Origin of the sequence: Undibacterium sp. Ji50W (assembly GCF_049340445.1) — a bacterium.
Lineage (GTDB): Bacteria > Pseudomonadota > Gammaproteobacteria > Burkholderiales > Burkholderiaceae_D > Undibacterium.
Genome location: NZ_JBMPOX010000021.1, coordinates 57,672 through 113,950, shown reverse-complemented (window position 1 = coordinate 113,950; position 56,279 = coordinate 57,672). Strand labels below are relative to the sequence as shown.

General features: G+C 51.7%; 54 protein-coding genes and 1 pseudogene (1 of these 55 only partly in view). 32 read left to right on the top strand and 23 right to left on the bottom strand.

The window, feature by feature from the left end; genetic code table 11:
* Nucleotides 1–125 (top strand): annotated as a pseudogene (locus ACO0K9_RS22850) (IS630 family transposase); the annotation flags it as partial.
* Here the strand turns inward: ACO0K9_RS22850 and ACO0K9_RS22845 are convergent.
* Together ACO0K9_RS22845 and recG are read right to left on the bottom strand one after the other, a co-directional pair.
* On the bottom strand, nt 73–606 hold the full coding sequence (locus ACO0K9_RS22845) for a GNAT family N-acetyltransferase (RefSeq protein ID WP_422988741.1): 534 nt from the start codon (nt 604–606) through the stop codon (nt 73–75). The pseudogene ACO0K9_RS22850 and the gene ACO0K9_RS22845 overlap by 53 nt on opposite strands.
* Before the next feature lie 15 nt (nt 607–621).
* Nucleotides 622–2,808: an ATP-dependent DNA helicase RecG gene (recG, locus tag ACO0K9_RS22840; RefSeq protein ID WP_422988749.1), complete on the bottom strand. Its 2,187-nt coding sequence runs from the start codon at nt 2,806–2,808 to the stop codon at nt 622–624.
* Between the two features lie 97 nt (nt 2,809–2,905).
* Here recG and ACO0K9_RS22835 point away from each other — a divergent pair, with 97 nt between their 5' ends.
* The 11 genes from ACO0K9_RS22835 (at nt 2,906) to ACO0K9_RS22785 (ending at nt 17,382) form a co-directional block, all read left to right on the top strand.
* Nucleotides 2,906–3,031: a hypothetical protein gene (locus ACO0K9_RS22835; RefSeq protein ID WP_422988739.1), complete on the top strand. Its 126-nt coding sequence runs from the start codon at nt 2,906–2,908 to the stop codon at nt 3,029–3,031.
* A gap of 10 nt (nt 3,032–3,041) precedes the next feature.
* Nucleotides 3,042–4,106 carry a tRNA preQ1(34) S-adenosylmethionine ribosyltransferase-isomerase QueA gene (queA, locus tag ACO0K9_RS22830; protein ID WP_422988737.1) on the top strand — a complete coding sequence of 355 codons (1,065 nt, stop codon included), beginning with the start codon at nt 3,042–3,044 and terminating at the stop codon, nt 4,104–4,106.
* The gene (tgt, locus tag ACO0K9_RS22825; RefSeq protein ID WP_422988735.1) at nt 4,099–5,232 is read left to right on the top strand and encodes a tRNA guanosine(34) transglycosylase Tgt; all 1,134 of its coding nucleotides are present in this window, start codon (nt 4,099–4,101) and stop codon (nt 5,230–5,232) included. The genes queA and tgt overlap by 8 nt, the downstream gene beginning before the upstream one ends.
* Nucleotides 5,233–5,345: 113 nt before the next feature.
* Nucleotides 5,346–5,747 carry a DUF4124 domain-containing protein gene (locus ACO0K9_RS22820; RefSeq protein WP_422988733.1) on the top strand — a complete coding sequence of 134 codons (402 nt, stop codon included), beginning with the start codon at nt 5,346–5,348 and terminating at the stop codon, nt 5,745–5,747.
* Nucleotides 5,748–5,877: 130 nt separating this feature from the next.
* Complete coding sequence (locus ACO0K9_RS22815) at nt 5,878–7,404, top strand: flavin monoamine oxidase family protein (protein ID WP_422988731.1); 1,527 nt, start codon at nt 5,878–5,880, stop codon at nt 7,402–7,404.
* A gap of 277 nt (nt 7,405–7,681) precedes the next feature.
* Complete coding sequence (locus ACO0K9_RS22810; RefSeq protein ID WP_422988729.1) at nt 7,682–9,118, top strand: YdgA family protein; 1,437 nt, start codon at nt 7,682–7,684, stop codon at nt 9,116–9,118.
* Nucleotides 9,119–9,450: 332 nt separating this feature from the next.
* Nucleotides 9,451–9,717, top strand: coding sequence for a preprotein translocase subunit YajC (gene yajC, locus ACO0K9_RS22805; protein WP_422988747.1), 267 nt, complete (start codon nt 9,451–9,453; stop codon nt 9,715–9,717).
* A gap of 76 nt (nt 9,718–9,793) precedes the next feature.
* Nucleotides 9,794–11,671 carry a protein translocase subunit SecD gene (gene secD / locus ACO0K9_RS22800; RefSeq protein WP_422988727.1) on the top strand — a complete coding sequence of 626 codons (1,878 nt, stop codon included), beginning with the start codon at nt 9,794–9,796 and terminating at the stop codon, nt 11,669–11,671.
* Nucleotides 11,672–11,704: 33 nt separating this feature from the next.
* Nucleotides 11,705–12,727 carry a protein translocase subunit SecF gene (gene secF / locus ACO0K9_RS22795; RefSeq protein WP_422988725.1) on the top strand — a complete coding sequence of 341 codons (1,023 nt, stop codon included), beginning with the start codon at nt 11,705–11,707 and terminating at the stop codon, nt 12,725–12,727.
* 288 nt (nt 12,728–13,015) lie between these two features.
* The gene (locus tag ACO0K9_RS22790; protein ID WP_422988723.1) at nt 13,016–14,296 is read left to right on the top strand and encodes an efflux RND transporter periplasmic adaptor subunit; all 1,281 of its coding nucleotides are present in this window, start codon (nt 13,016–13,018) and stop codon (nt 14,294–14,296) included.
* On the top strand, nt 14,293–17,382 hold the full coding sequence (locus ACO0K9_RS22785) for an efflux RND transporter permease subunit (protein WP_422988721.1): 3,090 nt from the start codon (nt 14,293–14,295) through the stop codon (nt 17,380–17,382). The genes ACO0K9_RS22790 and ACO0K9_RS22785 overlap by 4 nt, the downstream gene beginning before the upstream one ends.
* A gap of 182 nt (nt 17,383–17,564) precedes the next feature.
* On the opposite strand, the gene ACO0K9_RS22780 is transcribed toward ACO0K9_RS22785, so the two are convergent.
* From ACO0K9_RS22780 to ACO0K9_RS22765, 4 genes are all read right to left on the bottom strand, one after another.
* Nucleotides 17,565–17,999 carry a MarR family winged helix-turn-helix transcriptional regulator gene (locus ACO0K9_RS22780; protein ID WP_422988719.1) on the bottom strand — a complete coding sequence of 145 codons (435 nt, stop codon included), beginning with the start codon at nt 17,997–17,999 and terminating at the stop codon, nt 17,565–17,567.
* A 67-nt stretch (nt 18,000–18,066) separates the two neighbouring features.
* Complete coding sequence (locus tag ACO0K9_RS22775; RefSeq protein WP_422988717.1) at nt 18,067–18,633, bottom strand: YceI family protein; 567 nt, start codon at nt 18,631–18,633, stop codon at nt 18,067–18,069.
* Between the two features lie 68 nt (nt 18,634–18,701).
* Nucleotides 18,702–19,253 carry a YceI family protein gene (locus tag ACO0K9_RS22770; protein WP_422988745.1) on the bottom strand — a complete coding sequence of 184 codons (552 nt, stop codon included), beginning with the start codon at nt 19,251–19,253 and terminating at the stop codon, nt 18,702–18,704.
* A 37-nt stretch (nt 19,254–19,290) separates the two neighbouring features.
* The gene (locus ACO0K9_RS22765) at nt 19,291–19,827 is read right to left on the bottom strand and encodes a cytochrome b (RefSeq protein ID WP_422988715.1); all 537 of its coding nucleotides are present in this window, start codon (nt 19,825–19,827) and stop codon (nt 19,291–19,293) included.
* Between the two features lie 294 nt (nt 19,828–20,121).
* Between ACO0K9_RS22765 and ACO0K9_RS22760 the strand changes: the two genes are divergently transcribed.
* On the top strand, nt 20,122–21,315 hold the full coding sequence (locus tag ACO0K9_RS22760; RefSeq protein ID WP_422988713.1) for a sterol desaturase family protein: 1,194 nt from the start codon (nt 20,122–20,124) through the stop codon (nt 21,313–21,315).
* A 161-nt stretch (nt 21,316–21,476) separates the two neighbouring features.
* Here ACO0K9_RS22760 and purB read toward each other — a convergent pair whose 3' ends face one another.
* Nucleotides 21,477–22,844, bottom strand: coding sequence for an adenylosuccinate lyase (gene purB, locus ACO0K9_RS22755; RefSeq protein ID WP_422988711.1), 1,368 nt, complete (start codon nt 22,842–22,844; stop codon nt 21,477–21,479).
* Between the two features lie 260 nt (nt 22,845–23,104).
* Here purB and ACO0K9_RS22750 point away from each other — a divergent pair, with 260 nt between their 5' ends.
* Entirely contained in the window at nt 23,105–23,713 is a 609-nt protein-coding gene (locus ACO0K9_RS22750; RefSeq protein ID WP_422988709.1) for a glutathione S-transferase C-terminal domain-containing protein, read from the top strand.
* 143 nt (nt 23,714–23,856) lie between these two features.
* Here the strand turns inward: ACO0K9_RS22750 and bfr are convergent, their stop codons facing one another.
* The 6 genes from bfr to asd form a co-directional block, all read right to left on the bottom strand.
* Nucleotides 23,857–24,333, bottom strand: coding sequence for a bacterioferritin (bfr, locus tag ACO0K9_RS22745; RefSeq protein ID WP_422988707.1), 477 nt, complete (start codon nt 24,331–24,333; stop codon nt 23,857–23,859).
* Nucleotides 24,334–24,529: 196 nt separating this feature from the next.
* Nucleotides 24,530–25,210, bottom strand: coding sequence for a TonB family protein (locus ACO0K9_RS22740; RefSeq protein WP_422988705.1), 681 nt, complete (start codon nt 25,208–25,210; stop codon nt 24,530–24,532).
* An 8-nt stretch (nt 25,211–25,218) separates the two neighbouring features.
* Nucleotides 25,219–25,458, bottom strand: coding sequence for a (2Fe-2S)-binding protein (locus ACO0K9_RS22735; RefSeq protein WP_422988703.1), 240 nt, complete (start codon nt 25,456–25,458; stop codon nt 25,219–25,221).
* A 13-nt stretch (nt 25,459–25,471) separates the two neighbouring features.
* Nucleotides 25,472–25,810 (bottom strand): hypothetical protein, encoded by a 339-nt coding sequence (locus ACO0K9_RS22730; protein ID WP_422988701.1) that lies wholly within the window; start codon nt 25,808–25,810, stop codon nt 25,472–25,474.
* A 27-nt stretch (nt 25,811–25,837) separates the two neighbouring features.
* A complete protein-coding gene (hemP, locus tag ACO0K9_RS22725) occupies nt 25,838–26,029 on the bottom strand; it encodes a hemin uptake protein HemP (protein ID WP_422988699.1) in 192 nt (63 codons plus the stop codon).
* Between the two features lie 280 nt (nt 26,030–26,309).
* Nucleotides 26,310–27,167 carry an archaetidylserine decarboxylase gene (gene asd, locus ACO0K9_RS22720; RefSeq protein WP_422988697.1) on the bottom strand — a complete coding sequence of 286 codons (858 nt, stop codon included), beginning with the start codon at nt 27,165–27,167 and terminating at the stop codon, nt 26,310–26,312.
* Nucleotides 27,168–27,339: 172 nt separating this feature from the next.
* On the opposite strand from asd, the gene ACO0K9_RS22715 reads away from it, so the two are divergent.
* The 4 genes from ACO0K9_RS22715 to ACO0K9_RS22700 all read left to right on the top strand — a co-directional run bounded on the left by ACO0K9_RS22715 (nt 27,340) and on the right by ACO0K9_RS22700 (nt 31,884).
* Nucleotides 27,340–28,647, top strand: coding sequence for an HD-GYP domain-containing protein (locus tag ACO0K9_RS22715; protein ID WP_422988695.1), 1,308 nt, complete (start codon nt 27,340–27,342; stop codon nt 28,645–28,647).
* Nucleotides 28,648–28,668: 21 nt separating this feature from the next.
* Nucleotides 28,669–30,582 carry a PAS domain S-box protein gene (locus tag ACO0K9_RS22710; protein ID WP_422988693.1) on the top strand — a complete coding sequence of 638 codons (1,914 nt, stop codon included), beginning with the start codon at nt 28,669–28,671 and terminating at the stop codon, nt 30,580–30,582.
* Between the two features lie 153 nt (nt 30,583–30,735).
* Entirely contained in the window at nt 30,736–31,284 is a 549-nt protein-coding gene (locus ACO0K9_RS22705; RefSeq protein WP_422637792.1) for a peroxiredoxin, read from the top strand.
* 75 nt (nt 31,285–31,359) lie between these two features.
* Nucleotides 31,360–31,884, top strand: a complete 525-nt coding sequence (locus tag ACO0K9_RS22700) for a carboxymuconolactone decarboxylase family protein (RefSeq protein ID WP_186950911.1) — start codon at nt 31,360–31,362, stop codon at nt 31,882–31,884.
* A gap of 466 nt (nt 31,885–32,350) precedes the next feature.
* Here the strand turns inward: ACO0K9_RS22700 and ACO0K9_RS22695 are convergent, their stop codons facing one another.
* The 7 genes from ACO0K9_RS22695 to ACO0K9_RS22665 all read right to left on the bottom strand — a co-directional run bounded on the left by ACO0K9_RS22695 (nt 32,351) and on the right by ACO0K9_RS22665 (nt 38,429).
* Entirely contained in the window at nt 32,351–32,683 is a 333-nt protein-coding gene (locus tag ACO0K9_RS22695; RefSeq protein ID WP_422988691.1) for a hypothetical protein, read from the bottom strand.
* A gap of 507 nt (nt 32,684–33,190) precedes the next feature.
* Complete coding sequence (locus tag ACO0K9_RS22690; protein ID WP_422988689.1) at nt 33,191–33,535, bottom strand: hypothetical protein; 345 nt, start codon at nt 33,533–33,535, stop codon at nt 33,191–33,193.
* Nucleotides 33,536–33,566: 31 nt separating this feature from the next.
* Nucleotides 33,567–34,355, bottom strand: coding sequence for a prohibitin family protein (locus ACO0K9_RS22685; RefSeq protein ID WP_422988687.1), 789 nt, complete (start codon nt 34,353–34,355; stop codon nt 33,567–33,569).
* Nucleotides 34,356–34,451: 96 nt separating this feature from the next.
* Entirely contained in the window at nt 34,452–35,453 is a 1,002-nt protein-coding gene (locus ACO0K9_RS22680; RefSeq protein WP_422988685.1) for an isoaspartyl peptidase/L-asparaginase family protein, read from the bottom strand.
* 15 nt (nt 35,454–35,468) lie between these two features.
* Nucleotides 35,469–36,416, bottom strand: a complete 948-nt coding sequence (locus ACO0K9_RS22675) for a MurR/RpiR family transcriptional regulator (RefSeq protein WP_422988683.1) — start codon at nt 36,414–36,416, stop codon at nt 35,469–35,471.
* A gap of 412 nt (nt 36,417–36,828) precedes the next feature.
* Complete coding sequence (gene mnmA / locus ACO0K9_RS22670; RefSeq protein ID WP_422988681.1) at nt 36,829–37,941, bottom strand: tRNA 2-thiouridine(34) synthase MnmA; 1,113 nt, start codon at nt 37,939–37,941, stop codon at nt 36,829–36,831.
* Complete coding sequence (locus ACO0K9_RS22665) at nt 37,941–38,429, bottom strand: NUDIX hydrolase (protein WP_422988679.1); 489 nt, start codon at nt 38,427–38,429, stop codon at nt 37,941–37,943. Before ACO0K9_RS22665 ends, mnmA begins: the two co-directional genes overlap by 1 nt.
* A gap of 475 nt (nt 38,430–38,904) precedes the next feature.
* On the opposite strand from ACO0K9_RS22665, the gene ACO0K9_RS22660 reads away from it, so the two are divergent.
* The 4 genes from ACO0K9_RS22660 to ACO0K9_RS22645 all read left to right on the top strand — a co-directional run bounded on the left by ACO0K9_RS22660 (nt 38,905) and on the right by ACO0K9_RS22645 (nt 42,288).
* Nucleotides 38,905–40,020 (top strand): Re/Si-specific NAD(P)(+) transhydrogenase subunit alpha, encoded by a 1,116-nt coding sequence (locus tag ACO0K9_RS22660; RefSeq protein WP_422988677.1) that lies wholly within the window; start codon nt 38,905–38,907, stop codon nt 40,018–40,020.
* A 74-nt stretch (nt 40,021–40,094) separates the two neighbouring features.
* Nucleotides 40,095–40,460, top strand: a complete 366-nt coding sequence (gene panD / locus ACO0K9_RS22655; RefSeq protein WP_110255112.1) for an aspartate 1-decarboxylase — start codon at nt 40,095–40,097, stop codon at nt 40,458–40,460.
* A gap of 74 nt (nt 40,461–40,534) precedes the next feature.
* Complete coding sequence (locus ACO0K9_RS22650) at nt 40,535–40,855, top strand: NAD(P) transhydrogenase subunit alpha (RefSeq protein ID WP_422988675.1); 321 nt, start codon at nt 40,535–40,537, stop codon at nt 40,853–40,855.
* A complete protein-coding gene (locus ACO0K9_RS22645) occupies nt 40,855–42,288 on the top strand; it encodes an NAD(P)(+) transhydrogenase (Re/Si-specific) subunit beta (RefSeq protein ID WP_422988673.1) in 1,434 nt (477 codons plus the stop codon). The genes ACO0K9_RS22650 and ACO0K9_RS22645 overlap by 1 nt, the downstream gene beginning before the upstream one ends.
* A gap of 107 nt (nt 42,289–42,395) precedes the next feature.
* On the opposite strand, the gene ACO0K9_RS22640 is transcribed toward ACO0K9_RS22645, so the two are convergent.
* Nucleotides 42,396–44,711 carry a heavy metal translocating P-type ATPase gene (locus ACO0K9_RS22640; RefSeq protein WP_422988671.1) on the bottom strand — a complete coding sequence of 772 codons (2,316 nt, stop codon included), beginning with the start codon at nt 44,709–44,711 and terminating at the stop codon, nt 42,396–42,398.
* Nucleotides 44,712–44,876: 165 nt separating this feature from the next.
* Between ACO0K9_RS22640 and cadR the strand changes: the two genes are divergently transcribed.
* Together cadR and ACO0K9_RS22630 are read left to right on the top strand one after the other, a co-directional pair.
* Entirely contained in the window at nt 44,877–45,323 is a 447-nt protein-coding gene (gene cadR / locus ACO0K9_RS22635) for a Cd(II)/Pb(II)-responsive transcriptional regulator (RefSeq protein WP_422988669.1), read from the top strand.
* 50 nt (nt 45,324–45,373) lie between these two features.
* Complete coding sequence (locus tag ACO0K9_RS22630) at nt 45,374–46,426, top strand: DMT family transporter (protein WP_422988667.1); 1,053 nt, start codon at nt 45,374–45,376, stop codon at nt 46,424–46,426.
* Nucleotides 46,427–46,617: 191 nt separating this feature from the next.
* Here ACO0K9_RS22630 and ACO0K9_RS22625 read toward each other — a convergent pair whose 3' ends face one another.
* Nucleotides 46,618–47,703, bottom strand: coding sequence for an AraC family transcriptional regulator ligand-binding domain-containing protein (locus ACO0K9_RS22625; RefSeq protein ID WP_422988665.1), 1,086 nt, complete (start codon nt 47,701–47,703; stop codon nt 46,618–46,620).
* 237 nt (nt 47,704–47,940) lie between these two features.
* Here ACO0K9_RS22625 and ACO0K9_RS22620 point away from each other — a divergent pair, with 237 nt between their 5' ends.
* The 6 genes from ACO0K9_RS22620 (at nt 47,941) to ACO0K9_RS22595 (ending at nt 52,756) form a co-directional block, all read left to right on the top strand.
* Nucleotides 47,941–48,891 (top strand): alpha/beta fold hydrolase, encoded by a 951-nt coding sequence (locus ACO0K9_RS22620; protein ID WP_422988663.1) that lies wholly within the window; start codon nt 47,941–47,943, stop codon nt 48,889–48,891.
* Between the two features lie 74 nt (nt 48,892–48,965).
* Entirely contained in the window at nt 48,966–49,331 is a 366-nt protein-coding gene (locus ACO0K9_RS22615; protein ID WP_422988661.1) for a glutaredoxin domain-containing protein, read from the top strand.
* A gap of 134 nt (nt 49,332–49,465) precedes the next feature.
* Entirely contained in the window at nt 49,466–50,272 is an 807-nt protein-coding gene (locus tag ACO0K9_RS22610; RefSeq protein ID WP_422988659.1) for an SDR family NAD(P)-dependent oxidoreductase, read from the top strand.
* A gap of 55 nt (nt 50,273–50,327) precedes the next feature.
* The gene (locus ACO0K9_RS22605) at nt 50,328–50,624 is read left to right on the top strand and encodes a YciI family protein (protein ID WP_422988657.1); all 297 of its coding nucleotides are present in this window, start codon (nt 50,328–50,330) and stop codon (nt 50,622–50,624) included.
* 51 nt (nt 50,625–50,675) lie between these two features.
* Nucleotides 50,676–51,383, top strand: coding sequence for an SDR family oxidoreductase (locus ACO0K9_RS22600; protein ID WP_422988655.1), 708 nt, complete (start codon nt 50,676–50,678; stop codon nt 51,381–51,383).
* Nucleotides 51,380–52,756 (top strand): MFS transporter, encoded by a 1,377-nt coding sequence (locus ACO0K9_RS22595; protein WP_422988653.1) that lies wholly within the window; start codon nt 51,380–51,382, stop codon nt 52,754–52,756. Before ACO0K9_RS22600 ends, ACO0K9_RS22595 begins: the two co-directional genes overlap by 4 nt.
* A 128-nt stretch (nt 52,757–52,884) precedes the next feature.
* On the opposite strand, the gene ACO0K9_RS22590 is transcribed toward ACO0K9_RS22595, so the two are convergent.
* Nucleotides 52,885–53,835: a LysR family transcriptional regulator gene (locus ACO0K9_RS22590; RefSeq protein ID WP_422988743.1), complete on the bottom strand. Its 951-nt coding sequence runs from the start codon at nt 53,833–53,835 to the stop codon at nt 52,885–52,887.
* Nucleotides 53,836–53,961: 126 nt separating this feature from the next.
* Here ACO0K9_RS22590 and ACO0K9_RS22585 point away from each other — a divergent pair, with 126 nt between their 5' ends.
* Nucleotides 53,962–55,260, top strand: coding sequence for a CitMHS family transporter (locus ACO0K9_RS22585; RefSeq protein WP_422988651.1), 1,299 nt, complete (start codon nt 53,962–53,964; stop codon nt 55,258–55,260).
* Between the two features lie 28 nt (nt 55,261–55,288).
* Nucleotides 55,289–56,279 carry the 5' portion of an acyclic terpene utilization AtuA family protein gene (locus ACO0K9_RS22580; protein ID WP_422988649.1) on the top strand. The gene runs 350 nt beyond the window's last position, so the window shows 991 of its 1,341 coding nt (coding positions 1–991); the start codon lies at nt 55,289–55,291; its stop codon lies beyond the right edge, outside the window.

Here is a 56,279-nt window from a genome sequence, read left to right as displayed (position 1 = left end):
ACATCAATGTGCATAATCAAAATCCGAAACCTTTTGTCTGGACCGCCAAGGCCAATGACATTCTGCAGAAAGTCATCCGCGCAAATCGCCAGCTTGGTTCAAAGAAAAACGAAGCACTACACTAGCAATAATCTTCTTCTGCATAATAATCGCCCCACCAAATTCCGGATTCAACTCATAAGGCGCAAAGCCCTCAGAGCGATACAGGTTTTGCGCCCGCGTATTCCCCTCCAATACTTCCAGCGTCATCTTGCAATAACCCAGTTGTTCGGACAAGGTGCTCAGGTGCTGCATCATGCGCTGTGCCACGCCTTGGCCACGAAAGTCGGGGTGGACGGCAAAGTCATGGATGTTCAGCAGGGATTTGCAGGCGAAGGTGGAGAAGCCTTCTATGCAGATGGCGAAACCGGCGGCTTGTTCATCAACGTAAGCCAGGATGGCGCGCACGGTGTTGCGTTGCTTTAATTCTTTGATCAGGTTGGCCTTGGCATAATCGGACAAGGCTTCGTTGCCGCCCATGGGGTCTAGTGCATACATATTCAGCATGCGGACCAGGTCTGCTGCGTGGGTGGGGTTGTTCAGGTCTACGTTGGTGATGGTGAGCATGTCTGTTTGTCCGTATTAAACGCGTAAAAATTCTTCTTTATAACCGAGCCAGCGTTCCAGGTGGGCGATGACGGTGGCGGGGTCGTTCTTCAACAAATCGTCGGCCAGGTTGCGGGCTTTTTCTACCAGCCATTGGTCGGTTTCGAGATTGGCAAAGCGTAACATGGCTTCGCCAGACTGGCGTGCACCGAGAAACTCGCCAGGTCCGCGCAATTCCAGATCCTTGCGGGCGATTTCAAAACCATCATTGCTTTCGCGCATGGTGGCCAGTCTTTGTTTGGCGGTGCCGCCCAGTGGACCCTGATACAGCAACAGGCAGGCGCTGGCGGCGGCACCACGGCCTACCCGGCCACGCAACTGATGCAATTGCGACAGGCCAAAACGTTCAGCATGCTCTATCACCATCAGGCTGGCGTTCGGTACATCGACGCCGACTTCAATCACCGTCGTGGCCACCAGTACCTGGCTTTCATTGCGGATGAAGGCTTCCATCGTGGCCTGTTTTTCTGCCGGTTTCAGCCGACCATGCACCAGGCCCACGCGCAGTTCTGGCAGGGCTTCTGCCAGCATGGCATGGGTGTCGGTGGCGGTTTGCAATTGCAGGGTTTCGGATTCTTCTATCAGGGGGCAGACCCAGTAGACTTGTTTGCCTTCCTGGCCTGCCGCCTGCACGCGGGCGATGACTTCGTCCCTGCGGTTCTGGTCTATCACGCGGGTGACTATCGGTGTACGGCCTGGCGGCAATTCATCGATTACCGACACTTCCAGATCGGCATAATACGTCATGGCCAGGGTGCGCGGGATGGGGGTGGCTGACATCATCAATTGATGCGGCACCTTGCCGGCTTCAGTCTTGTTGGCCAGGTTCAGGCGCTGGCTGACGCCAAAGCGATGTTGTTCATCGACGATGACCAGGCCCAGTTTTTTGAATTGCACACTGTCCTGTATCAGGGCGTGGGTGCCTATCACCAGTTGTGCTTCGCCAGAGGTGATGAGGACATTGGCGGCGTCTTTTTCTTTTTTCTTCAGGCTGCCGGTCAGCCAGGCGGTTTTGACGCCCAGTGGTTCCAGCCATGCGGCAATTTTCCTGAAATGCTGTTCTGCCAGGATTTCTGTCGGGGCCATCAGGGCGGCCTGAAAGCCATTGTCTATCGCTTGTGCTGCTGCCAGGGCGGCAACGATGGTTTTGCCGCTGCCGACGTCGCCTTGCAACAGGCGCTGCATGGGAAAGGCTTCGCGCAAATCGGCGCGTATCTCGGCCAATACTTTTTCTTGTGCCTTGGTGAGCGAGAATGGCAGGTTCAGCAAGAATGCATTGCTAAGTTCACCGACCAGCGGCAGGGCATTGGCACCTTTGCTGCGACGGCTGATCTGGGCGCGCTTGAGTGACAGTTGCTGGGCCAGCAGTTCATCGAACTTCATGCGCTCCCAGGCGGGATGCTCGCGTTCTATCAGGCTGTACTGGTCAATCTCAGATGGCGGGTTGTGCAGGATGCGTATGCTGCTTTCAAAATCTTGCAGGCCCAGTGCGCTCAGCCGGGCAGGGGACAGGGTGTCGCGCCAGTTGACACGCGTCATGGCATTGGCGATGGCCTTGCGCAGCAGGGCTTGCGGCAGCCCTTCGCCAGATGGGTAGACCGGTGTCAGTGCCGTAGGCAGGGGGGCGCCTTCATTGACGACCTTGTAATGCGGGTGCACCATTTCTGCACCAAAGAAGCCATGCCGCAATTCGCCCCTGGCGCGGATGCGTATGCCAACCGCCATCTGCTTGGTCTGGTTACCGTAAAAATTCAGGAAGCGCAGTACCACTTGTCCGGTATCGTCGGCGATGGTGACGACTAACTGGCGTCGTGGGCGGTACTGGATATCGCATTCAGTGACCATACCTTCTACCTGTACGCTGCTGCCCCCACGGAAAGAGGCATCCCGCATGCTGACGATTTCGGTTTCATCTTCATAACGCATGGGCAGGTGCAGGACAAAATCCATATCCTTACGCAAGCCCAGTTTAGCCAGTTTTTCACTGATTTTGCTGGCACTACTGCCGTTATTCACCTTGTTGGCAGTTGTTTTGGATTTTTTTGCTGCTGTTTTTGTGCTGGTTTTTTCGGTTTCTATTGGCGATGCTGCTGTAGCAGGCTCATGCAGGCCGGCAGGCGCATTGTCAGCGTTTGTTTTTGCACTTTGGTCTTCAGCGGCCATGGGGTGTAAAATGGTGGGTTTTGCCGTTAGCTTATTTTTTGTGTAAGGATAGCTGGAAAACTGTGTCCGTATTGGTTCGAGAGTGTCTGGATTCATGATGAAGCAAGATATTGTCGTCAAAGAATATTGTCAATTGGAACAGTTTTTACCTGATACTGTATATTCTACTGATATTTTATACAGTATGCAGCAGCTTTCTATGGCTTTTGGCGGTTTACCCTGATTTTTGTCTGATGTCTGATACTTGCATGCGCTATTCCCTGAGTGATTTCGATTTTGACCTGCCCGATACCCTGATCGCGCAAACACCCTTGCCCGACCGCACGGCCTCGCGCCTGTTGCATGTCGACGGTGATCAATTGACAGACCGGCATTTTGCCGACGTTATAGACCAGTTGTCAGCCGGTGATTTACTGGTATTCAATGACACCCGCGTGCTGAAGGCGCGCTTTTTCGGCGTCAAGGAAACCGGTGGCAAGATACAGATGTTGGTCGAACGTGTACTCTCAAACAATGAGCAGGAACGCAGCGTACTGGCGCAAATGCGCGCATCCAAATCACCGCTGCCGGGCAGCAAGATCCGTTTGGCCGATAGTTTTGATGTCGTTGTTGGCGAGCGTGTGGGTGAATTCTTTACCCTGCATTTTCCATCTGACATCTTCACTTTGCTGGAAACCTATGGCCGCCTGCCTTTGCCGCCGTATATTGAGCATGATGCCGATGACTTTGACGAACAGCGCTACCAGACCGTGTATAACCGCGTACCGGGCGCAGTCGCTGCGCCTACGGCTGGCCTGCATTTTGATCAGGCGCTGTTGCAGCGTTGTCAGGATAAAGGCATCAAGCTTGCCTATGTGACCCTGCATGTGGGCGCGGGCACTTTCCAGCCTGTCCGCACAGAAAACCTGGCAGATCACCAGATGCACAGCGAATGGTATACCGTGCCAGATGACACCGTCAGTGCCGTGCAAGCCACCAAAGCCGCAGGTGGCAAAGTGGTTGCTGTCGGCACCACCAGCATGCGTGCACTGGAATCAGCTTCGCAAAGCGGTGCCTTGCGGGCAGGCAGCGATGACACCCGTTTGTTCATCACGCCGGGTTATGTATTTAAAACCGTGGACCGGCTTATCACTAATTTCCACTTACCAAAATCCACGTTGATGATGCTGGTATCGGCATTTGCCGGTTATGATCGCGTCCGCGCTGCCTATGCGCATGCGATTGCCCATCAATACCGTTTTTTCAGCTATGGCGACGCCATGCTGTTGACCAATTCCTCCGGGGAAGACCATGCTTGAATTTACACTGATCAAAAAAGATAAAACCACCGCTGCCCGTCGCGGCCGTGTCAAAGTCAACCATGGTGAAATCGAAACGCCTATCTTCATGCCGGTTGGTACCTATGGTTCGGTCAAGGCCATGTCGCCGCTGGAATTGAAAGAGATTGATGCCCACATCATCCTGGGCAACACCTTCCATCTGTGGCTGCGCCCGGGCATGGATGTGATCAACAAGTTTGGTGGCCTGCATGGTTTCATGGGTTGGGATAAGCCTATCCTTACCGATTCCGGTGGTTTCCAGGTATTCTCATTGGGAGCAATGCGCAAGATCACCGAAGAAGGGGTCAAGTTTTCGTCACCTATCAGCGGCGAGCGTTTGTTTTTGTCGCCAGAGATTTCCATGCAAATCCAGCGCGCCCTGAATTCTGACATCGTCATGCAGTTTGATGAATGCACACCTTACGAAATCGATGGCCGACCAGCGACCACAGAAGAAGCCGGCAAATCCATGCGCATGTCCTTGCGCTGGGCCAAGCGTTCCATCGATGAATTCAAACAGGGTGAAAACCCGAATGCCTTGTTCGGCATCGTTCAGGGTGGCATGTTTGAGCATCTGCGTGATGAATCACTGGCGGGTTTGAATGAACTCAATTTCCACGGCATTGCCATCGGTGGCCTGTCTGTCGGTGAACCGAAAGAAGACATGATGCGCGTGCTGGCACATGTCGGCCCCAAACTGCCAGAAAACAAGCCGCATTACCTGATGGGCGTCGGTACGCCAGAAGACCTGGTGGCGGGTGTGGCCAATGGCATAGACATGTTTGATTGCGTCATGCCTACCCGTAATGCACGCAATGGCTGGATCTTCACCCGCTTTGGCGACATCAAGATCAAGAATGCGCGCTACAAGGAAGAAAAAGAACCGCTGGATGCGACTTGTGAATGCTACGCCTGCAAGAATTTCTCGCGCGCCTACCTGCATCACCTGCATCGCACCGGCGAAATTTTGGGTGCACGCCTGAACACCATCCACAATCTGCATTACTACCTGGATTTGATGAAAAATATCCGCAAGGCACTGGATGATGAACGCTTTCCCGAGTTTGTCGCACAATTCCATGTTGACCGGGCGCGTGGTGTTTGACACGGCGCATGCATTGCAGACAGAATAAGTTGCGCCATATGTAATGCCAATCGTAATGCCAATCTGCATAATTGCCACATGTCAGGGAATGTCGTTCAATTCATGGAGTCACTATGAAATGCAATCAATTCGCTATTTTCACGCTTTCCCTGTGTTTTGCGACATTCGCACAGGGGCGCGAAGTCTACAAATGTGTGTCAGCAGATGGCAGAACCAGTTATATGGACAAACCCTGTGACAAAAGCGCGAAAAGTGCGACGGAAGTCATCATTAATAAAGAAGACACTCCTTCAGCGGCTGAGGCAAACAAGCAGCACGCAGACTGGAAGAAAAAGAGTGATGAATTTAATGAGAGATATCAGAGCAGATTGCGTAAGGAAGAAGAGGATGCGGCCAAGAAAAAAGCCGATGAAGAAAAAGCCGCCTTGCGTGCAAAACGAATTGCGGACGAGGAAGAAAGATTGCAGCGTGAAGAAGGTGCGCGTGCAGCAGCAGCGAGACGTAACGGGTTTTAATTCTTTAAGCGACCGTTTCCTTCACTGATCAAGTTGGGCTCAACACCAGAATCCATTTCACCATTATCGATGAAATGGATTTTCTACATATAAGCGTGCGAAGGCCACGTAAAAAATAAAGAGGTTTTCTATGAATTATCACCCCGTCATTATTGCCGGCGGCGGCATTTCCGGTTTGTATTGCGCCTGGCGCCTGGCTCAGGCCGGGCAAAAAGTGGTGGTGCTGGAGGCATCGTCAGATCGTTGGGGTGGGCGCATAGAAACCGAAGACCTCGATGGTTTCATTGCCGAATGGGGACCGATGCGATTCGAGCCCACCTTGCAGCCACGCTTCGATAAACTGTGCCGTGACCTTGGCGTCAGATTGACCGAGTTCAGTGGCCCTGAAGGTGAAGAAGTGAATGCGCCCACCTATGACTTGCCGGTGGAAGAAATGGGCCTCAATTCCCTGCAATTGCTGAAACGCGGCATCATGCTGGTGATGGGGCAAGACCCGCAAGACCAGGCATGGATAGATAATCTGACCGAAGCCGATTACCAGCGCATGCGCAAACATGCGCAACTCAATGGCCAGCCGCTGTGGAGCATGGGCTTCTGGAATGCATTGTCCGCTGAAGGCGTGCTCAGTCACCTGGCGTTAACCAAGCTCAGAGATACCGGGACCTTCTATCACATGATTCCGGAAAACCTGAATGCCATCGAATGGATTATCTGGTGGCTACGCGCGTTGAAGACGGTCGGCCAGCAGTTGGCCAGTGTCGATGGCGGTACGGCCAAACTGACAGAAAGCCTGATGGCGAAATTGCGTAGCCTCAGCAATGTCACTTTGGCTGGCGGCCATATGCTGACCAGCTTCAGGCAGGTTGCCATGGGCCAGCCCCTGCTGGAACTGGAAGTACGTACCAAAAGCGGCAATATACAGTTGCAGACCGACAGACTGATTCTGGCATTGCCAAGAATGCCGCTGGTGAAACTGGCATCCTGCCTGCCCGAACATGTGGCTTCGCAACTCGATGCGGTGAATGGCTTCCCGATGTTGAAACTGTTCTTCGTAACAGATTCACCGTGGTGGGATTATTCCCAAAGGCCGCAACAATATGCAAGCTGCCTGCCTACCCGCGAGATTCATTACTTCCGCCGTCCGCAAGGCAAGGACAAGGACGGCCATGGCATGGTCTTGCTGTACATGGACCGTCCGTCGACAGAATTCTGGAAGCATTATGTGATGGAGTCCGAGCGCCATGACCGGGCCGAAATTGACCAGAACGTCAAAATCGTCGATGCCTTTTCGCTCTTTGTGGCACGTGACGTGAAGCGCCTGGTTGATATCAAGCGTTCAGGCTTGAAACTGACGGACCAGGCCCAGCACATGTTCGAAGAAAAATCGCTGGAAGAGACCCGCACACATATCAAGAATTCGATTGTCACCTATGGTATTCGCGACTGGGCAAGGGCACCGTACGGCGCCGCCAACCATGGCTGGCAACCTGGAGTACGCTCATGGAAAGTCATGGATGTGTTCAAGGCCTTTGACTTTGGCAGTGGCGCCAAGAATATCCATATCGTTGGTGAGGCTTATTCCGATTACCAGGGTTTTGTCGAAGGCGCCCTGAACAGCTCTGAACTGGCATTGGCGACGATAAGAAGCGCCTCATAAAGCATGCATAAGTGTGGTTTTGGCGCAGAGCAATACATGTATTTGAGTGTGTAACAATGACAAGCGAAATGAAGCTTGTTACACTTTCCGCTCTTAGAACGTGTTTACGATCTGTAGCGAGCGAGCGTCAGCGGGGAGAAGAGCAGCGCAAAAAGCGGAATGTACTGTAGTACATGAGCATTTTGAGCAGCACATGAGCCCCGATCACGCTCGCGCAGTAAGATCGTAAACAGGTTCTTATTCATGATAGGCGTTTTAGCCGCTAGGGGGGAAGTCTGTGAAAATTAGTGCACGCTGGATGGTATTGGTGGCGGTATTGGCTGGGGCCTATCCTGCCGCATCCTGGTACACAGGGAAACGTGTGGCTGCCAGATTCATGACGTCGAAAGACCAGCCCGCGCAGACGCCTTTCATCAAACTGGTGAAGCAGGATTATCAACGGGGCGTGTTTTCTTCTGTCGAAGATGTCACCCTGGAACTTAACCTGGCCAGTATTTCCAAACCAGGTCCAGCTGCCCCGCCAGGTGCAGGAGGGGATAATACTGGTGCTGACCCGGCAGCGCAGGCAGCACAGATTGCCCAGGCTGCCAGGGGTGAACAGCTACCAGTGATACAACTGCGTTTTGTCAGCCGTATCCAGCATGGCCCTTTCCCCGGTTTGCGCAGCTTCGGTGCGGCCTCCATCAAGACCGAGCTGGTGCTGGACCCGGCCAGCAAGACACAACTGGAAAAAATATTTGGTAATGCTGATCCTTTGCAAATCAATTCCACCCTGACCTATGGCGGTGCTGGACATGTATCTTTGTCCAGCCCGGCTTTCTCTACCGTTACGGACCGGGATCGCGACAAGCTGGCCTGGCAGGGTTTGAATATGGAGGTGGATTTTGACAAGGAGTATAAAAATTTCCGTGTCAGCCTGAATGCACCCGGTTTGACGGTGGATAGCCTGGAAGGCCAGTCATTCAAGATGGGCGCGATCAGCATTAAGGGGGATGCCAGCAAGGCTTATCCCACTGGTCCTTTATATGTAGGCAAATCCGAGACGATACTGGCTGGTATCAGTTTCAGCGACAAGGCAGATCCGAAAAAAAGTTTTTCCATGCAGCAGTTAAGCCTGAACACCGATGCCAGCATCAAAGACGATTTCTTGTCTGTGTTTGCCAGGCTGGGCGTCAGCAAGTTCATGTTTGATCAGCTTGAATTCAGCAATTTCCATTACGACTATGGTGTGAAGCACCTGCATGCTCCTTCCATTGCGCAGATTTCTGCCGCCTATTCCGGTGCCACCGCCGATCCAGAAAAAATGGCTGCCCTGAAAGCTGTATGGGAGCAGGTGGGGCCGACCATCATCAATGGCCAGCCGGAACTGGTCCTGGAACGTATCAGCATCGTCACCAGCGATGGTGAGGCAAAACTGACAGGCGGGATGAAACTGGTGGACGCCAATGTCACCGACATCAGCAATATCATGGCCCTGTACCCCAAGGTGCAGGGTAATCTGAATATTACCCTGACGGATGTTCTGGTCAGCAAGCTGGGTGGTGCCTCGCAAAAAGACCCGGAAATGCAGAAGGCCGCGCTGGACGCCATGAATCAGCAAATCGCCAGTTTTGTCGAACAGGGTTATATTAATCGCAACGGCAAGCTACTCAATGCCAAGCTCGAATGGTCGCAGGGCAAGCTGACAGTAAACGGCAAAGCCTTTCAACGGTAATGATCAAAAGGGCAACGCTACAACGTTGCCCGCATCAATTGGTAGTCTTAATAGCAATTTATTAAGGCGACAAGCTGCTTTTCTCCTTCCCTGGCAATGAATCATCCCGTATATGCTGACAATTGAAAGCAATTGCTTCGTGCAGTGCTAAAATACAGAGCTTTGCTAATTGAAAATTAAGCTTTTGGCGCTATATACCAATAATTGCAACAAATTGTATTCACCTTTGTGTCGCAAAACGGGTTAAGTATTATTAAAATGACAGGAGTCTGAACGTGTTTATTTCCAACGCTTACGCGCAATCTGCTGGTACCGCTCTTGACGGTGGCCTGATGAGTTTCCTGCCGATTATTCTGATGTTTGTGGTGCTGTATTTCCTGATGATACGTCCACAGATGAAACGTCAGAAAGAACAGCGTTCCATGATGGATGCGCTGGCCAAGAATGATGAAGTCATCACTTCCGGCGGCGTTTTGGGCAAAGTGACCAAGGTCACTGATGCGTATGTCACCATAGAGGTGGCTGAAGATACAGAAATCGTGGTTCAAAAAGTAGCCATTACGATGTTGCTACCCAAGGGCACGATTAAAACGCTTTAATTAGCGAACACAGGCAACGCAGTCCTACTACTCCGGGCTGCGTTGTGCTTTTTAGCTTCCAATTATTTTTCCCATTATGAATCGCTATCCACTCTGGAAGTACCTACTGATTCTGGTCGCGCTGGTGTTGGGTGCGCTGTATACAGCCCCGAACTTCTTTGGCGAATCGCCCGCGGTACAGATCAGCAGCGCCAAGGCCACGCTTAAAATTGACTCCAGCATGATGCCTGTCGTAGAGCAGGCTCTGACCAAAGGCGGTTTGAAAAACAAGGGTCTGGTATACGAAAACAACGGCGTGCAAGGCACGATACGGGTGCGTTTCGAAGACACGGATACCCAGTTCAAAGCCAAAGCCTTGCTGGAAAAAGAACTGAATATTGATCCGACCGATCAGTCCTATACGCTGGCATTCAATCTCTTGTCGAATACCCCAAACTGGTTGCAAAGCCTGAATGCCCTGCCTATGTACCTGGGTCTGGATTTGCGCGGTGGTGTGCATTTCCTCATGCAGGTGGATACCAAGGCAGTATTGAACAAACGCCTTCAGGGCTTGCTGTCCAGCACCCGCGTCACCTTGCGCGACAAGGATGTGCGTCACGCCGGTATCAGTCGTGAAGGCGATCAGATCAAGATCAGGTTCCGTGATGTAGAGACGCGTGAAAAAGCCAAGACGGTACTGGTCAGCCGCATGAACGATGTGGATTTGCTGGACGTGGCAAGTACGGATACCAGTGAATTCAATCTTCAGGTCAGCCTGAAGGCCAAGGCACTCAAAGATGTGGTAGCCGAAGGCATCAAGCAAAATATTACTGCCTTGTCCAAGCGTGTGAATGAGCTGGGTGTGGCAGAACCGATTATTCAGCAGCAGGGCGCTGACCGTATTGTTGTGCAATTGCCAGGTGTGCAGGACGTGGCGCGTGCCAAGAGCATCATCAATCGTTTGGCGACGCTGGAAGTACGTTTGCTGGACGACAGCGTGATTGGCCCGGTTGACGCCAATACGGCAGTGCCATTTGGTTCTGAAATGTTCAAATCCAATCGTGGCGAAAACCTGATCCTGACCAAGGACCCGGTCATCACAGGTGACGACATTACCAACGCGACAGGCAGTTTCGACCAGCATCAGCAACCAGCAGTCAGTGTTGACCTGAATGGCGATGGTGGTCGCAAGATGGCTCAGGCTACCAGCACCCGTATCGGCAAACGTATGGCGATAGTCTTGTTTGAAAAAGGCAAGGGTGAAGTCCTGATCGCGCCAACCATCAATGATGAATTGCGTAACAGTTTCATCATTACCGGCATGGGTTCCACCGCTGCTGCCGGTGACCTGGCACTGTTGCTGCGCGCCGGTTCGCTGGCGGCTCCGATGGAAATCATCGAAGAACGCACCATAGGCCCGCAACTGGGTGTGGAAAACATCAAGCAGGGCCGCAATTCCACGTTGTATGGTTTTGCCGCGATTGCGATTTTCATGATGGCGTATTACATGATGTTCGGCTTCTTCAGCGTGCTGGCCTTGTCGGTCAACCTGTTATTGCTGGTGGCCTTGCTGTCCCGCTTGCAGGCGACGCTGACATTGCCGGGTATTGCTGCGATCGCGCTGGCACTGGGCATGGCGATTGATGCCAACGTGCTGATCAATGAGCGGATACGGGAAGAACTACGGGCTGGCAAAACACCGCAGAAAGCCATAGAAGAAGGTTTTGGTCATGCCTGGGCGACCATTCTGGATTCCAACGTGACGACGCTGATCGTAGGTCTGGCATTGCTGGTGTTTGGTTCCGGCGCAATTCGCGGCTTCGCTGTCGTGCATTGCCTGGGTATTGTTACTTCCATTTTCTCTTCCGTGTTTGTATCGCGTGGTGTGGTTAACCTGTGGTACGGCAAGCAGAAGAAACTGTCGTCCATTTCTATTGGCCAGATCTGGAAGCCAAAACAAGATGCTGTGAAATAAGCGCGCAGCCAAACAAGAATACAGGACTACATCATGGAATTATTCCGCATTAAAAAAGACATTCCTTTCATGCGCCACGCGCTGATATTCAATGTCATCTCTGCACTGACCTTTGTGGCTGCCGTGTTTTTCCTGGTACACAAGAGCTTGCATTTCTCGGTTGAATTTACCGGTGGTACGGTCATGGAAGTGACTTACCCGAAAGCGGCGAACGTTGATGGCATTCGTAAATTGGTGGAACATCTGGGTTTTGATGATTCGCCGGTACAGACTTTCGGTAAGGCACAAGACGTGGTGATCCGTTTGCCGGAAACCAAGAAAGATGCCAAAGCCCCTGTCTCTGACGTGGTGTTTGAAGCATTGTGCAAAATGGAAAGCGGCAGCCTGACCAAAGTGACGAGCAGTGCTGAAAGTGGCGCAAGCTCTGAAAAAATGGTGTGCCAGGATGCTGCCAAGAATGAACCGGTGAAATTGCAAAGGGTAGAACTGGTCGGTGCCCAGGTCGGTGACGAACTGGCACATGACGGTTTGATGGCTTTGCTGTTTGTGGTGCTGGGTGTGATGATCTACCTGGCCATACGCTTTGAATGGAAATTTGCAGTAGCGGCTATCGTCGCCAACTTGCATGACGTGATTATCATTCTTGGTTTCTTTGCCTTTTTCGAATGGGAATTCAATTTATCGGTGCTGGCGGCGGTACTGGCGGTGCTGGGTTATTCTGTGAATGAATCGGTGGTTATTTTTGACCGTATCCGTGAAAATTTCCGCAAGCAGCGCAAGATGTCGGTAACTGAAGTGATAGACAATGCCATCACCAGTACCATTTCCCGTACCATCATCACGCATGGCTGTACCCAGATGATGGTATTGTCGATGCTGCTGATTGGCGGCCCGACACTGCACTATTTTGCAGTTGCACTGACGATAGGTATTTGCTTCGGTATTTATTCTTCTGTGTTTGTGGCCGCTGCGATTGCGATGTGGCTGGGTGTGAAACGGGAAGACCTGATCAAGCCGGTCAAAGAAAAAGATGATACGGATGGCGCAGTTGTTTGAAACGCAGCAGCTCTGTCGCTTCCATGTAACGGAAGGTATCTAAAATGAGAGCCAGCCTGTGTGCTGGCTTTTTCTTTGCTAGCATTTCGGTTCTGAACTTTTGATGTTGATTTGAGTCTTAGAAGCAATTGCAATTTAAAATGTCTTTCTCTCACCGCCATCAGCATGGCAAGTGGTAAAAATGCTCAGACCGCTTGTGCTTACGCGGCAGTCAATTTGGCATGGAGGCAGTTTGTCAGCCTGATTTTGCAATAACTTCTTGGCGTCCCTGCACTGGATAAAAATAATATGAGTAAATTCAAAACCCTGATCATCGTCGCGGCAATAGCGGCAGCTTCTGGTGTCTCTTACAAGGTATGGAAATCTTCTGCCGCGGCAAATGCTGAAAATACGGCGTCCGGCAAAGTTGGCAATGCGAACGGTGGTGGGCAAAATCGTCCAGTGACAGTATCTACCGTGATTGCACAAAAACGTGATTACCCGGTACGCCTGACTGCCAACGGTGTTGTGTCGGCAATCAATACAGTAGATATACGTCCGCAAGTTACCAGTACCATTGCCAAGGTGCATATCAAGGAAGGGCAGTTTGTTCGTGCCGGTGACGTGTTGTTCACGCTGGATAGTCGTGCGGATGAAGTGAACCTGGCCAAGGCCCAGGCGCAGCTGGACAAGGATCTGGCGACACTGGCCGACAATCAACGTCAGTTGGCACGTAGCAAAGACCTGGTAACGAAGAAATTTGTTGCACAAAGCGCAGTGGATGCCAGCCAGACTCTGGTCGATACGCAACAAGCCGTTGTGGCTTCTGACAAGGCGGCAGTTACGGCCACCCGCGTTGCCCTCAGTTACAACCGCATCGTAGCCCCGTCTGCTGGCCGTACCGGCATCATCAGTGTGTTCCCCGGTTCGCTGGTGCAGCCAAGCGCGACCGCAACAGCACTGGTGACGATTACCCAAATGGATCCGGTAGCGATCACTTTTCCCTTGCCACAGCGTAATCTGCCAGATGCACTGGAAAGCATGCGACGCGCTGACAGTGTTGTCCTGGCCAGCCTGCCGGATAACAATGCCAGGTTCAAAGGCAAGTTGCAGTTTGTCGACAACGCGGTTGACGCAGCCTCTGGCACCATCAAGGTCAAGGCAGTATTTGATAACAAGGAAATGAAGCTGTGGCCGGGTGCTTTCGTGAATCTGGAATTGAGCGTACAGACCTTGAAAGATGCCGTCGTGGTGCCGCAAGATGCGATCGTCATTGGTGCCAATGGCAAATCCGTGTATGTGGTAGATGCCGAAAACAAGGCCATCGTGAAACCTGTCATTGTGACCAACAGTTTTGGCGATGATGCAGTGGTAACCGGGATAGAGGCCGGTGCCAAAGTGGTGCTGGATGGCAAACAGAATCTGCGCCCTGGTGGCACCATCAAGGAACGCAATGGCGATGGCAAGGATGATGACAAAGAAGATGGCTCCGGCAAGGGCGGCAAGCCTACCAAGGCAGGTGCCTCGGCCAAAGCATCTGTTACATCAGCGATATCAGTGACACCGGCTTCCGCAGCGAGTGCATCATGAATCTGTCCGAGCTGTTCATACGTCGTCCGGTCATGACGATATTGCTGAACCTGTCGATTGTAGTGGCAGGTGTGCTGGCATATCGTTACATTCCGATTGCGGCTTTACCTAGCTATAACACGCCGGTGATCAGCGTCAATGCCAACTTGCCTGGTGCCAGTCCGGAAACCATGGCGACGTCGGTGGCGCTGCCGCTGGAAAAGCAGTTTGCGACCATTCCCGGCCTGTCCATCATCAGTTCCAGTAATACCCTGGGTTCGACCTCGCTGACCCTGGAATTTGACCAGAACCGCAATGTTGATGCGGCTGCGGTGGACGTGCAGGCGGCCCTGCTGCGGGCGTCCCGTTCCCTGCCGGTAGATATGACATCGCCACCGTCGTATCGCAAGGTGAACCCGGCCGATGCGCCAGTGTTGATCATTGCCCTGACCTCACCTTCACTCAGCCTGTCTGAACTGACCAGTTATGCAGAACACCTGATTTCCCCCAGCCTTTCGACGCTGGAAGGGGTGGCGCAGGTAAATATTTTTGGTATCAAGCGGTATGCCGTGCGCATACGTGTGATGCCGGACGCGCTGGCAGCACGCAATCTGACACTGGATGAACTGTCGGCGTCGATCAAGACGTCGAATGCAAATACACCGGTCGGTACACTGGACGGTGACAAGCAGACCCTGACGCTGCTGGCCAATAAGCAACTGCAAAGCGCTGCGGAATTTGCCGATCTGGTGGTCAGCAACAAGGGTGGCCAGGTAGTGCGCCTGCGTGAAGTCGCCCAGGTGGAAGACAGTTATGAACAGGTGAAAACCGCCGCCAATTTCAATGGCGAAAGTTCGATCACGCTGGCGATTCAAAGACAGACCGATGCGAATACCGTCAAGGTGGTGGATTCCATCAAGGCAGCTTTGCCAGGCTTCAAGGCGCAGCTTCCGGCGTCGGTCAAGATGAACCTGGTGAATGACCGCTCGATCTCCATCCGCGATGCCTTACATGACGTTAACCTGACCTTGCTGCTGACGATTTTCCTGGTAGTGATTGTGATCTTCCTGTTCTTGCGTCGCATGGTCGCAACCATCATTCCTACCTTGTCGCTGCCGGTGTCACTGGTGGGTGCCATCAGCCTGTTATGGGGCTTTGGCTATACGCTGGACAACGTATCACTGCTGGGGTTGACGCTGGCCGTCGGGCTGGTGGTGGATGACGCGATCGTGATGCTGGAAAACATCATGCGTCACGTTGAAAATGGCGAACCGCCATTCAAGGCGGCATTGCAGGGCTCGCGTGAAGTCGGGTTTACCATCATCTCCATTTCCACTTCGCTGGTGGCGGTGTTTATCCCGATTTTCTTCATGCCTGGTGTGATCGGCCAGCTGTTCCATGAGTTTGCCGTCATTGTTACCCTGGCGATTGCCGCTTCAGCCTTTGTCTCGCTCACGCTGGTACCCATGCTGGCCAGCCGTTTCCTGAAAAGCGAACATGAGCTGAAAGAACCACCCAAAGTCGTGGCAGCCATGCTGCATGTGTTTGAAAACAGCTTCAATTCATCCCTGCGCGCATACACCCGCGGTCTGGACCTGGCCTTGCGTCACCGTGGTGCCGTATTGTTGATTGCCCTGGGAACGTTTGCTGCGACCGCTTATCTGTTCAATATCATTCCCAAAGGTTTTTTCCCGCAGGAAGACATAGGCCAGATCAACGTCTCGACCGAAGCAGCAGAAGAAACCTCTTTCCCTGCCATGGTGGTGTTGCAGGACAGGGTCGCCAAAATCATACGCGATGACCCGAATGTAGCCACGGCAACCTCGTTTAACGGCGGTGGCGGTGCGCAAAATACTGGTCGCATGTTTATTAACCTGAAGCCGCGCGATGAGCGCAAGCCCATGAAGGATGTGGTGGACAGCTTACGCAAGAAGCTCAATGAAGTGCCAGGTATCACCGTGTTTTTGCGTCCCACACAAAACTTGCAACTGGGTGGACGCCCGAGCAAGAGCCAGTACCAGTACATCCTGCAAAGTGTGGAAGCCAGCTCACTCAGCGACTGGGCGATCAAGCTGCAGGAAAAATTGCGCACTGATCCCGGGTTCAAGGATGTCACCACGGATTCGCAATTGAAAGGCTTGCAGGCCAGTGTCGATATCGACCGTGATCGTGCCAATGCTTTGGGCGTCAACATGGACAGCATACGTTCGGCCATGTACAGCGCTTTTGGTGAGCGTCAGGTATCGACCATGTACACCAATGTGGATAGCTACCAGATCATCATGGAAGTCGCACCGGATGCCAAGAAGGATGAAGATGCCATCAACGGTATTTATGTCCGTGCCAATACCGGCGCTCTGGTTCCTTTATCCAGCCTGGCCACGGTCAAGCGTACCGTCGGGCCGACTGCCATCAACCATGTGGGCCAGTTGCAAGCGGTTACCGTGTCGTTCAATCTGGCACCGGGTACGGCCTTGGGTGATGCCACCAATCGCATAGACAAATATCGCGAAGAAATCAAGTTGCCGGCTTCCATCATTACCACCTATGGTGGTGATGCTGCGGTGTTCAAGGATTCGCAATCCGGGCAGGTGATACTGATCGTGGCAGCCTTGCTGGTCATCTATGTCTTGTTGGGTGTGCTGTATGAAAGCTATATACATCCGATCACCATCCTGGCTGGTTTGCCGTCGGCAGCTGTGGGTGCCTTGCTGACCTTGCAGATGTTTGGTGAAGACCTGACGCTGATTGCAACCATCGGTATTTTGCTGCTGATAGGTATCGTCAAGAAAAATGCGATCATGATGATTGACTTCGCGCTGGATGTGCAAAGGCATCACAACATGACACCGCCCGAGGCGATACGTGAAGCTTGTATCCAGCGTTTCCGCCCCATCATGATGACCACACTGGCCGCGCTGGTTGGTGCCTTGCCGATTGCATTGGGTCTGGGGGCCGGTGCCGAATTGCGCCAGCCTTTGGGCCTGGCGGTAGTGGGTGGCCTGATCTTCTCGCAGGCGATCACGCTGTTCATTACACCAGTAATTTATCTGACACTGGACAGGTTCAGCGGTAAAGGCCCTATCGTTGGTGACAACCTGAATTAATCCCTCCACATGGGCAATACTGCCAGGTCAACGCGGCCCAGATATCTGCGCGCATACATCCCTTTATCCGCACTGTTTCATGCGGGTAGAGGGGGACCATCCAAATTCCTGATTAGCTTGGTAAGAAATGCGTTGGGAAGCATGCAGCAGTGTGCACACGTTCCGCAGTGCTTATTCTTTCTTCAATGGCTGTCGTCGAGCAGATGTTGCTTCAACTTGCCTAGCGCAGTTTCCAGTTGCAGGTAATCTGCTTCGGTATAGGTAGTGAAACGCAGTTTGCCGCGTTGTACTACCTTGGGGAAAATATCGTCGAAGGTGGCTTCGCCACAGGGCGTCAGTTTGACAAACAATTGTCGTCGGTCATCGTTGCTGCGGTCACGTTGTATCAGGCCTTTTTGTTCCAGGCGGTCAAGCACACCGGTCAGGGTGCCTTTGGTGATCAGGGTTTTTTCACCCAGTTCCTTGCAGGTCATGCCAGGGGTATTGCCCAGGGTGGCAATAATATCGAATTGAGAATGCGTAAAGCCGAGCTTGCGCACCGTCCTTGTTGAGGATTGCTCAAATAATTGCATGCATTCGGAAAGTAATCGTATGCTGCGCAGGAAGCGTTCACCCATAAGAAAAATCGAAGTGTTGAAGGTTTGATCCACCTCGGCGGATCAAACCAGAGAGCAAATTTACAACTTAATCAGCCTTGATCGCTTCTACCTGGATCGCCAGTTTTACTTCAGGTGCAAAACGTGGAACGCCAAAATTCATACCGAAGTCAGTACGTTTGAATTCAGCAGTTGCGTCAGCACCGCAAGCTTCTTTCTTGAACATCGGATGCTGGATGCACTTGAACTTGTTGATGGTCAGTGTGACTGGCTTGGTCACGCCCAGCAAGGTCAGTTCACCCTGGACAGAAACTGGGGTATCACCGTCAAACTTGATGGATGTGCCTTTGTAAGTCGCTGTCGGGAATTGTGCAACATTGAACAAGTCTTTGGACTTGGCATGTTCATTCATTTTTTCGTGACCGAAATCGATGGAGCTGGCATCGATGGTGATATCCACTGTACCGGTTTTCGCTGCGCGATCAAGAACGATCTTGCCTGTTGTTTTGGTGAACTTGCCACGCCATACGGAAATGCCCATGTGGTCAGCTTCAAAACTTGGGTAAGTATGGTTGGATTCGATATTGTAAGTCTGTGCAAAAGCAGGTGCTGCACTGATCAGCAAAGCGGCGGCGATAAGTTGGGTGATTTTCATGTGTTACTCCTGGTCTGAAAAATAAATATAAAAAATGTGACGTACTCTTTTTGGTGTTACGTCGGGGCTTACGGGGTGGTGACTACGTGAAACTTGATCTGTACTTCGTCGGCAACCATGCCTGTATCTTTCCATTCGCCTTCGCCGATACTGAAAGCGAGACGTTTGATAGGAAGGCTGCCGTCAAATACTTGATTATTGCCTTCTTTTTTGACGCTCAGCGGGAAGCTGACATCCATGGTTTTACCTTTGATGCTGAGCTTGCCGACGACATCCAGTTTGCCGGCTGCACCTGCCTTCATGGAAGTGGAAACGAAGCTGGCCTTGGAAAACTGGGCTGCGTTAAACCATTCTTTTTTCAAGACTTCCTTGTTGTATTCAGCATCGCCCAGATCAAAACTGGTGACATCAATATCAACCGTTGCCTTGGATGCTTCCGGCTTGGCAGCGTCATAGTCGATATTGGCCGTGAATTTTTTAAACTTGGCATCGACCGGCACATTCATTTGCTTGAAAACGATACTGACGGCGCTCTTGGCATTGTCCAGTTTCATGATGGCGGCCATGGCCGGTGTGATGATGGCCAGTGCGACTGCGCTGGACAGCAAAATTTTCTTCATGGAGTGTGATGACATAGGTGTTCCTGATAAAAGTGAATTAATGACCGGGACGCATGCGATACAAGAGGCCATCCTTGTCGATGAAATGGTGTTTCAGTGCAGCGGCTACATGCAACAAGACCAGTGCCAGCATTACATAGTTCAAAGTTTCGTGAAGCTCTTTCAGCGTCTCTTTCAGTTCCGGGTTCGGTCCCATCAGTACCGGTAATTGAAACAGACCTAGGTACACTACAGGGTAGCCGGAAGCCAGCGTATAAAAATAACCGGACAGGGGCACGGCAAACATCAGGATATACAGCAGGATATGGGTAGCATTGGCCGCCTGCGCCTGCAATTTGCCCATATTGGCCGGGTAAGGTGGCGCTTTGCCAAACAGACGGCCCAGCAGGCGAATGGCAACCAGTGCCAGCACCGTTACGCCCAGCCATTTATGGTAAGAATAATATTGCAATTTGGTCGGGCTGAACTTCATGTCGGTCATGACGGTGCCAAGTGCAAAAGCAGCAACAATCAATAGTGCGATGAGCCAGTGCAACAGAATGCTGACATTGGAATATTTTTGCGTTACCGGCATAGGAGCTCCTCTGATGAAAGAGATAATTAGTTCTAAGTAGAACTAATATAGCAAAAAAAAGTAAAGTCTGCTGAAGTGCCGTTTATTTTCCGGCAGCAAGGAATTACACCATATTAGTCATAGTATGAGTTTGTTGCAAAAATAAGCTGTATTTGACATACTTTTTACCAACTTGATGGCTGGCTTCCAGAGGGATACTGCGGGATTGCCTTACAAATTGCAGCAATCTTTTTTACGGGCGATCAGGCAAGTCCATTATCATAGGCCCATGTTATTAATTTCATCACGGCTATCATGAAACCTGAAACTCTGGAAAAAAAACTGGTGGAGCCTGCAAAGTCCGTGCTGGGAAATGTCAGCAATGCCGTCAGTGAAACCACGGATTTGCTGGATCAAAGCGGGCCGCTGGAGCCGGGTACCGGGCTGGCCAGTGGCGTACTGGCACTGACGCTGGCTTTTCTGTGCCTGCTTGGGGTGTTGGCCTTTCATTTTCCGCAATACCTGACCACGCCGGAGCTCAGGCAAAAGTATTCACCCGATTTGATCCGCCATATCCTGTTTGCTGCCTTGTTGTTGTCCGGCGTTATCAGTCTGCTCAATGTCTTGTTCAAACGTCGTCGTGGTTTGAATGGGATTGCCGGCATGCTGGTGCTGGCCAGCCTGGCACTGGGTGGCTCGCATGTGCCGGTGGCCGATTTCCCGGACCATACGCCTTACATAGGCCTGGACTGGTTTATCCTCGATCTGCTGGGTTCCACCATCATTTTTGTGGCGATAGAAAAAATCTTCCCGCTATATAAGGGGCAGTTGATTTTCAGGCGCGAATGGCAAACCGATATGGTGCATTTCGCCGTCAATCATTTCATCGTTGGCCTGGCTTTGTTGACCGTCAATTTCGCCATCCATAAACTGTTTGGCTGGATGGCGCATGACAGCGTACGCGCATTTGTGCAGTCGATTTATTTCTTCCCGCAATTGCTATTGTGCATCCTGGCAGCGGATATGGTGCAGTACTGGACCCACAGGGCCTATCATGAGATTCCATTCTTATGGCGCTTCCATGCAGTCCACCATTCTGCCAAGACCATGGATTGGCTGGCTGGTTCACGTCAACACATACTTGAGCTGATTGTCACGCGGGTGGGCGTACTCGGTGCCCTGTACGTACTGGGGTTCGACAAGACTGTGATGGACTGGTACATCATCGTGGTGGGTTTTCAGGCAGTGTTCAATCACGCCAATGTGCACCTGCCGTGGGGGCCGGTCAAATATCTGATCGTGACACCGGATTTTCATCACTGGCATCATTCATCGGATGACGTGGCCATCGACAAAAATTACGCCGCGCATTATGCCTTCCTCGATCACTTGTTTGGTACGGCGATCAAGGGGCAAAAGGGCTTTCCGGAAAAATATGGCGTGCAGGGCGACTATATGCCGGACGGTTTCGTGAAACAGCTGATGTTCCCGTTCCGTTCGCAGAAATAAATAATTAAGCAAGACCAAAAGACTCACCACAGAGACACAGAGACACAGAGGCGCAGAGAAAAACAAAAGAGAGAAAAACAATGTGATGCAAGCTTGCTTTTCTCAGCTTTTCCTCTATGTCTCTGTGGTTAATGGTATTCTTGATTAACGATTAGATAGGATTAGATAGCTTTCGCCAGTTTGGCAGCGATGCCGATGTAATTTGCTGGTGTCATTGCCAGCAGCAAATCTTTGGCGTCGCGTGGGATTGCCAGACCTTCGACAAACTCTTGCAGGGCTTCTTTGGTGATGCCTTTGCCGCGTGTCAGTTCTTTCAATTGTTCGTAAGCGTTTTCAACTGCATAACGACGCATCACGGTTTGTACCGGTTCGGCCAATACTTCCCAGGTTGCATTGAGATCGGCAGCCAGGCGTTCAGGGTTGGTTTCCAGTTTGTTCAAACCACGCAGGCAACTGTCGTAGGCCAACAATGTGTAGCCAAAGGCCACGCCGATATTGCGCAGCACGGTGGAATCGGTCAGGTCACGCTGCCAGCGTGATACCGGCAATTTTTCAGACAGGTGGCGCAGCAGGGAATTGGCCAGGCCCAGATTGCCTTCGGAATTTTCAAAGTCGATAGGATTGACTTTGTGTGGCATGGTGGAAGAACCGATTTCACCCGCCTTGGTTTTTTGTTTGAAGTAGCCGACCGAGATATAACCCCAGATATCGCGATTCAAATCCAGCAGGATGGTATTGACGCGGGCGAAGGCATCAAACATCTCAGCCATGTAATCATGCGGCTCTATCTGTATGGTGTAAGGGTTATAAGTCAGGCCCAGACGCCGTTCGATGACGTTTTTGGAAAAACTTTCCCAGTCATGCTGCGGGTAGGCGGACAGGTGGGCATTGTAATTGCCGACCGCGCCATTCATCTTGCCCAGGATCTCAACCTGTTCTATGCGTTTGATGGCACGTTGCAGACGGGCCACCACGTTCGCCATTTCCTTGCCCAGGGTAGTCGGGCTGGCTGCCTGACCATGGGTGCGTGACAGCATAGGCACGTCGGCATTGGTATGTGCCAGCTCTGTCAACCTGGCGATCAGCTTGCGCAGGGACGGCAACATGACATCATTGCGCGCAGTTTTCAGCATCATGCCGTGTGAGGTATTGTTGATATCTTCAGACGTGCAGGCAAAGTGGATGAATTCGCTGGCAGCAACCAGTTCCGGCACATCCTTGACTTGTTCCTTCAACCAGTATTCGACGGCTTTGACATCGTGATTGGTGACAGCTTCTATGTCCTTGATGCGCTGTGCATCAGCTTCAGAGAATTCAGCAACCAGTTTATCCAGCAGGGCAATGGCCGCAGGGGAAAACGCCTTGATCTCATCGAAGCCGGCCAGTGCCAGGGCTTGCAGCCAGGACACTTCGACTTTGACACGATGGTGCATGAAGCCGGCTTCCGACAGGGTGGCGCGCAAGGCATCCACTTTGCTTGAATAGCGACCGTCGAGCGGGGAGAGAGCAGAAAGTGAAGATAGGGACATGATGGACAAAAGTAGAAGAAAAACAGAACGGCTTGCGCAAAAAACAATAATAATTTAACTTATGCAAACATTTGTCGTATTGCAAATGTTAATTTTTGTAGCTTAAAAACAGGTTTTTGCACCGAATATGCGATTTTACCATTTGATTTGTTTTAAACAGCATAAACACGTACTTGTTGCCTCTATGCAAGTAAGCTCGTTTTGCATGGGATTCCATGCGTGGATGTTATAATCCGGGCTAAACCTTCTATCACATTCCTATGAAACTAATTGGCTCCATTCCTAGTCCTTTTGTAAGAAAAGTCCGCGTTGTCATGGCGGAAAAGAAACTTGACTACATGTTCCTGCAAGAGGACGTGTGGGCGGCGGACACCACTATTCAGCAATCAAATCCTTTGGGTAAAGTGCCTTGCCTCTTGATGGAGGATGGCGGTGCCATGTTTGATTCCCGCGTCATCGTAGAATATCTGGATACCTTGACGCCGGTTGGCAAACTGATTCCCGCGCACGGCCGCGAACGCGCCGAAGTCAAATGCTGGGAAGCCCTGGCAGATGGCATACTGGATGCCGCCGTCCTGATTCGCCTGGAAAAAAGCCAGCGTCCAGCTGCGCAGCAAAGCCAGGTATGGATGGACAGGCAAATGAGCAAGGTCCTGGCTGGCCTGCAATCCATGTCCAGTGGCCTGGGCGATGCGCCGTTTTGTTCTGGCACCCATTTGACGCTGGCAGATATTTGCGTTGCCTGTACCCTGGGTTGGCTGAGCTTCCGCTTCCCGGAAATTGACTGGCGTGGTGATTATCCCAATCTCGCCAAATTATTCGACAAGTTGTCGGAACGTGCGTCGTTCAAGGATACCTTGCCGGAATAAATTTGTGCCGGGCACCAAATAAATACAAAAAGGGATGATGCGTAAGCCTCATCCCTTTTTGTTTTCAGCAACGCATTCCGGTAAACGGAATGAAGCTGTTTACTTCTTGTTGTACTTGCTGTTGCCCCAGTGTGGTGCCTGGCTTATTCTTCTTCGGACATTTGTGATTGCAGGTAATTCTGGATACCGATTTTTTCTATTAATTCCAGTTGTGTTTCCAGCCAGTCTATATGTTCTTCCGTATCTTCCAGGATGGTCTGGAACAAGTCGCGCGATACATAGTCACCTGCTGCTTCACAGGTGGCGATGCCTTCCTTGACGGTTTTTTGTGCAGCGTTTTCCAGCTTCAGGTCACATTGCAGCATTTCCTTGGTGTCTTCGCCTATCATCAACTTGTGCAAGGCTTGCAGGTTCGGCAGTCCACCCAGCATCAGGATGCGGTCTATCAGTTTGTCAGCATGCTTCATTTCGCCTATGGATTCGGCGTATTCCTTCTTGGCTATTTTTTCAAAGCCCCAATGCTTGTACATGCGTGCATGCAGGAAATACTGATTAATGGCGCTCAATTCATTGGTTAACTGAGCATTCAAGAGTTTGATGACTTTCGCATCGCCTTTCATGGCTTTCCTTCCGCATTAAATTGCTTTTGAACATAGTGACATCATAGTGCATGCACATAAAAAAAGAGGCAAGAACTGCAAATAATGCAGTCTGCCTCTGTCGTCGCCGTTTAAGGTCAGAATAATGCTGTCTGGGATGGGGAGATCTCAGAAGCTGATTTTGACCACGACCCTTAAATCCTTGCAACAAATGGTTCTAAGTATTCAGACTGAAACTGATCGTCGCTGTGGCAATCACAGTCAAAGCCTTGCCATCTTCCAGATAAGGTTTGAAAATGGCGCGCATGATGGCGGTCTTGGCGGCTTCATCCAGACGGTTGGAGCCGGAAGATTTTTGGACATCCACTTTTTCGGCGATACCTTTCTCATTCACCAGTACCCGCAAGGTGACTTTGCCTTCTTCGCCCATGCGGCGTGACATATGCGGATAATCTGCCTGTGGCGGACGCAGGTATTCAACGGCGCTGATCTGTTTTGGTGCTGCCGGCTGTGCCATGGAATTGCCGGGTTCTGCTTTGGCGGCAACTGCAGCTACTGGTGAGGGCACCTGGGGTGAGGGCTGTACCGTGATCTGATGTTGCTCTGCCGGGATATCAACAACGGGGGTGATTTGCGGCACCAGTGGTATGGGTGGCGGCAGGGTGCTCAGTTTTTTGGTCGGGATAGGTGCCGGTGCCTGTTCTGGCTTACTGACGTGCGGCTGTATCATGGTCAGTATCACTTCTTTCGGCAGTATCTGCACCGCATGCGAAATCAGGCCGTGTTCCAGTGCATAGAATAATCCCAGATGCGCCAGCACGATGCAGGTGAAAGAAACCACCCGCGATTTGGGTAGCGGCGCGGGGTCGGTATGATGACTGAGTGTAAGTGTAGACATGATGGCTGTCAGACAGGCTGTGCGCTGGGCTTAAAATGTAATTGCTGGATGAAATTTTGCAGGCCGGAAGATTTGTTGGCGTTGCTGTCCATGCAGTCACGCATGACCTTGCGGGCACAGCCGGCGCATTTGCCACAGCAGGTGCCTACATCCAGTTGCTCGCGCAATTCGGACATGGTGGTCACACCCATGGCAACCGCCTGGTGTATCTTCTTCTCAGAGACATTATTGCAAACACAGACAATCATGAAACCAGCTCCATTAATTCAAATCTCTTCGGTTACCCGCCAACAGCCAGCTCAGCTTGTGCATTTTGTTTTGCTGTGGAGATGTTCTCTCCACCAGGCTGGCCCATTGTTCTGACAGTTGCTGACATGTTGCCTTCAGCACCGGTGCCAGATCCGGTAAGTTGGCCAGTACTTTCAAATGACGTTCTATGACAGACGCCAATCGGGTCCTGGTCAGCTCTGCATCCTTTTGCGTACTATTGACCGTGTAATGCGACATCAGATGCAAGACCGCTGAAACCAGTAATTCTGGTCGCCGGGACTTGTCCGCTAATGCAGACGGGTCATCATTGAGCAGCGTTTCATCCGGCATAGTTCGCTCCATCGGTCAATAACGGCTTCAGGCAGTCAGAATCAGCTTGTTCAGTTGCGTGATACGCAGGCGATAAATCCGGCCCTCGTGATCAATTTCAACTTCGCGTTTTTGCTGCATCAGATCAGCGCTCTTGAGACGGGGTATGAGCTTTTGCTGCTGGGCAGCAATCGGTCCTGGTTCCGGTTTCAAGTCTTGAATGGCATCATTAGTACTCATATTTAACCTTGCAAATCTAAACGATAACAATTCTTATTTAGATTATTAAATATTCGCCTGCATTTGGCAAGCGTTTTTTATGCAGTATTTGATGTGCGGCAACGATCCTGGGTAAAAGTCAGAATTTGTCAGACCAAGTCGGGGAGGATTGAGCGGTGTTTGCCTGGAGGGCATCACCTGGAAAGGGTAGTCTGGCAGTGGATGCTGCCAGACAGAATGGCTATTCTGGAATGGATGTGAAGCTTGTATTATCAGGCGTAATGGGAAGACGCAGACTATCTCAGCTTTCCAGGTTGGCCATTGCTTCACCCATGCAGATGGATTTTGCCTCGGCCCAGTCTGGATTGAATGCCAGCTTATTTTGCGGGAATAACATGACTACCGTGGAGCCAAGCAGGAAGCGGCCCATTTCTTCACCCTTTTTCAGCACGATTTGTTGATCGTGCTGATCGTCATAGCGCCATTCACGCACTTCTGCACTACGTGGCGGATTGACCACGCCATGCCAGGTGGTGGCCATGCTGCCCACAATGGTGGCACCGACCAGCGTTAATACAAAGGGGCCGAAGGCAGATTCAAACACGCAGACTACACGTTCATTACGTGCAAACAGGCCGGGCACGCCACGTGCCGTGGTGGGGTTGACTGAAAACAAGGCTCCCGGCACATAGATCATGCGCGTCAAACGACCATCGCAAGGCATATGGATGCGGTGATAGTCACGCGGACTGAGGTAAAGGGTGGCAAAATTGCCGTTCTCAAAGCGTGCTGCCAGGCTGGCGTCACCACCTACCAGCGCAGTGGCCGAATAGCTATGGCCTTTTGCCTGGAATATCTGGCCATGGGCAATAGGACCAAACTGGCTGACGGCACCGTCCACCGGGCTCAGCAAATCACTGCTGGCCAGCGGGCGGGCGTCGGCGCGCAGGGGGCGGGTGAAGAATTCGTTGAAACTGGCATAGCTGCTGATGTCCGGATTCGCTGCTTCATTCATGTTGACCTGATACCGGCCAACAAACCAGTGTATCAGTCGGGTAGTCAGTTTGCCTGCTTTGGCATTGGCAACTTTTCCGGCAAATACGGTCAATGCTTGTTTTGGCAACAGATACTGCGGCAGGACGGCGAGACGATCGGACACGTTAGTTCACTCTCAAAAAGTTCAAGTCAGCGATTATAACGTTGCATTTGGATAAAGCAGGTTTTTCTGTACGCGCTTGCTTGGCAACATCAAAATATTTCTACATTTCAACTTTTTGCAAATGCAGGGTGCATATGCTATCGTCAGAGGAAATATCTATAATTGTTTCCCCATGTCCGATGACAGCCAGTTAATTGTGATTGATCAGGTCAGGATAGGAATGTTCATTAAACTCGATCTGAGTTGGTTTGAACATTCGTTTCCCATGAACTCGTTCAAGATCACCAGCCAGCAACAGATCGACGAACTCATGGGTCTGAAGCTGAGGCATGTGCGGTATATTCCGTCCAAGTCGGATCCCCTGTCGGCCAGCCCAGTCATCAGGGCAGCAGCGCCGGTACCGGCAGCAGCCGCAGCCGTGCCGGCTGGCCAGGTATACGCCAGCATTATCGATGCCAAGCGTGCGCGCTTTGAAAAATTGCAAAAGCAGCGGGAAGAAATAGCTCGCTGTGAAGAAAAATTCGTCAAGGCGGCGACGGTCGTTAAAAGCATAAACAAACTGATTTTTTCGCAACCAGAAGAAACCATACAGGAAGCTGGCAAGCTGGTGGACAGCATGGCCGAAGTATTTCTCAGCGACACCGATACCGTCATGCATCTGATACAGCAGACGGCGGGTAGTGAAGAAATGTATTTCCATACCTTGAACGTGTCGGTGTTGGCCATGATGCTGGCGCATGAAATGAAATGCTCGCCGGCACAAATCAGGATCGTCGGCATTGCTTCTCTGTTCCATGACCTGGGCAAGGTAAATGTGCCTGAACATATCCTGAATAAAACCACGGCCCTGACCAAGCCAGAACAGAATTTCTATGAACTGCATCCCCAGTATGGAGTGGAAGTGGGAAAGAAGGCTGGCCTGCCCGCGATGGTGCTGGATGTGATTGCCCAGCATCATGAATTCATGGATGGCAGTGGTTATCCGCATCATTTGAAGGGCGAGGCCATACGGATAGCCAGCCGTATCGTGACAATTGCCAATGTGTATGATAATTTATGCAATCATAATGACCACAGTTTATCCCTGACACCGCATGAAGCACTGTCAACTATGTATGCCCACCGCCGCACGCAATTTGATCAGGCGGTGATGGCAACGCTGGTCAAGAGCCTGGGCGTGTATCCACCCGGCACACTGGTGCGCTTGTCGAACGAAGCTATTGGTCTGGTGATGAATGTGAATGTCGGCAAGCCTTTGCGCCCGCGTGTGCTGATGTATGATGCAGAAATACCCAAGGAAGACGCCATCATCCTGGATCTGGCTGAAGAGAGCAAAGAACTGTCCATCAGTGCCAGCATCCGGCCCGGGCTGTTGCCAAGATCCATTTATGAATACCTGAATCCGCGCAAGCGGGTGAATTATTATTTTGATTCGCAGTCGAAAAAAACCCAGAGCAAGCCCCTGCCTGGCGCACGTTAACCGGAAATCGCCTACACCAGTATGTCACAGCCCTCATCGACGTTGAGCAATGGTTTGCTGCGGCATATGATAGACCATAGCCGTGACGCCATACTCGTCGTCGACAAACAGCAAATGATGGTGGTGGACGCCAACCAGTCGGCTTGCCACATGTTGTCCTATGAACGGGCTGACTTGCTGGGACAGGCACTGGCATATATAGAATGTTCCTTGCAGGACGTGTTTTTCTGGGAAGGATTACATGTCGATGCCATGGACGCCGAAGCCGTCGTGGCCGAGAGTGAATGGCTGACACGCAGCGGCCTGTCTTTTCCGGTGGAAAAGAGAGTGTCTGTTTTCAGTGATCAGGGACAGGATTATTTTGTCATTCATGCTGAAGACATCACCCACAGGCGTCAGCTTGCAGAAGGACAGGTGCACCTGATTGCGCAATTGCAAAGTTCGCTGGATGCTACTGCAGAAGGTATCCTGTCAGTGGATTTGCACGGCAATATCATCAACCTCAATCAGCGTTTTTCCGCCATGTTGCATTTGCCGGATGACTTGCTGGCAGGCCGTGACGAAACCCAGCTATTCGCTTACCTGAAAGCGAGCTTGCAGGACGCCGACAGTTTTTTCCTCAACCTGCAAAGCGTAAAGGATGATCCCAATCTGGAAACGGAAGATTTACTGACCCTGAAAGACGGTCGTTATTTTGTCTGCGTTTCCAAACCCGAGTTCTTGCGTGATCGCCGCATCGGACGGGTGTTCAGTCTGCGTGACATTACCCAGATGAAGGAAGCCGAACGCAGCCTGATGGCGGCACGCGATGTAGCACAGCAAGCCAGCAAAGAAAAATCACGCATGGTGGAAGCCTTGCTGGTCAGCGAATCACGGCTGCGTCGCCTGGTTAACTCCAGCCTCATCGGCATCATGCAGGGCAACCTGAATGGCAGGCTGACAGAAGCCAATGATGTCTTGCTGCAACTGGTTGGCGTGACCCGCTCGGAATTTATCGATGCAGGCATGAACTGGCTCGACAAGGCCTCGCAAGAGAGCCATGCCAGCCATGATAAAGCGCTGCAGGAACTGCGCCTGCATGGCCAGGCCAAACCCTATGAAGGTGAAGTGATACGCAAGGATGGGGTGCGCATTCCTGTCATGGTAGGCCTGGCACAGCTTGAAGGCTCGTTTGAGGAATGGGTGGGTTTTGTGCTGGACCTGACCGAACAGCGCAAGGCTGACCGCATCAAATCCGAATTCATTTCCGTCGTCAGCCATGAACTGCGCACCCCGTTGACATCGATACGGGGCGCCCTGGGTTTGCTGGAAAACGGGGTTGCTGGTGATCTGGCCCCCAAAGTCATGCAACTGATTAAAGTCGCGCACAAAAACTGCCAGCGTCTGGGGGTATTGGTGAATGACATCCTGGATATGGAAAAGCTGGCATCCGGCAAGATGATCATCAATATCGAACGTTTTGATCTGGTCGCCGCTACCCGGCAAGCGATTGAAGCCAATGCCGCCTATGCCCAGGTATTCCAGGTGCGCTACCGCATCATGAGCCACCCGGACCAGGCTTGGGCCATGGGCGACAGCGTGCGGGTGATGCAGGTGTTTGCCAACCTGCTGTCGAATGCAGCCAAGTTTTCACCCACGGGCGATGAAGTCGAAATTCATATCTCTGAAACATCCGGCAGTTATAAAGTCGAAGTCCGCGACAAAGGGGCAGGTATATCTCCCGCCTTCAGGGAGCAGATATTCAAAAAATTTGCGCAGGCCGATGGCACCAATACCAGGCAGCAGGGCGGTACCGGACTGGGCTTGAACATCACCAAGACCTTTGTCGAAAAAATGGGTGGCGAGATCGGTTTTGAGACCGAAGTTGGCAAGGGTACCGTGTTCTGGTTCACCCTTCTGGCTGGCGTCAAACGCCGTGACGACAGGGTGGGCTGAGCTTGACATCCAGAGATGCACAGCAGCGATATCAGATATCTTTTAACTAAATGAATAGTAGTTAAAATCTATTGGATATTTAAAATTCATAGTTATATGCTTCGATCCGTTGTGGATGCCTTGTCCACTTTTATGTCAAATCAGGAGAATTTAATGAAAACCGTAGGTCAAAAACTCGACGCATTCAAAGTCCCAGCAGCTAAGCCAGGCTTCAATCATCACGAAGAAAATGGCGTGTCCGCGTTCGAAGACATCACTGAAGCTTCGTTCCCCGGCAAATGGAAAATCATTTATTTCTACCCAAAAGATTTCACATTCGTTTGCCCAACTGAAATCGTTGAATTTGCCAAGCTGACCAATGACTTCGCTGACCGTGACGCCATCCTGCTGGGTGGCTCTACCGATAACGAATTCTGCAAACTGGCATGGCGTCGTGAGCACAAAGACCTGGACAAACTGAACCACTATGCGTTCGGCGATGCAACTGGTTCTTTGGTTGACATGCTGGGTGTACGTGATGTCAACGCCGGCGTTGCACTGCGCGCGACTTTCATCGTTGATCCTGACAATGTCATCCAGCACGTTTCTGTCAACAACCTGAACGTTGGCCGTAACCCAACTGAAATCCTGCGTATTCTGGATGGTCTGCAAACAGATGAACTGTGCCCATGCAACCGTACAGTAGGCGGCTCAACTCTGTAATTCAGGCTAGCACTGTAGATGTAAAATAAACCCGCTCCGGCGGGTTTTAAAACCACTTTTTGATAGGTAAATACTATGGAATTCTTGAATTTAATTAAAAGTCGTATCCCTGATTATGCCAAGGATATCCGTCTGAACATCGATGGCACGATTGCCCGTTCCAGCCTGGAAGGTAATGATGCAGTCGGCGTGGCACTGGCAGCAGCCTTTGCTGCAAAAAGCACGGTGATCATTGAAGCCATCAAATCCAGTGGTGCCATTACGCCAGAAGAAATCAATGCAGCGCTGACCGCAGCGGCGTTGATGGGCATGAATAATGTCTGGTATCCGTATGTCGAAATGGCCGATGATGCCGACCTGAAAACCCAGGCGGCCCAGTTGCGCATGAATGCCTATGCCACCAATGGCGGTGTCGACAAGCGTCGCTTCGAGATGTATGCCTTGTCGGCATCCATCATCGGCAAATGCCATTTCTGCGTGAAATCGCATTTTGAATTGCTGAAGAAGGAAGGGATGTCGGCGACGCAGTTGCGGGATGTGGGGCGGATTGCAGCGGTCGTCAATGCGGCAGCGCAGGTTATCTCTGCTGAGACTGTCTAACTACATTCTGCTAGCTTGCCAGTTGTACTGTGTGCTGCATGTGGTATGCAGACCGGGATATTGCGGTTCTGTAGATTGAAATTCCCTCTCCTTCAAGGAGAGGGTTAGGGTGAGGATGGGTTTCTGTCGATAAACAGTGACCTTATTTTCGTCATTCCTGCGAACGCAAGAATCCACCGGGCTGGCGCTCCACCGGGCTGGCGTTCCAGCGGCGTTGTTTTTGTGCCGTACTTTGATTGAAGCGATTGCCCTTCGTAGACACAAGCCGGGTCTCGGCCCGGCGGCCGAGATACTTTCTTTTGCGTCGCCAAAAGCAAGTATCCAAAGAAAAGGCGCCCGCAGACTCGCCCTTCGGGTGCTTACGCTACGCTTCAGCATAATTTGTGCATCCCAAAAAATGGGAAAGCTTCGAAACTCGCTTCGCTCAAACACGAAGCTTTCTGATCCATTTTCTGTGATGCACAAATTACATCGTCCCAAGCGGATGAGAGTCAAAGACAACGTCAAAAACAATTGCAACAGCAAAGTCAAAAACAACGTCAACACAACGGCATTCATATTTATTTGAATGCCGTTGCTTAACGATGGTGTGGGGGTTGCAGTTGTAGTTGCCTTTGATCTTAATCCGCTTGGGCCCTGTGTCCCTAAAGGGAGACACATTGCCTTGCAAGGCAATGTCGTTACGCAGGCGGATTGCATGCAATCCGAATTCCCTGCTACACCGAAGCCATTTGTGTAGTGCAGAAAATGGAAAAAGAAGGGCCGGTGTCTGAGGTGTAGCAGGGGTTTCGAAGTGCATGCACTTCGCCTGCGTAACGGCAATCGCTTGCAAGCGATTGTGCGCCCTGCAAGGGAAGCGAGTTTCGGACCTTCCCATTTTTTGCACTACATAAATGGGCACTCCCGCAGGGAGCGAGTCTGCGGTCGCCTTTCTTTGATTCCGTTCTTTGGCGAAGCAAAGAAAGGAATTCGGCCGCCGGGCCGAGACCCGGCTTGTATCCACGAAGGGCAATAGTTGTAACCAAAGTACGGCATACAACGAACGCCGCTGGAACGCCAGCCCGGTGGAGCGCCAGCCCGGTGGCTTCCTGCCTGCGCTGGAGCGACGACATATGATCGCCGCTTATCGACAGAAACCCATCCTCACCCTAACCCTCTCCTTGAAGGAGAGGGAATTTCAATCTACAGAGAACCGCAATATCCCGGCCTGCAATCTTAATTCAACGAATAGGGTGAATAAAAATGCTTCGCCAACATATTTAGGAGCAACAGGACTCAAGCGGAGCTGATCACACCACATTTCAAACTACCGCGACTTCCTCTTAAAAATACTCACCACAATCAACAGCAGCACCAGCGGTAACAAGAATGGTGAAAACACCATCAGGAACAGGCCGCCTATCAGTACGGCTATGCCTATCAATAAAAACGACATCCCGGCGATGACCAGGCCGGCCATGATCATGGCGAAGACGGCGGCGATGACGGCGACGGCGATGCCAGCCAGGGACATGCCGGAGTTGGAGAAGATGTCGAAGTCTTCCAGGTCCCAGTCAACGTTCAGGTCCATCGGGGTGTCGAGCATGTACCACACCAACAGCAAGAGTATGCAAAACAGCGTGAAGCGGGCGGAAGACTTTTGTTCGGACATGGCTGAGCTCTGTTAACAATCAGGTGCGAAATTATTTACCGATATTGAGGAAGGGGATGGCACCACCCGTTGTCGTGGGCAGGCGGCCATCCCATTTTTCTATCGCTTTGGCCTGGTTCTCGGTTTCGCGCAGGCGCAATAATTCTGGCGTCACTTGTTGCCTTTGCAGGGCCAGTGCTTCGGCTTCGGCACGGGCGCGCGACACTTTCTGTTTGGCTTCCACATCTATCCTCTGCAGGTCGCGTTCGGCCTTCATTTTCAGCTGATCGGCGGTAGTTTTGGCTTCGATCGCTTCATTGAAGGTTTTGCTGAAATTAAAATTGACGATGGAAAATTCATCCACGATCAAGCCATGCCTTGCCATGCGTTCCTTGAGTGCCAGCACGATTTCATCGCGTACTTGTGAGCGGCGTGAAATCAGTTCTTCGGCCGTGAATCTGGCGGTGACCGCTTTCACTGCTTCCTGCACGCTGGGGATGATGATGCGCTCACCAGGCTCGTTACCCAGATCACGATAGACCGATACCACGGCATCTGGTCTTACATGATAGTTGATGGCAATCTTGGTGTGTACGGTTTGCAAGTCTTTTGATGCGGCATCACCGTCGCCTTCTCCTTTCTGGATGGCGACCGATACCTTGTTCAGTTTTTGCGCAATCGGCCAGACAAAGTGGATACCTTCGCTATATACCTCATCCGAAGGTTTGCCAAACGTGGTCAGCACACCGCGATGGCCTGCCGGGATGGTGGCAAAGGGATTCAAGAGAAACAGGATGACAATAACCACTAGTGCCAGGCCAATTTTAGGAAGATTTTGCATGATTCACGATTCCATTAGGTGAAGACATCCGCAGTATAGGTGTACTTTGAATAACTGTTTCCGGTAATCGGAGGGAGAAACTACCGCTTCTGAAAACTACAGTTTTTGAAAATCGCTGTAGATGCCTATAAACGGCGCATCCCCAACGCGCATGCTGGCGCGGTACATGCCCTCGGTATTGAAGGGCATGACAATATTGCCCTGCCTGTCTATGCCTATGATGCCACCCTGGCCCTGCAATTGCGGCAGTTTTTCCATTACTGTCTTGTGGGCGGCCTGTTCCAGGCTCAGGCCGGCGTAGTTCATTTGTGCGGCGATGTCGTGCAAGGCCAGGCTGCGCATGAATGCTTCACCGGTGCCGGTGGCCGACAAGGCCGCGCTGCGGTTGTCGGCATAGCAGCCGGCACCCAGCATGGCCGTGTCACCGACACGTCCTGGCAGTTTATTGGTCATGCCGCCTGTGGAAGTGGCTGCTGCCAGATTGCCGTGCACATCCAGGGCGACGGCACCGACGGTACCGAATTTTTTACCCGGATCAAGTGGTGCTGCTTCGGGTATTGTGGCTGAGATTGCAGCCAGTTTTTCGGCATCGTGGTCCAGCAGGATGCCGGCTTCTTGTCGCGCGCGCAGCAATTGCACATAACGTTGCTCGGTATGAAAGTAGGCAGCGTCTTCGATTTGCGCACCATGCTGGCGGACGAAATTTTCTGCACCCGGCCCTACCATTAACACATGCGGGCTGTGTTCCATCACCATGCGTGCTGCTCGCACAGGATTGCGCAGGGTTGTCACGCAGGCGACCGCTCCGGCGCGGCGATTGTGGCCATCCATGATGGCGGCATCCATTTCTACCTGCCCAGCGCTGGTATAGACCGAACCTTTACCGGCGTTGAACAGGGGGCAGTCTTCCAGCAGGCTGACAGCCACAGTGACGGCATCCAGTGCACTGCCACCATCGGCCAGTACGCTGGCACCAGCGGTGACGATGTCATGCAGGGCAGCCAGGTAAGCCTGTTCCTGCACGGCAGTCAGTGAGCTGCGCAAGATAGTGCCAGCACCGCCATGGATGGCGATGGCGGCGGGGGCTTTTGCATTCATGATGCATACCCAGCCTCAGGCCGGGCGATCCATGTCTATGATTTTGCTGGCAGCGGCTGCCTGGGATTTGCGGCTGGTGGCATTCGGTTCCTGATACAGCCATGGCAGCATGAACTTGGTCATTTCCGATGCTGCATGCACTGGCGCTTTGGCCTGATGGGCGACGGCGCTGCAAATGGCTTCAATCAGGCACAATGCAGCACCTTCGGAATTTGGTGAGAAATTACGCCTGGTCTGCGCATACAGCGTGACATTCGCCAGCGATGCCAGGGGCGAGCTGGGGGCGTCAGTCAGGGCCAGGATAGGCACACTCTTGTCACGCAATTGCTGCAGGATGGTGACCACATCTTCGGCATAACGCGGGAAGGAAATGCCGATGACCAGATCACGTTCTGTATATTTGAACAATTGTCGCGCTACATTCGATGGCCCGCCAGAACCCAGGGTGGATTGCACCGTGTTGCAAAACGGGTCCAGGCTGTGTGCCATCAAGCCAGCCAGGAAGGCGCTGGCACCATAGCCGACGATATAAATTCTTTCCGCATTCAGGATCTGGCGTACGGCATGGTTACACAGGTCAGGTGCCAGGCCGCGACGGGTGGCTTCCAGATTGGCCATGTCTTCATTCAGAGAGCTGGAAATAATTTCAGTACTGGTAGCAGGGCGCTGGATTTCACTGCGCAGGTTGTCGATAGGAGCCAGCATGGCTTCAAAACCATACACCAGCTCGGCCCGGAATTGCGGATAACCTTCAAAGCCGAGTGCCCTGGCGAAGCGATTCGCTGTTGCAACAGAGATACCGACCGCATTTGCCAGTTCATCGATAGACATCGTGGCAGAGCGAAAAACATTCGACAACACGTAGTCGGCTGCTTTTCTATGTGCTTTTGACAAGCTCATATAAACCTTGCCTATGCGTGCATTGACAGTACCACCTAGTGCTTGCGTATCAGGACGATTCATATCGACTGGCTTTTCTGGTGAAGTAGAAATGTAAATATAATTTCATCGATTTAAATTGTAAAGAAATGAATCGTGTCAAATCGATGATTGTCTCTCTCCGCACATATTTTGGATAAATCGCACAATTAAGAAGAATTGTCAGAATAAACAAAACACTTCAAATTTTGTTCTGAAATTAGCCATGTTCGCTCAAGCTAATCAGTGTGCCGGAGGAAAGATTGTGATGGCCAGCCAGAGACGGTGCCAGCCTGTATAAGATTTATATCGATTTTTGTGCCTTGAGCGCTGCTTTTGCTGTTTTTACCCTGGTTTTTGTCATGTTTTGCCCTGATTCGGGATAGCGAGGGCTGTTTTGTGTGCTGGCCAGACAAATACAGGTACGCATTTATCTGGCAGGGAGGTAAGCCGCTGATCAGCTTGCCGTGTGGGCGCGTGCAGCGGTATCGATAATACCACCTCCCAGGCAGACATCCCCATCGTACAGGACCGCAGATTGCCCTGGAGTGACAGCCCATTGTGCCTGCGGGAAGTCCAGGGAAAAACGTTGCTCGTCACCGTTGAACTCGCAGGCGACATCGGGCTGGCGATAGCGTGTCTTGGCTGACAGGTCGCCTGCGGGTGGCGCATGGCCCGCTACCCAGCTGACTTGTCCGGCTTCCAGCGACTCTGACAGCAGCCATGGATGCTCATGTCCTTGCACTGCGTACAGGGTATTGGCTGCGACATCCTTTTTTGCCACATACCAGGCATCGCTGCTGCCGTCGGCATTTTGATGGGATTTGATGCCGCCTATGCCTATGCCCTTTCTTTGCCCCAGGGTATAGAAGCTCAGGCCCACGTGTTGACCTATGACTTCGCCTTCCGGGGTCTGGATGTCACCTGGCTTATAGGACAGATACCGGTTCAGGAATTCACGGAAAGGGCGTTCACCGATGAAACAGATGCCGGTCGAATCTTTTTTCTTCGCGTTGGGCAATTGCAGTTGTTCGGCGATCTTGCGCACTTCCGTCTTGTGGATTTCTCCTAGCGGGAACAGGGTATTCGCCAGTTGCTGCTGGTTCAGCCTGTGCAGGAAATAGCTTTGGTCCTTGCTGGCATCGATCGCTTTCAGCAACTGGAACTGGCCATTCATTTCGCGCACGCGCGCATAGTGGCCTGTGGCGATGTAATCGGCCCCCAGCTTCATTGCGTGGTCAAGAAAGGCCTTGAACTTGATTTCGGCATTGCACAGTACGTCCGGGTTCGGCGTGCGGCCAGCCTGGTATTCACGCAGGAATTCGGCAAATACGCGGTCCTTGTATTCGCTGGCAAAATTTACGGCTTCGATATCGACACCGACCACGTCGGCGACGCTGACGGCATCGATCCAGTCTTCACGGGTCGAGCAGTATTCGGAATCGTCATCATCTTCCCAGTTTTTCATGAACAGGCCGATGACTTCATAACCCTGTTCTTTCAGCAGCCAGGCGGATACCGAAGAATCCACACCGCCAGACATGCCGATTACGACTTTTTTCTTGCTCATTATTGATGTTCCAAGTTTCCAAGTGCGCTTGGATGGGTAAACAACAGGGATAGCGGCGCGCGCTTGCCCTGCAAATAATCATTGATGCATTGCATGACCAAAGGGCTGCGATGCCTGTCCTGTGACGCCAGCAAGTCTGCATAGCTCATCCACACGGTGCGCAGGATGCCGGTATCGAGTTGCCTGTCCTGTGCCGCACCCAGTTCACCGCTGAAAGCAAAGCGCAGGTAAGTCACGGCCTCACCTGTTGTGGGGGAAATGAAACGCGACATGTACGTACCTATCAAGTCGGTAGGTATGAAAGCGTGTGCGGTTTCTTCCAGGGTTTCACGGATGACAGCCTGTTCCAGCGATTCATCCGGGTCCAGATGGCCGGCAGGTTGATTGATGCGGATACCGTCAGGTGTTTCTTCTTCAATCATGAAAAACTGTTGGTCGCGTTCGATAATTGCGGCTACAGTGACGGAGGGTTTCCAAATGGCAGACATAGCATTTCCCAGTAAGTCCGACATTTTACTTTGCCCTTAGATTTTGTGTGGCAATCCAGCAAATTTGAAAGCGAATTAGCTAATGCGTAATTTATCTATGGCCCGATTATCGATAGCAAAATTCCTGCTTTTTAATTTGCACCAAACTGATGCGGCTTGAAGAATTTTCTTTAAGTGACTGTTTTTAATCAAGAAATAAATCATTTCCTGAGTCTGAAAAGCAGCTTGCATCCTGCAATTGAAGTCGTAACAACCAAAGAATCAAGAAAAACGAACGGTTGTGCTAAAAAACACTTTGCGTGTAATATCGTTGTCGAATATTAAATGTAAGATTCGGGTAAGAATTGCATAAGTTGTCATACAACCCGGTCGGGCAAAATTAGTCTTGAGGCCAGAGCTTACCCTTGGCCAAAACAGTACAGAATTATCAGTACGGAATTTATTCACCGGATTTATTCACATCAGGGAGCAATCTATGAAAATCGGCATTCCCGCCGAGTCACGGCCGGGGGAGACGCGTGTTGCGGCAACCCCAGAAACGATAAAAAAATATGTCGCAGCCAAGCATCAGGTGATCGTGCAGTCAGGTGCTGGCGTGGCTTCCAGCATTACCGACGAAGCCTACCAGGCAGCCGGTGCTGAAATTGGTAGCGCAGCCGATGCCTTTGGTGCCGAACTGGTCTTGAAAGTGCGTGCACCGGACGCAGCAGAACGCAGTCTGATGAAATCAGGCACGGTCTTGGTAGGCATGCTCAATCCTTTTGACGCAGACAATATTGCGGCAATGGCCACACACGGCCTGTCCGCATTTGCACTCGAAGCGGCACCGCGCATTACCCGTGCGCAGTCGCTTGATGTCTTGTCTTCGCAAGCCAATATCGCCGGTTACAAGGCTGTCATGCTGGCCGCCAATACCTATCAACGCTTCATGCCCATGCTGATGACAGCGGCGGGTACGGTCAAGGCGGCACGCGTACTGATCATGGGTGTGGGTGTAGCGGGCTTGCAAGCGATTGCCACGGCCAAGCGCCTGGGGGCAGTGATTGAAGCATCGGATGTACGCCCACCGGTCAAGGAACAGGTTGAATCGCTGGGTGCAAAATTTATCGATGTGCCGTATGAGACTGATGAAGAGCGTGAAATTGCCAAAGGTGCAGGCGGTTATGCCCGTTCCATGCCCGCAGCATGGATGGAAAGACAGGCTGCCCTGGTGCATGAACGTGCCAAACAGGCCGACATCATCATCACCACCGCATTGATCCCTGGTCGCAAGGCACCAATCCTGATTTCTGAAGAAACCGTCAAGGCCATGAAACCAGGTTCGGTCATCGTTGATATGGCGGTAGAGCAGGGCGGCAATTGCCCCTTGTCTGAACTCAACAAGACCGTCACCAAATACGGCGTACACATCATCGGTGAGCCTAATCTGGCGACTCTGGTGGCAGCCGATGCATCGGCCTTGTACGCTCGTAACGTGCTGGATTTCCTCAAGCTCATCATTGACAAGGATGCCGCACTGGCGATTAACCGTGAAGATGAAATCATCGCTGCCACCCTGGTGTGCTCGGCTGGTGAAGTTTTAAAGAAATAAAAAATAAAGAAATATAGAAATAGATTACAGAGTCAAGGTTTAAGAATTTTTTAGTATCAGAAAGTAGAAAGACCATGCAAAGAAATATGCTCCGCGCCAAAATTCATCGCGCAACTGTAACCCAGTGTGACCTGCATTACGAAGGATCGTGTGGGATTGATGAAGATCTGCTCGACGCTGCCAACATCATCGAAAACGAACAGATAGAGCTGTATAACGTCAACAACGGTGAACGCTTCTCCACCTATGCCATCAAGGGCAAACGTGGCAGTGGTGAAATCTCACTGAATGGCGCTGCAGCCCGCCGCGTACAACTGGGCGATTTGATGATTATCTGTACCTATGCGCCGATGACAGAAGAAGAAGCAAAAGCGTATAAACCGAATGTCGTTTTTGTGAATGGCAAGAATCAGATCACCAGTATCAAAGAGTATAAGTGACGTAATCCAGGTGCTTATTGTCATAGCGTGTCATAGCGATTTGCATGTCTCAATCCAATTAAAGAGAGGACATCATGGAAGTTAGTCATACCCTTACCAACCTCATCATCTTCGTGCTGGCAATTTACGTCGGTTACCATGTGGTGTGGACAGTAACACCGGCCCTGCACACGCCTTTGATGGCGGTGACCAATGCCATTTCTGCCATCATCATCGTCGGTGCCATGCTGGCTGCCGGCCTGACTGAAGGCGTACTGGCCCAGGTCATGGGTACTGTCGCCGTGGCACTGGCGGCGGTGAATGTATTCGGCGGTTTTCTGGTAACCCAGAGGATGCTGGAAATGTTCAAGAAAAAAGAACCCAAAGCACCTAAAGCACCGAAGGAGGACAAATAATGAGCATGAATCTGGTAACGATGCTCTATCTGATCGCATCCGTTTGCTTTATCCAGGCCCTCAAGGGTTTGTCCCATCCATCCACGGCACGCCGGGGTAACAGCTTCGGCATGATAGGCATGGCAATCGCAGTCGCGACTACCATCGCCCTGATCGTCAAACTGAAAAACGAAAGCGCCGGTGCAGGTCTGGGCTATGGCCTGGTCATCATTGGCGTGGTGGTCGGTGGCGGCATTGGCGCCACGCTGGCAAAGCGTGTAGAAATGACCAAGATGCCGGAACTGGTCGCAGCGATGCACTCATTGATCGGTCTGGCAGCGGTGTGTATCGCCGTGGCTGTCGTGTCTGAACCCTGGGTATTCAATATCGTCCAAAGAGACCAGCCTATTCCTTTCGGTAATCGCCTGGAATTGTTTATCGGTACTTTTGTCGGTGCGATTACTTTCTCTGGTTCCGTCATCGCTTTCGGCAAATTGTCGGGCAAATACAAGTTCCGTTTGTTCCAGGGCGCACCGGTCAGTTTTGCGGGCCAGCATCAGTTGAACCTGATACTGGCGATAGCCATGCTGGCTTTCGGTATTGCTTTCTGCGTGACACAAAACTGGGCACCGTTCATCGTCATGACGGCGATAGCCTTTGTACTGGGCGTGCTGATCATCATCCCTATCGGCGGCGCAGATATGCCGGTGGTGGTATCGATGTTGAACAGCTATTCCGGCTGGGCGGCAGCGGGTATCGGCTTTTCGCTGAATAACTCCATGCTGATCATTGCTGGTTCGCTGGTGGGTTCTTCTGGTGCGATTCTGTCTTACATCATGTGCAAGGCCATGAACCGTTCCTTCTTCAATGTGATACTGGGTGGTTTTGGTGGCGAAGCGGCTACTGCTGCTACGGGTGACCAGGCGCAGCGTGCGGTCAAGTCCGGTTCTGCTGATGACGTCGCTTTCCTGCTCGGGAATGCAGAAACGGTCATCATCGTTCCTGGTTACGGTCTGGCAGTTGCACGTGCCCAGCATGCTTTGAAAGAACTGACAGAAAAACTGACGCACAAAGGTATCACGGTCAAGTATGCAATTCATCCGGTGGCTGGGCGCATGCCTGGTCACATGAACGTCTTGCTGGCAGAAGCCGAAGTACCGTATGACCAGGTGTTCGAGATGGAAGACATCAACAACGAATTTGGTCAGGCTGACGTGGTGCTGGTATTGGGTGCGAATGACGTGGTGAACCCGGCGGCAAAAGACCCGAAATCGCCGATCGCCGGCATGCCCATCCTGGAAGCCTACAAAGCCAAGACCGTCATTGTCAACAAGCGCTCCATGGCTTCTGGCTATGCAGGTCTGGACAATGAATTGTTCTACATGGATAAAACCATGATGGTGTTTGGCGATGCCAAGAAAGTCATTGAAGACATGGTAAAGGCGGTCGAGTAATCGCTACTGCCGGTAGATTTAATTGATTTAAAAAGCCCAAAAGCATGCATTTGCTTTTGGGCTTTTTTATGTCGATGGTCCGGCAAGAAAAGCGATATTTGTATCAATTATTTGACACCACGTACTAAGCGCAACCCATTAAAAATCACCAATAGACTTGCCCCCATATCGGCAAACACAGCCATCCACAAGGTGGCAATGCCCATCACGGCCATGATCAGGAACACCAGCTTGATCCCCAATGCCAGCGCGATGTTCTGCTTCAGAATGGCAGCCGTGCGTCGGCTCAGGCGTATGAATTGCGGTATCTTGCGCAAGTCATCATCCATCAGGGCGATATCGGCGGTTTCCAGTGCAGTGTCGGTGCCGGCGGCACCCATGGCAAAGCCTATGCTGGATTTGGCCAGCGCCGGGGCATCATTGATGCCGTCACCCACCATCCCAACCGTGCCATGGTTTGCCAGTTCATCGTTGATGGCAGCCAGTTTATCTTCTGGCAGCAGATTGCCGCGTGCATCATCAATCCCGACATCTTTTGCAATGGCTTTTGCGGTCAGTTCATTGTCGCCGGTCAGCATCACGGTACGAATGCCCAGTGCATGCAATTCTGCAATCGCCTGACGACTGCTTTCGCGCACGGTATCTGCCACGGCTATGATGGCAAGTGGTCCTTGTTCATCTGCAATGATCACTGCTGTTTTGCCGTCAGCTTCCATTGTATATAGCACGGCCTCGGTGGTCGGGCTGCAAATCTGTAATTCTTCTATCAGGCGGTGATTACCCAGGTAATACCATTTACCGGCAATTTGGCCTTTGACGCCACGTCCGGTCAATGCTTCGAAGTGGCTGACTTCAAATACGGCAGTGCCATTGTCTTGTGTTTTCCAGTGTGCGGTCACGGCACCTGACACCGGGTGGTCCGAGCGGCCCGCGAGGCTGGCTGCCAGCTGCAGCACGGTATGTTGTTCACCAGTCAGCAGCCTGATGTCGGTGACGACAGGCTTGCCCTGGGTAATGGTGCCGGTTTTATCCAGCGCCAGCGATTTCAACTTACGGCCTTCTTCCAGATAGACGCCACCCTTGATCAGGATGCCAGCCTTTGCTGCAGCCGCCAAACCGCTGACCACCGTCACCGGGGTGGAAACCACCAGCGCACATGGGCAGGCAATCACCAGCAAGACCAGTGCCTTGTATACCCATACCATCCAGGGCAAGCCCAGCAGCAGCGGTGGGATGATCATGACACCCAGCGCCAGCACAAACACGATGGGCGTATACACCTTGGCAAACTGATCGACAAAGCGCTGCGTCGGTGCCCGGCTGCCCTGGGCTTCTTCCACTGCATGGATGATGCGTGACAGCGTGGAATCGGTCTGCGCTGCCGTCACACGGTATTCAAAAGACCCGGTCTCATTGATGGTGCCGGCAAACACCTTGTCGCCGACAATTTTAGCGACAGGTATGCTCTCGCCAGTGATAGGGGCCTGGTTGACGGATGACTGACCCTTGCTCAGTTCACCATCCAGCGGGATGCGTTCACCGGGGGCGACCCGGACCGTGGTGCCGATGACGATCGATTTGGCTTCCAGTTCTTGCCAGCTACCATCCGCTTGCATGACACTGGCTTTTTCAGGCGTCATCGCCATCAGTCCACGTATGGCATTTCGGGCACGGTCCAGCGACATGGCTTCTATGGCTTCAGACAGGCTGAACAAGACCATGACCATCGCTGCTTCCGGCCATTGACCGATGATGACCGCGCCTGTGACTGCAATGGTCATCAGGGCATTGATATTCAGATTAAAATTCTTCAGCGCAATCCAGCCTTTTTTATACGTGCTGGTGCCACTGACCAGGATAGCAAAACCGGATAACAGAATGACTGGTGAAGCTATTTCCGAACTGCCGATGTAGGTAAACACCTCGGCCAGTATGGCCGCAACTGCACCGGCACCTAACCACCACCATTTTCGGGCTGCATTGCTTGTATTGGCTGCCGGTGCGGTTGCCGCATCCTGATTACTGCGACCGTTCTCACTTACCAGCACCGCCTGCATGCTGATGGATGTCAGGACAGCTTGAATTGCCTCCTGGGTTTCCAGCGTATGGCTGACCGTCAATTTGCGCTGCATGAGATTGAAATGAAGCTTGATGATGCCAGGCATGCCGGCCAGCTTGTTGCGGATCAGGCCCTCTTCAGTAGGGCAATCCATGTTTTCTATGGAATACACTACGGTGGAGGTGCCGGCAGGCAGGGCGGCGACATCTGAGGTGGCTATTGCCACATCTTCAATTACTTTGACATTGCCGTGATCGCAGCAGGTGTGGGCATGCTGATGACCATGCGCATGTGAGTCTGCATGGGTGTGGGGATGCGGGTGCGCATGCTCGTGCTCGTGTTCATGTTGATGCCGGTTCGTCATGCTTGCTCCGAAAAGGGGGTATAGTGAGTATTAGACACCCTGTAGCAGGTATAGAGTCAAGCACTACTGTTGGACTGACGAAAAATCGCCTCAGCGGCGTTGCAGCTGCTTGTTGGGATGATTTTGTGTAAGTCCTGCTGATGTTGAAATGAATGAGGTACGCAGATGGAATTGAAAATTGGCGAATTGGCAAAACGTTCTGGATGTCTGGTGGAAACCATCCGTTACTATGAAAAAGAAGGCTTGCTGCCACAGGCCAACCGTTCACAGGGCAATTTCCGCCTGTATGGCGAAGTGCACGCAGAACGCCTGCAATTCATACGGCATTGTCGTTCACTGGATATGACCCTGGATGAAATACGCCAGTTATTGCAGTTCCGTGATGTGCCGGAAGACAATTGTTCCGAAGTCAATGCCTTGCTGGACAAGCATATCGGCCATGTCGCCCACCGTATCAAGGAACTGAAGGGGCTGGAGCTGCAATTAAAATCCTTGCGCAATCTGTGTAAGACCACCCAGGCCACAAAAGACTGCGGCATCTTGCAGAATTTGGGAACTGCAGAAGAACATCCTGTACGTAACCTTGGCAGTCATGGCAATGGTTGTCATTGATGACGCCTATCTACAGGCAGCAGATTTGAATAATCGCAGGAGCACATTTGATGCACAAAGGTGTTATATACGCATTGCTGGCAGCCGTTCTGTTCGGTGTCAGTACTCCCTACGCCAAAACCATGGTGGCCGATATTGCACCGGTCATGCTGGCAGCTGTCTTGTACCTGGGTAGTGGTCTGGGCCTGCTGCTGATTTTTATTTTACGTGCGGCTATTTTTCGTAGCAAGCAGGATAAATTCGTGCCACTCACCCGGCCAGATGTACCCTGGCTTGCTGCTGCCATTCTCACTGGTGGTATTGCCGGGCCAGTGTTGTTGATGGCCGGTTTAAGGCTGACACCGGCCTCGACCACTTCCCTGCTGTTGAACATGGAAGGCGTATTGACGGCATTGCTGGCCTGGTTCGTTTTCAAGGAAAATTTTGACCGGCGCATTTTTCTGGGCATGCTGCTGATAGTGGTTGCAGGTGCACTTTTATCCTGGGAGCAGGTGCCGGTACTGGGTGTGCCCTGGGGTGCAGTGGCCATCATCGCAGCTTGCCTGTGCTGGGCAATTGACAATAACCTCACGCGCAAGGTGGCGGCCAGTGATGCCGTGCAAATTGCAGGTATCAAGGGGCTGATAGCCGGTAGTGTGAATCTGAGTCTAGCCCTGTTATCCGGCTATCAATTACCCCATGCTTACACCTTGCTGTCGGTGGGCCTGATCGGGTTTTGTGGTTATGGTCTTAGCCTGGTCATGTTCGTACTGGCGCTGCGGCATCTGGGCGCGGCACGTACCGGGGCCTATTTTTCGGCAGCACCGTTTGTAGGCACAGTCGTGTCCTTATTGCTGCTGAGTGAACGGCCAGGCAGCATGTTCTGGCTGGCAGCATTTTTGATGGTGGCAGGTATCTGGCTGCACCTGACTGAAAACCATGAACATGAACATACCCATGAGTCTATCCTGCATGCGCACGAGCATACGCATGACCTGCATCACCTGCATGAGCATGATAGGGAATGGGATGGCAGCGAGCCGCATGCCCATCCGCACCAGCATCATCCGGTAAGACACAAACATCCGCATTACCCGGATATACATCATCAGCATACGCATTGAATGGCAAAGTTTTTGTCTTTGCACGCACCGCGCGTAACAGCGGTTGGCCCAGTTCAAAGAAAGTGAAGGCCCTGCCATGCGCACCAGGCATTGATACCGGTATAGTCGGTAATTGACAAAGGCGGTTGCTACAACTTCGCCTGCAGTACACGCTTTTTTGCATGTTAAAGTGCGTCAAATTTCAGTACAAATCAAGAAGAATCGGTACGCGAATGATTGTCATCCAAGAAAATTTCAGATCGTACCGTTTGCGGTGTTTTTCCGGTCCATGCCAGAAACGCACGAGTAAAAGAATTGGATTCTTCGAAACCTAATAAGAATGAAATTTCCGCACTCGACATGGTCGTGTTGCGCAGGTAATGGTGCGCCAGAGAATCACGCAAGCTGTCCAACGTCTGCTGGAAAGTGGTTCCTTCTTCCTTCAGCTTGCGCTGTAATGTGCGGGTACTGACCCCGAGTTTCCGACTAACCACCTGCATCGATACCTCACCTGCTGGTAATGTCTCAAGTAGGGTACTACGTACTCGTTCGGCCATGCCAGCCGTTCTATCCAGATCGGTCAGCCGTTGACGCAAAGAGGGCTCGAAGAACAACCACATTTTGTGGTTTTCTGTCAGGAAGGGGCGCTCAACATCTGCAGCAGCGAATACCAGGGTGGTCACAGGTGTATTGGTTACGCGAACACCGAAATACGATTGATAGGTCAGCAAATCTGCTTCCAGACCCGGCGAGTAAGGCAAACTCACACTCAATGGTTGTACATTGCTGCGTGTTGCCAGTCGTGCTAGTTGCACAAAAAATATCAGCTTGAATGCCAGGAACACACTTGGTGGGGGCGTTGTATGATCCAGAAAATCGATGGTGACGGTAGCGTGAGAAGTGGTGCGCTGGATTTTGATCACCATCGGCGCAATCAATCTCACATACTTGGCAATTCTATCGATAGCGCAGCCAATATTGCTACTGCATAATGCCGCGAAAAGTTCCGGGTCGAACCAATCCGAAGACATCACCTGGGCGATTCGTAATGGGGCTGGCAAGTTCGCATCTATGGATTTGGCTTCAGCTTCAATAGCTTCCCATAGCTTAAAAAAATCAGCCGAACCCAAGCGGACGTTTTGACGCGCAAACAAATCAGCGGGTAACTGTGCACGGCGCAGCACCGGGGAAGTCGCCAGTCCTGCATCTTGCATCAACAAACGCCAACCCGGCCAGACTGCATAGTCCAACATAGCGCCACGGCGACCACTCAAAGAAGGTTTAATGTCCTGTTTCATATCTGCATTCTATGTTGCTGATCACGCCACCACAATAGCAAATTGCGCCAGATTAGCGAAATCATCATGGCGCGTTCTGCCAGTAAGTTGGCGCGTTCAGCTAATGTTAGTCGTTTGTTTTGCAGGCAAAGTAGTGTCTGAATCGGATGCCGGATCACAGATTTTCAAGTTACTACTTCGCAACCGATCTTCAGAGATACGCAAACACCGACAATATTTTTTGGGAGAATCATTAACATGAAACGCATCAAACTTGTTTCTACGCTTTTAGCTGCAGCGCTACTGTCAGTGGCAAGTGCCAGCTATTCACAGAACTTTTCGAAAGCAAATAGTGCAGTACAAGCTTCATCATCTCCTGCATTAAAAGCCAAAACACAATACGCAAATATTGGTGACCATAAAATTGCTTACAGAAAATTGGGTAAAGGTACACCAGTCATACTGATTAACCGCTTCAGAGGAACCCTGGACACCTGGGATACCCTGTTTCTTGACTTGTTGGCGCAAGAAAACACAGTGATCATTTTTGATCAGTCGGGCATCGGATATTCAGAAGGCGTGTTGCCTCTGACCATGCAAGATTTGGCGGCAGAAGTGACTCAGCTTGCCGATTATTTGAAGATCGATAAATTTAATGTCATGGGATGGTCTTACGGCGGCTGGGTTGCGCAATATGTGACCTTTTATAACCCTGACAGAATTCTGAAAACCATCCTCATTGATAATAATCCCATGGGTAAAAATGAAGTTGCGATGGACCCCAAGTTTGCTGAAAGTGGCATGAAGGCAAACAAAGACCTGGGATTTGAGGACTATGTCACCTTATTTTTTGAGCCGAAATCTGAAAAAAGCAGGTTAGCGGCAAAGAAATCGCTGGAGAGAATTTCGAGGCGTATGGACTACTCCAAGGTTCCTGAACGTCCTGAAGTACTGCAACGATATTTTGCCCCCATCGCATCCATTGTTGCAGATGCAGAAAATTTCCGTGGTACCTATGCCACTCTTAAAACACCAGTGCTTGTGATCTCTGGCGATCACGATATTTCATTTTCGTTCGAGAACTGGTACCCGCTCATCAAAAAAGCGCCGACGACGCAGTTTATTGTATTTCCAGATGCAGGACATGGACCACAAGACCAGTATCCTGAATTGGCGTCCAGTTATATCAAGACATTTCTGAAAAACTAATTAGCGCATCACTTTGTAAAACCAGGAGTTCATAACCATGATTCAGTCATCGTCGAGAAACAGGGATAACAACAATGAACCGCCAGATACTCGCAACTGAGCATATTCATAGCCATATACGGGAACAGATTGCCGGTAGTCATTTGGATATCGTGCAAGAGGTGCAAAAGGCAATTGCAACGCACCAGTTAGTGGTCGTGGGCATGGCGCAGAATCCTTTTCCGCGCTATGCCAGGAAATTACTGGATGCAGCAGGCATTCCCTACCGGTATTTGCAATATGGCAGTTATTTAAGCGGCTGGCGTCGCCGTACAGCGCTGAAAATGTGGACGGGCTGGCCTACTTTTCCAATGATCTTCGCCAACGGTATGCTGATAGGTGGCACCAGTGAGCTGCAGGCACTGGTGAAGAGTGGTGAGTTGCAGCATTTACTTGTCTAGCAATGAATGGTCTGGCAATGCGTGGCAGCAATGACCGCATGAGCATTGGCAAGCACAGTTGGCCAAAATCCAGTGACGAGATTGCCTATGCGCATGATATCTGGAAAAAACATATGAACAGAAAAGGAAATAACATGAAAAAGACAGTACTCATCACCGGCGCATCGTCAGGCTTTGGACTGATGCTTGCCAATAAGCTTCATCTGCAGGGTTTCAATGTCATTGGTACCAGCCGTGAGCCTGAAAAATATGCCGGGAAGCTGGCATTCAAATTGCTGCGCCTGAATATCGATGACGACAATTCTGTCAAGTCGTTCACTGAAGAGTTGTTCCAGCACACTAAGCAGTTAGATGTATTGGTCAACAATGCGGGTTACATGGTCACTGGCATCGCAGAAGAAACATCTATTGAACTTGGCAGGCAGCAATTTGAGACCAACTTCTGGGGTACGGTTAAAGTGACCAATGCCTTGTTGCCATACTTCAGGGCTCAAAAACATGGACAAATCATCACGGTCAGTTCTATCGTGGGTCTGATAGGCCCACCGAATCTGTCCTATTACGCGGCCTCAAAACATGCCGTGCAGGGTTACTTCAAATCCTTGCGTTTTGAGCTGGATCATTTCAATATCAAGGTCAGCATGGTTGAGCCAGTCTGGTTCAAAACCAATCTTGGACATAATTCGGTTTCAGCTAACAAAGGCAGTATCACTGACTATGATTCGTACCGGAAAAAAGTCAATGCAGCGACACAGAAAGGCATGGATGAAGCGGAGGCCCCCGATGCCGTTGTTAATACCATTTCAAAGCTGATCAATACGAATGAACCCAGATTCAGCAATCCTGTGGGAAAAATGACGGGTATGATTTTGTTCCTGCAAAGCTATGTTCCCAAAATGTTTGAAAATTCAATACTGAACAGTGTCAGAACGGCGAAATAAATTTTGTCACTTATTTATTAACGTGAATGTGACCACTTTTTAATGAGGTGTAGCGATGAAATACTATTTGTGCAAATTTATTCCGCCACGTGCGGATTTCCTGGCAACGATGTCTGACGACGAGAAGAAATTGATGGGACAGCATGGTGCCTTCTTAAATAACCTCCTGGAAAAAGGGTTGATCGTCGCCCACGGCCCGGTGATCGAGGCCAATGGTGGCTACGGGGTTTCGCTTTACCAAATTGCCGACGACCAGGATATTTCCTTGTTAACTTCGGAAGATCCCATTGTGAAGAATGGTGTTGGTCACTATGAACACTACGTCATGCTTCATTTGGCGTCGCGTCACTAAAATCGCGTCACGAATCCCGCCGTCTTTTTAACTCAATTGAAGGAAATCATCATGAAAATCCAAGGTTCAGTTGCACTCGTCACAGGCGCTAATCGTGGGCTGGGCTCTGCATTTGCCCGTGCACTGCTGGCTGCTGGTGCTGCCAAGGTCTATGCCGCTGCGCGCGATCCTTCCACCATCACGTTGGAGGGCGTGGTGCCGGTGCGCCTCGACGTGACCCGCCCTGATCAGATTGAGGCACTTGCCCGCGAATTGGGTGATGTGACTTTATTGATCAACAACGCTGGTATAGGTGGCTCCGGTCCCGTGCTCGACCCCATGGCCATCGACCGGTTACACCAGCAATTTGAGACGAATGCCGTCGGCCCGCTACGCATGGTGCAGGCCTTCGCACCGACGATGGCTGCCCAAAGCAGCAGTGCTGTTATCAACGTGATCTCGGCGTTGAGCTGGGCCACGCTGCCAGGTATTACTGGTAGCTATAGTGCGTCCAAGGCCGCAGCCTGGGCCTTGAGCAACGCGATGCGGCAGGAACTGAAAGCCCAGGGCACTGAAGTACTGTCGCTGCACGTGGCTTTCATGGATACCGACATGGCACGTGGAGTACCTGGACCCAAGTCTTCCCCCGACGAGATTGCGCGTCTGGCAATTGCTGCACTGGAAGCGGGAAAAAGCGAATTGTTGGCCGATGAGGTGACGCGCAGTGTACACGCAGGTTTGACCGCAGAACCGCCGATGTACCTTGGAATGCTGGGATGAATGACGCACGACCAGGCACGCCCTGGCCTGTGTTTTTTGTAGCCAGTATTGCTGTATTTCTGGTCTCGATCGACACAACAGTGCTTTTTGCTGCCTTTGGCGCAATGCGGGCGGGCTTCCCGGACAGCACTGCTGCAGACATGTCATGGGTCCTTAACGCCTACACGATTGTTTATGCTGCACTGCTGGTACCCGCTGGCAAGCTGTCGGATACGCACGGGCGCAGGCGCATCTTCCTGCTTGGTCTGATGCTCTTTCTGCTTGCATCGGCAGGCTGCGGCTTTGCTACGGGCGTCGGTGTGCTGGTGAGCGCGCGGGTGCTACAGGCAGTAGGTGCTGCGTTGCTCATTCCGTCATCGTTGGCATTGGTCCTGGGCGCTTTTCCAATCGAACGGCGCGCGGTGGCGGTCAGTTTGTGGGGAGCGGTCGGTGGATTGGCTGCTGCATTGGGGCCGAGCGTGGGCGCAGCCATGGTGGCTTCGCTGGGTTGGCGCTGGGCCTTCTTCATCAATTTACCGCTGGGGCTGGTGGCCTGGGTATACGGCCGTAACCGTCTCACTGAGTGGCGTAACGCAAACATGGATACGTCGTTTGACCTTCCAGGTACGGCGCTGTTGATGGCTGGTGTTGGTTTACTGGCCTTTGGTATCGTGCAGTCAGAAGCACTGGGTTGGCGTTCGCCTGCGGTTGTGGGGTTGATGTTCGCAGGTTTTTGCGTTCTGTTGGGCTTCGTGGCCTGGGCGCGGCACACACCGCACCCGGCGCTGGATCTTTCGCTGTTTGCTGATTCTACTTATCGCAATGTGAACATAGCGACTTTGGTGTTTGGTATTGCATTTGCCATGATGTTCTTCGGTCTGTTCTTCTTTCTGATGCAGATTTGGCATTATTCGCTGCCTATGGCAGGGCTGGCAGTGTCGCCAGGCCCCTTGCTCGTCGTACCAGTAGCCATCATTGCGGGGCGTCGGGCAACACGTATCGGACACCGCCCGCTGCTGGTCGCCGGTTCCGTGCTTTACGCGGCGGGAGGTCTTTGGCTCTACCTTCTTGCAGGGAATGTGCCCAACTTCCTTGGTATCTGGCTGCCAGCCATGGTCTTGACTGGCACCGCAGTCGGTATGGTGTTGCCATCTCTAAGTGGCGCCGCAGTGGCGCGGCTCGCACCTGAGCGTTTTGGTATCGGTAGTGCAGTCAACCAATCGGTGCGTCAGATAGGGGCGGTGCTTGGGGTGTCCGCGACTGTCGCATTTGTGGGCCACAATGCGCCGCAATTGGCTGACTTTCAGCAGCTATATCTAACGCACATAGGCCTGGCAATACTTACAGCATTGATTTGTCTGAGTGTAGACACGCGCACGAGAATTCAAAACTGATGTTTGACTTTGCAAAATGCGTTCCGGTGATGGAGAGTAAACAGCGACTTTGCTATATTGTGTAGCGATTCTGCAGGATGCTGATCATGTCCCGCGAATCGATGGTGAAGCTCAGGAAGACCGGAAAGTCATGGAAGTATGTGGATGGCCGATTCTGCACCTCTTCGATGCCAACTTGAAGTCCCGACGGATTTCAGTCGAAGCTCAATCAAATCCAGCATACCTTTGGTCGCAATTGAAAGCGAGCGGTCCTTTTGTTTGACAATCAGAATTGGGCGCACCAATTGCCTGGCTTCAACCGGGACGGCAACCAGATTAAGGCTTCTGAACTGAAATAACGTCAATTCCGGTACGAGGCTCACTCCTAACCCATGCTCGATCAAGCCTGCGACCGTGGCGAGATGCTCAACTTCAAGACCGGTATGAGTGACTGCAACCCCTCGCGTGAGCAGATCAACATGCTGGCGTACGCTGGTCGATTTCGCCAAATGGATCAATTCACAACCCGCCAACTCCGTCAACTTGATGCGGCGGCGCTTTGCCAGTGGGTGATCGCGGCGGCAAACGAGATAGAACGGATCGCTACACAGTGTCCTGGTGTCGAATTCAGAGAGATTCACACCCGGTGCAGTCAGCGCAAAATCCACTTTCCCTTCGCGCAGTAAGCCCAGGCATTTGTCTGAAAGAGCATCGAACAGTTGCACTGTAATGCCGGGGAACTGCGTCTTGTACTCTGCAATGACACCAGGTAAGCCGTTTGCCGCCAGCGATGGCAGTGCTGCAATCGACACCCTTCCTTTGCGACGGGCGATGTAATCCGCCATATTGCTTAGTGCGGCATCTATGTCGGACACCAGCGCACGTGCCACTTCGACAAACAATTCGCCTTCCGGCGTCAAGGTAACGTTGCGCGTATCGCGCTCGACTAGTTGCACGGCAACCGCCGCTTCCAGCTTTTGAATTACGGTACTAAACGCCGATTGTGATAAATGGCAGCGCTCAGCAGCACGCGTAAAGTGCTTGACCTCCGCAAGGGCAAGAAAGGCATGAAGTAGTTTTGTCGAAATATTGGCTTGCATAATTAATTGAAAAATCAGGTTAATTAATTGCAAAAATCAATTTTACTATATAAATGGCTTGGGCCAGAATCGTTGTATTGACTACGCAGATAGTCATCGTCAATTTTTAATATAACGGAGACAAACATGCTGGCACTGCTCGGTTTCATCACGATCGCAGTCTTACTCGCGGTCATCCTCACCAAAAAGATGTCACCTTTAGTGGCACTCATTGCGATTCCGATCATTGCTGCATTGGTCGGCGGATTCGGTCTCGGGACATCCAAATTCATCATTGCTGGGATTACCAATATAGCGCCAGTGGCAGGCATGTTCGTGTTTGCGATTTTGTTTTTCGGGATCGTCACCGACGCGGGCATGCTCGATCCTGTTATCAGCGGTATATTGCGGGTCGTCGGAAGCCGCCCGACGCGAATCGTGCCCGGCACTGCCTTGCTGGCGCTGTTGATCCATCTTGACGGTTCTGGCGCAGTGACATTTCTCGTGACAATCCCCGCCATGCTTCCACTGTATACCCGGCTTGGCATTGACAAGCGCATTCTGGCATGCGTTGCGTCGCTTGCAGCTGGTGTTAACTTTCTGCCCTGGACAGGACCGCTGATCCGTGCCTCGGCTGCGCTTCATATTCCGGTAAGCGAAATCTTTACGCCTTTGATCCCAATTCAGTTGATCGGTCTGGCTTATGTCTTTGGAGTCTCGTATTGGCTGGGACGGAAAGAAGAAATCCGGCTTGGCTTGACCAAGGGGGCACCTGTCGGCTTCGTTCACATGCATGAACTGACTGAATTAGAAAAACAGATTCGCCGACCCAAAAACTTCTGGATCAACATTGCGCTGACAGTCGCGGTCCTTGGTGTAATGATTAGCGGCAAGGTAGATCCGGTTGTCATGTTCATGATTGGTGTTGTTTTGGCGTTGATAATTAACTACCCGAATGTCGACATGCAGCGGGCACGTGTTGATGCCCATGCGAAAGCTGCCCTCCTGATGGCCAGCATTTTGTTTGCCGCAGGTGTCTTTACCGGCATCATGACCAAGTCGGGCATGCTTACCGCCATGGCGAAGACAGCTGTTGGTGTTGTGCCGCCAGAGATGGCGGTGCATATTCCCGTCGCATTGGGGTTTTTATCGATGCCTCTGTCCTTGTTATTTGACCCGGATTCGTTCTACTTTGGCGTGCTGCCGGTCATCGCCGAAGTCGGACATCTATTGGGTGTACCGTCGATTCAGGTTGGACAAGCCGCACTGCTTGGACAAATGACTACTGGGTTTCCCGTCAGTCCGCTGACACCGGCCACTTTTCTGGTTGCCGGTTTGGCCGGTATTGATTTGGCCGATCACCAGAAATATACATTCAAGTACTTGTTTGGCGCATCAATCGTGATGACCATTGCCTGCGTTATCTTCGGCATTTTCCCGCTTTGATGTCATTCGAAACTGAAAGAAAAAGACCATGAAAAAAACCATACGCATTGGGGCTGGTGCGGGCTACTCGGGCGATCGTATTGAGCCAGCAATCGAATTAGCTGAAAAAGGGGAAATCGACTATCTGATTTTTGAATGCCTGGCCGAACGTACCATTGCCCTCGCTCAGCAATTGAAGATGAAAGATTCGACGCTTGGCTATGATCCTTTGCTCGCGGACAGGATGCATGCAGTTCTACGCATTTGCAATGAAAAAGGCATCAAGATCATTACCAATATGGGTGCTGCAAATCCGCTTGCGGCTGTGGAGAAAATCAAGGAAATCGCCAGAACGCTAGGCTTGGAAAAACTGAAAATAGCAGCCGTTTCCGGCGATGATGTCCTGACCGTTGTACAAGATGGAAACTATCTCGACGATACTGGATCACTTGTAACAGAATTGGGGAGCAGGTTGCTGTCAGCGAATGCCTATCTTGGTGCGCAACCTCTTGTGGATGCACTGGCTCAAGGTGCAGATGTGATCGTGACAGGACGCGTGGCGGATCCTGCCTTGGTGCTCGCACCGCTCATTCATGCATTTGGTTGGCCGATGGACGACTGGCACCGCCTTGGCCAAGGCACACTGGTGGGGCATTTGCTGGAGTGCGCAGGACAGATTACCGGTGGATATTTTGCCGATCCTGGTTACAAGGACGTCGCCAATCTGGCGCGCTTGGGCTTTCCAATTGGTGAAGTCTCTGAAGATGGTAGTGTCATCATTACCAAGGTCGCTGGTTCGGGCGGTAGTGTCACGGCAGCCACTTGCAAGGAACAATTGCTATATGAAATTCACGACCCGGCTGCCTATCTCACTCCTGACGTAGTAGCGGATTTTTCCGGTGTAACTATCACCGAAATCGGCAAGGACCGTGTTGCCATTCGAGGGGCGACAGGCCATCCAAAAACAGGCATGTTGAAAGTATCGATTGGTTATGTCGATAGCTATATCGGCGAAGGTCAAATGTCATATGCCGGCCCGG

Coding starts and splice junctions, on each gene's coding strand:
- ACO0K9_RS22730 (WP_422988701.1), bottom strand. CDS start 25,810: ATGCCGGATGAAACGCTGCTCAATGATGACCCGTCTGCATTAGCGGAC.
- ACO0K9_RS22640 (WP_422988671.1), bottom strand. CDS start 44,711: ATGACGAACCGGCATCAACATGAACACGAGCACGAGCATGCGCACCCG.
- ACO0K9_RS22665 (WP_422988679.1), bottom strand. CDS start 38,429: ATGTCTGCCATTTGGAAACCCTCCGTCACTGTAGCCGCAATTATCGAA.
- ACO0K9_RS22645 (WP_422988673.1), top strand. CDS start 40,855: ATGAGCATGAATCTGGTAACGATGCTCTATCTGATCGCATCCGTTTGC.
- ACO0K9_RS22700 (WP_186950911.1), top strand. CDS start 31,360: ATGGAATTCTTGAATTTAATTAAAAGTCGTATCCCTGATTATGCCAAG.
- yajC (WP_422988747.1), top strand. CDS start 9,451: ATGAGTTTCCTGCCGATTATTCTGATGTTTGTGGTGCTGTATTTCCTG.
- ACO0K9_RS22740 (WP_422988705.1), bottom strand. CDS start 25,210: ATGTCTACACTTACACTCAGTCATCATACCGACCCCGCGCCGCTACCC.
- ACO0K9_RS22610 (WP_422988659.1), top strand. CDS start 49,466: ATGAAAAAGACAGTACTCATCACCGGCGCATCGTCAGGCTTTGGACTG.
- mnmA (WP_422988681.1), bottom strand. CDS start 37,941: ATGAGCAAGAAAAAAGTCGTAATCGGCATGTCTGGCGGTGTGGATTCT.
- ACO0K9_RS22620 (WP_422988663.1), top strand. CDS start 47,941: ATGAAACGCATCAAACTTGTTTCTACGCTTTTAGCTGCAGCGCTACTG.
- ACO0K9_RS22790 (WP_422988723.1), top strand. CDS start 13,016: ATGAGTAAATTCAAAACCCTGATCATCGTCGCGGCAATAGCGGCAGCT.
- ACO0K9_RS22735 (WP_422988703.1), bottom strand. CDS start 25,458: ATGATTGTCTGTGTTTGCAATAATGTCTCTGAGAAGAAGATACACCAG.
- bfr (WP_422988707.1), bottom strand. CDS start 24,333: ATGAAAGGCGATGCGAAAGTCATCAAACTCTTGAATGCTCAGTTAACC.
- ACO0K9_RS22785 (WP_422988721.1), top strand. CDS start 14,293: ATGAATCTGTCCGAGCTGTTCATACGTCGTCCGGTCATGACGATATTG.
- ACO0K9_RS22815 (WP_422988731.1), top strand. CDS start 5,878: ATGAATTATCACCCCGTCATTATTGCCGGCGGCGGCATTTCCGGTTTG.
- ACO0K9_RS22685 (WP_422988687.1), bottom strand. CDS start 34,355: ATGCAAAATCTTCCTAAAATTGGCCTGGCACTAGTGGTTATTGTCATC.
- ACO0K9_RS22710 (WP_422988693.1), top strand. CDS start 28,669: ATGTCACAGCCCTCATCGACGTTGAGCAATGGTTTGCTGCGGCATATG.
- ACO0K9_RS22615 (WP_422988661.1), top strand. CDS start 48,966: ATGAACCGCCAGATACTCGCAACTGAGCATATTCATAGCCATATACGG.
- purB (WP_422988711.1), bottom strand. CDS start 22,844: ATGTCCCTATCTTCACTTTCTGCTCTCTCCCCGCTCGACGGTCGCTAT.
- ACO0K9_RS22605 (WP_422988657.1), top strand. CDS start 50,328: ATGAAATACTATTTGTGCAAATTTATTCCGCCACGTGCGGATTTCCTG.
- hemP (WP_422988699.1), bottom strand. CDS start 26,029: ATGAGTACTAATGATGCCATTCAAGACTTGAAACCGGAACCAGGACCG.
- cadR (WP_422988669.1), top strand. CDS start 44,877: ATGGAATTGAAAATTGGCGAATTGGCAAAACGTTCTGGATGTCTGGTG.
- ACO0K9_RS22845 (WP_422988741.1), bottom strand. CDS start 606: ATGCTCACCATCACCAACGTAGACCTGAACAACCCCACCCACGCAGCA.
- ACO0K9_RS22715 (WP_422988695.1), top strand. CDS start 27,340: ATGTCCGATGACAGCCAGTTAATTGTGATTGATCAGGTCAGGATAGGA.
- ACO0K9_RS22775 (WP_422988717.1), bottom strand. CDS start 18,633: ATGAAAATCACCCAACTTATCGCCGCCGCTTTGCTGATCAGTGCAGCA.
- ACO0K9_RS22695 (WP_422988691.1), bottom strand. CDS start 32,683: ATGCACTTCGAAACCCCTGCTACACCTCAGACACCGGCCCTTCTTTTT.
- panD (WP_110255112.1), top strand. CDS start 40,095: ATGCAAAGAAATATGCTCCGCGCCAAAATTCATCGCGCAACTGTAACC.
- ACO0K9_RS22770 (WP_422988745.1), bottom strand. CDS start 19,253: ATGAAGAAAATTTTGCTGTCCAGCGCAGTCGCACTGGCCATCATCACA.
- queA (WP_422988737.1), top strand. CDS start 3,042: ATGTCTGATACTTGCATGCGCTATTCCCTGAGTGATTTCGATTTTGAC.
- secF (WP_422988725.1), top strand. CDS start 11,705: ATGGAATTATTCCGCATTAAAAAAGACATTCCTTTCATGCGCCACGCG.
- ACO0K9_RS22705 (WP_422637792.1), top strand. CDS start 30,736: ATGAAAACCGTAGGTCAAAAACTCGACGCATTCAAAGTCCCAGCAGCT.
- ACO0K9_RS22680 (WP_422988685.1), bottom strand. CDS start 35,453: ATGAATGCAAAAGCCCCCGCCGCCATCGCCATCCATGGCGGTGCTGGC.
- ACO0K9_RS22780 (WP_422988719.1), bottom strand. CDS start 17,999: ATGGGTGAACGCTTCCTGCGCAGCATACGATTACTTTCCGAATGCATG.
- ACO0K9_RS22630 (WP_422988667.1), top strand. CDS start 45,374: ATGCACAAAGGTGTTATATACGCATTGCTGGCAGCCGTTCTGTTCGGT.
- ACO0K9_RS22585 (WP_422988651.1), top strand. CDS start 53,962: ATGCTGGCACTGCTCGGTTTCATCACGATCGCAGTCTTACTCGCGGTC.
- ACO0K9_RS22765 (WP_422988715.1), bottom strand. CDS start 19,827: ATGCCGGTAACGCAAAAATATTCCAATGTCAGCATTCTGTTGCACTGG.
- ACO0K9_RS22650 (WP_422988675.1), top strand. CDS start 40,535: ATGGAAGTTAGTCATACCCTTACCAACCTCATCATCTTCGTGCTGGCA.
- tgt (WP_422988735.1), top strand. CDS start 4,099: ATGCTTGAATTTACACTGATCAAAAAAGATAAAACCACCGCTGCCCGT.
- ACO0K9_RS22750 (WP_422988709.1), top strand. CDS start 23,105: ATGAAACTAATTGGCTCCATTCCTAGTCCTTTTGTAAGAAAAGTCCGC.
- ACO0K9_RS22625 (WP_422988665.1), bottom strand. CDS start 47,703: ATGAAACAGGACATTAAACCTTCTTTGAGTGGTCGCCGTGGCGCTATG.
- ACO0K9_RS22595 (WP_422988653.1), top strand. CDS start 51,380: ATGAATGACGCACGACCAGGCACGCCCTGGCCTGTGTTTTTTGTAGCC.
- recG (WP_422988749.1), bottom strand. CDS start 2,808: ATGGCCGCTGAAGACCAAAGTGCAAAAACAAACGCTGACAATGCGCCT.
- ACO0K9_RS22820 (WP_422988733.1), top strand. CDS start 5,346: ATGAAATGCAATCAATTCGCTATTTTCACGCTTTCCCTGTGTTTTGCG.
- ACO0K9_RS22675 (WP_422988683.1), bottom strand. CDS start 36,416: ATGAATCGTCCTGATACGCAAGCACTAGGTGGTACTGTCAATGCACGC.
- ACO0K9_RS22600 (WP_422988655.1), top strand. CDS start 50,676: ATGAAAATCCAAGGTTCAGTTGCACTCGTCACAGGCGCTAATCGTGGG.
- ACO0K9_RS22660 (WP_422988677.1), top strand. CDS start 38,905: ATGAAAATCGGCATTCCCGCCGAGTCACGGCCGGGGGAGACGCGTGTT.
- ACO0K9_RS22835 (WP_422988739.1), top strand. CDS start 2,906: ATGAAGCAAGATATTGTCGTCAAAGAATATTGTCAATTGGAACAGTTT.
- ACO0K9_RS22690 (WP_422988689.1), bottom strand. CDS start 33,535: ATGTCCGAACAAAAGTCTTCCGCCCGCTTCACGCTGTTTTGCATACTC.
- ACO0K9_RS22590 (WP_422988743.1), bottom strand. CDS start 53,835: ATGCAAGCCAATATTTCGACAAAACTACTTCATGCCTTTCTTGCCCTT.
- ACO0K9_RS22760 (WP_422988713.1), top strand. CDS start 20,122: ATGAAACCTGAAACTCTGGAAAAAAAACTGGTGGAGCCTGCAAAGTCC.
- secD (WP_422988727.1), top strand. CDS start 9,794: ATGAATCGCTATCCACTCTGGAAGTACCTACTGATTCTGGTCGCGCTG.